52 protein-coding genes and 1 tRNA gene (1 of these 53 running past the window's edge) are annotated in these 57,671 nt (G+C 55.2%); 39 read left to right on the top strand and 14 right to left on the bottom strand.

Annotated elements, in window-relative coordinates; translation table 11 throughout:
- A protein-coding gene (locus AXW11_RS04800; RefSeq protein ID WP_036205369.1) for a M48 family metalloprotease crosses the window boundary here: on the bottom strand, nucleotides 1-822 show its 5' portion. 657 nt of this gene lie to the left of the window's left edge; 822 of the gene's 1,479 nt are visible here — the first part of the coding sequence; its start codon is at nucleotides 820-822; the stop codon falls past the left edge of the window.
- Nucleotides 823-976: 154 nt separating this feature from the next.
- Between AXW11_RS04800 and AXW11_RS04795 the strand changes: the two genes are divergently transcribed.
- Together AXW11_RS04795 and AXW11_RS04790 are read left to right on the top strand one after the other, a co-directional pair.
- A complete protein-coding gene (locus AXW11_RS04795) occupies nucleotides 977-1,204 on the top strand; it encodes a sulfurtransferase TusA family protein (protein ID WP_036205371.1) in 228 nt (75 codons plus the stop codon).
- A 30-nt stretch (nucleotides 1,205-1,234) separates the two neighbouring features.
- Nucleotides 1,235-2,314, top strand: coding sequence for an AI-2E family transporter (locus AXW11_RS04790; RefSeq protein WP_036205372.1), 1,080 nt, complete (start codon nucleotides 1,235-1,237; stop codon nucleotides 2,312-2,314).
- On the opposite strand, the gene AXW11_RS04785 is transcribed toward AXW11_RS04790, so the two are convergent.
- Complete coding sequence (locus AXW11_RS04785) at nucleotides 2,311-2,778, bottom strand: peroxiredoxin (RefSeq protein WP_041334312.1); 468 nt, start codon at nucleotides 2,776-2,778, stop codon at nucleotides 2,311-2,313. The two genes, AXW11_RS04790 and AXW11_RS04785, sit on opposite strands and share 4 nt — an antisense overlap.
- A gap of 74 nt (nucleotides 2,779-2,852) precedes the next feature.
- On the opposite strand from AXW11_RS04785, the gene dapA reads away from it, so the two are divergent.
- From dapA to AXW11_RS04760, 5 genes are read left to right on the top strand one after another with little or no spacing between them, the layout of a single operon-like run.
- Nucleotides 2,853-3,728: a 4-hydroxy-tetrahydrodipicolinate synthase gene (gene dapA, locus AXW11_RS04780; protein WP_036205374.1), complete on the top strand. Its 876-nt coding sequence runs from the start codon at nucleotides 2,853-2,855 to the stop codon at nucleotides 3,726-3,728.
- 37 nt (nucleotides 3,729-3,765) lie between these two features.
- Nucleotides 3,766-4,863 (top strand): NlpB/DapX family lipoprotein, encoded by a 1,098-nt coding sequence (locus tag AXW11_RS04775; protein WP_041334314.1) that lies wholly within the window; start codon nucleotides 3,766-3,768, stop codon nucleotides 4,861-4,863.
- A 44-nt stretch (nucleotides 4,864-4,907) separates the two neighbouring features.
- The gene (purC, locus tag AXW11_RS04770) at nucleotides 4,908-5,621 is read left to right on the top strand and encodes a phosphoribosylaminoimidazolesuccinocarboxamide synthase (protein WP_036205376.1); all 714 of its coding nucleotides are present in this window, start codon (nucleotides 4,908-4,910) and stop codon (nucleotides 5,619-5,621) included.
- Between the two features lie 35 nt (nucleotides 5,622-5,656).
- Nucleotides 5,657-6,385, top strand: a complete 729-nt coding sequence (locus AXW11_RS04765; protein ID WP_075196199.1) for a TIGR04219 family outer membrane beta-barrel protein — start codon at nucleotides 5,657-5,659, stop codon at nucleotides 6,383-6,385.
- A gap of 19 nt (nucleotides 6,386-6,404) precedes the next feature.
- Nucleotides 6,405-7,412 (top strand): NAD-dependent epimerase, encoded by a 1,008-nt coding sequence (locus AXW11_RS04760; RefSeq protein ID WP_091641300.1) that lies wholly within the window; start codon nucleotides 6,405-6,407, stop codon nucleotides 7,410-7,412.
- Here AXW11_RS04760 and AXW11_RS04755 read toward each other — a convergent pair.
- The 7 genes from AXW11_RS04755 to AXW11_RS04725 form a co-directional block, all read right to left on the bottom strand.
- On the bottom strand, nucleotides 7,403-9,154 hold the full coding sequence (locus AXW11_RS04755; protein WP_091641296.1) for a choice-of-anchor Q domain-containing protein: 1,752 nt from the start codon (nucleotides 9,152-9,154) through the stop codon (nucleotides 7,403-7,405). The two genes, AXW11_RS04760 and AXW11_RS04755, sit on opposite strands and share 10 nt — an antisense overlap.
- A gap of 376 nt (nucleotides 9,155-9,530) precedes the next feature.
- Nucleotides 9,531-9,607: transfer RNA gene (locus AXW11_RS04750), tRNA-Val, on the bottom strand.
- A 55-nt stretch (nucleotides 9,608-9,662) separates the two neighbouring features.
- Nucleotides 9,663-10,619, bottom strand: a complete 957-nt coding sequence (locus AXW11_RS04745; protein ID WP_091641293.1) for a DMT family transporter — start codon at nucleotides 10,617-10,619, stop codon at nucleotides 9,663-9,665.
- Nucleotides 10,620-10,745: 126 nt separating this feature from the next.
- A complete protein-coding gene (locus tag AXW11_RS04740; RefSeq protein ID WP_036205381.1) occupies nucleotides 10,746-11,831 on the bottom strand; it encodes a hypothetical protein in 1,086 nt (361 codons plus the stop codon).
- 29 nt (nucleotides 11,832-11,860) lie between these two features.
- The gene (locus AXW11_RS04735; RefSeq protein WP_091641290.1) at nucleotides 11,861-12,937 is read right to left on the bottom strand and encodes a hypothetical protein; all 1,077 of its coding nucleotides are present in this window, start codon (nucleotides 12,935-12,937) and stop codon (nucleotides 11,861-11,863) included.
- Nucleotides 12,938-13,085: 148 nt separating this feature from the next.
- Nucleotides 13,086-13,688 (bottom strand): YceI family protein, encoded by a 603-nt coding sequence (locus AXW11_RS04730; RefSeq protein WP_091641288.1) that lies wholly within the window; start codon nucleotides 13,686-13,688, stop codon nucleotides 13,086-13,088.
- Nucleotides 13,685-14,404 (bottom strand): CDP-alcohol phosphatidyltransferase family protein, encoded by a 720-nt coding sequence (locus AXW11_RS04725; protein WP_228209728.1) that lies wholly within the window; start codon nucleotides 14,402-14,404, stop codon nucleotides 13,685-13,687. The genes AXW11_RS04730 and AXW11_RS04725 overlap by 4 nt, the downstream gene beginning before the upstream one ends.
- A gap of 157 nt (nucleotides 14,405-14,561) precedes the next feature.
- Here AXW11_RS04725 and AXW11_RS04720 point away from each other — a divergent pair, with 157 nt between their 5' ends.
- Genes AXW11_RS04720 through AXW11_RS04705 form a run of 4 tightly spaced genes read left to right on the top strand, consistent with a single transcriptional unit; the run spans nucleotide 14,562 to nucleotide 18,855 of the window.
- On the top strand, nucleotides 14,562-15,560 hold the full coding sequence (locus tag AXW11_RS04720; protein WP_091641282.1) for a zinc-dependent alcohol dehydrogenase: 999 nt from the start codon (nucleotides 14,562-14,564) through the stop codon (nucleotides 15,558-15,560).
- A 32-nt stretch (nucleotides 15,561-15,592) separates the two neighbouring features.
- Entirely contained in the window at nucleotides 15,593-15,991 is a 399-nt protein-coding gene (locus AXW11_RS04715; RefSeq protein WP_036205386.1) for a 6-pyruvoyl trahydropterin synthase family protein, read from the top strand.
- Nucleotides 15,978-17,924 carry a glycosyltransferase gene (locus tag AXW11_RS04710; protein WP_091641280.1) on the top strand — a complete coding sequence of 649 codons (1,947 nt, stop codon included), beginning with the start codon at nucleotides 15,978-15,980 and terminating at the stop codon, nucleotides 17,922-17,924. Before AXW11_RS04715 ends, AXW11_RS04710 begins: the two co-directional genes overlap by 14 nt.
- Nucleotides 17,893-18,855: a lysylphosphatidylglycerol synthase transmembrane domain-containing protein gene (locus tag AXW11_RS04705; RefSeq protein WP_091641277.1), complete on the top strand. Its 963-nt coding sequence runs from the start codon at nucleotides 17,893-17,895 to the stop codon at nucleotides 18,853-18,855. The genes AXW11_RS04710 and AXW11_RS04705 overlap by 32 nt, the downstream gene beginning before the upstream one ends.
- On the opposite strand, the gene AXW11_RS04700 is transcribed toward AXW11_RS04705, so the two are convergent.
- Nucleotides 18,830-19,702 (bottom strand): RibD family protein, encoded by an 873-nt coding sequence (locus AXW11_RS04700; protein WP_091641275.1) that lies wholly within the window; start codon nucleotides 19,700-19,702, stop codon nucleotides 18,830-18,832. The two genes, AXW11_RS04705 and AXW11_RS04700, sit on opposite strands and share 26 nt — an antisense overlap.
- Nucleotides 19,703-19,836: 134 nt before the next feature.
- Between AXW11_RS04700 and AXW11_RS04695 the strand changes: the two genes are divergently transcribed.
- Complete coding sequence (locus AXW11_RS04695) at nucleotides 19,837-20,253, top strand: helix-turn-helix domain-containing protein (RefSeq protein WP_036205391.1); 417 nt, start codon at nucleotides 19,837-19,839, stop codon at nucleotides 20,251-20,253.
- A 4-nt stretch (nucleotides 20,254-20,257) separates the two neighbouring features.
- On the opposite strand, the gene galU is transcribed toward AXW11_RS04695, so the two are convergent.
- Entirely contained in the window at nucleotides 20,258-21,094 is an 837-nt protein-coding gene (gene galU / locus AXW11_RS04690; RefSeq protein ID WP_036205392.1) for a UTP--glucose-1-phosphate uridylyltransferase GalU, read from the bottom strand.
- 365 nt (nucleotides 21,095-21,459) lie between these two features.
- Here galU and AXW11_RS04685 point away from each other — a divergent pair, with 365 nt between their 5' ends.
- The 11 genes from AXW11_RS04685 to AXW11_RS04635 all read left to right on the top strand — a co-directional run bounded on the left by AXW11_RS04685 (nucleotide 21,460) and on the right by AXW11_RS04635 (nucleotide 36,727).
- Nucleotides 21,460-22,635, top strand: a complete 1,176-nt coding sequence (locus AXW11_RS04685) for a ShlB/FhaC/HecB family hemolysin secretion/activation protein (RefSeq protein ID WP_036205393.1) — start codon at nucleotides 21,460-21,462, stop codon at nucleotides 22,633-22,635.
- Between the two features lie 145 nt (nucleotides 22,636-22,780).
- The gene (locus AXW11_RS04680; RefSeq protein WP_091641272.1) at nucleotides 22,781-24,334 is read left to right on the top strand and encodes a glucan biosynthesis protein G; all 1,554 of its coding nucleotides are present in this window, start codon (nucleotides 22,781-22,783) and stop codon (nucleotides 24,332-24,334) included.
- Nucleotides 24,335-24,349: 15 nt separating this feature from the next.
- Complete coding sequence (locus tag AXW11_RS04675) at nucleotides 24,350-24,607, top strand: hypothetical protein (RefSeq protein ID WP_036205395.1); 258 nt, start codon at nucleotides 24,350-24,352, stop codon at nucleotides 24,605-24,607.
- The gene (gene mdoH / locus AXW11_RS04670; protein WP_091641270.1) at nucleotides 24,600-26,711 is read left to right on the top strand and encodes a glucans biosynthesis glucosyltransferase MdoH; all 2,112 of its coding nucleotides are present in this window, start codon (nucleotides 24,600-24,602) and stop codon (nucleotides 26,709-26,711) included. The genes AXW11_RS04675 and mdoH overlap by 8 nt, the downstream gene beginning before the upstream one ends.
- A gap of 28 nt (nucleotides 26,712-26,739) precedes the next feature.
- Nucleotides 26,740-28,326, top strand: a complete 1,587-nt coding sequence (locus AXW11_RS04665) for an OpgD/OpgG family glucan biosynthesis protein (protein ID WP_091641267.1) — start codon at nucleotides 26,740-26,742, stop codon at nucleotides 28,324-28,326.
- A gap of 128 nt (nucleotides 28,327-28,454) precedes the next feature.
- Nucleotides 28,455-29,135 carry a GntR family transcriptional regulator gene (locus tag AXW11_RS04660; protein WP_036205397.1) on the top strand — a complete coding sequence of 227 codons (681 nt, stop codon included), beginning with the start codon at nucleotides 28,455-28,457 and terminating at the stop codon, nucleotides 29,133-29,135.
- 29 nt (nucleotides 29,136-29,164) lie between these two features.
- Entirely contained in the window at nucleotides 29,165-30,052 is an 888-nt protein-coding gene (prpB, locus tag AXW11_RS04655; protein ID WP_036205398.1) for a methylisocitrate lyase, read from the top strand.
- Nucleotides 30,053-30,084: 32 nt separating this feature from the next.
- Nucleotides 30,085-31,215, top strand: a complete 1,131-nt coding sequence (gene prpC / locus AXW11_RS04650; protein ID WP_036205399.1) for a bifunctional 2-methylcitrate synthase/citrate synthase — start codon at nucleotides 30,085-30,087, stop codon at nucleotides 31,213-31,215.
- 29 nt (nucleotides 31,216-31,244) lie between these two features.
- Nucleotides 31,245-33,842: a Fe/S-dependent 2-methylisocitrate dehydratase AcnD gene (gene acnD, locus AXW11_RS04645; protein ID WP_091641264.1), complete on the top strand. Its 2,598-nt coding sequence runs from the start codon at nucleotides 31,245-31,247 to the stop codon at nucleotides 33,840-33,842.
- Complete coding sequence (gene prpF / locus AXW11_RS04640) at nucleotides 33,839-35,011, top strand: 2-methylaconitate cis-trans isomerase PrpF (RefSeq protein WP_091641262.1); 1,173 nt, start codon at nucleotides 33,839-33,841, stop codon at nucleotides 35,009-35,011. The genes acnD and prpF overlap by 4 nt, the downstream gene beginning before the upstream one ends.
- Before the next feature lie 102 nt (nucleotides 35,012-35,113).
- Nucleotides 35,114-36,727: a hypothetical protein gene (locus AXW11_RS04635; RefSeq protein ID WP_143071129.1), complete on the top strand. Its 1,614-nt coding sequence runs from the start codon at nucleotides 35,114-35,116 to the stop codon at nucleotides 36,725-36,727.
- A 104-nt stretch (nucleotides 36,728-36,831) separates the two neighbouring features.
- Here AXW11_RS04635 and AXW11_RS04630 read toward each other — a convergent pair whose 3' ends face one another.
- Nucleotides 36,832-37,551, bottom strand: a complete 720-nt coding sequence (locus AXW11_RS04630; RefSeq protein ID WP_036205406.1) for a PEP-CTERM sorting domain-containing protein — start codon at nucleotides 37,549-37,551, stop codon at nucleotides 36,832-36,834.
- A 299-nt stretch (nucleotides 37,552-37,850) separates the two neighbouring features.
- Between AXW11_RS04630 and prpD the strand changes: the two genes are divergently transcribed.
- From prpD to AXW11_RS04565, 13 genes are all read left to right on the top strand, one after another.
- Nucleotides 37,851-39,335, top strand: a complete 1,485-nt coding sequence (prpD, locus tag AXW11_RS04625) for a 2-methylcitrate dehydratase (protein WP_085680410.1) — start codon at nucleotides 37,851-37,853, stop codon at nucleotides 39,333-39,335.
- Nucleotides 39,336-39,510: 175 nt separating this feature from the next.
- The gene (locus AXW11_RS04620; RefSeq protein ID WP_091641257.1) at nucleotides 39,511-40,239 is read left to right on the top strand and encodes a PEP-CTERM sorting domain-containing protein; all 729 of its coding nucleotides are present in this window, start codon (nucleotides 39,511-39,513) and stop codon (nucleotides 40,237-40,239) included.
- Nucleotides 40,240-40,388: 149 nt separating this feature from the next.
- Nucleotides 40,389-41,072, top strand: coding sequence for a PEP-CTERM sorting domain-containing protein (locus AXW11_RS04615; protein ID WP_091641255.1), 684 nt, complete (start codon nucleotides 40,389-40,391; stop codon nucleotides 41,070-41,072).
- A gap of 208 nt (nucleotides 41,073-41,280) precedes the next feature.
- Complete coding sequence (locus tag AXW11_RS04610) at nucleotides 41,281-42,678, top strand: TIGR03013 family XrtA/PEP-CTERM system glycosyltransferase (RefSeq protein ID WP_228301345.1); 1,398 nt, start codon at nucleotides 41,281-41,283, stop codon at nucleotides 42,676-42,678.
- Between the two features lie 60 nt (nucleotides 42,679-42,738).
- A complete protein-coding gene (locus AXW11_RS04605; RefSeq protein ID WP_091641250.1) occupies nucleotides 42,739-43,383 on the top strand; it encodes an XrtA/PEP-CTERM system exopolysaccharide export protein in 645 nt (214 codons plus the stop codon).
- A 59-nt stretch (nucleotides 43,384-43,442) separates the two neighbouring features.
- Complete coding sequence (locus tag AXW11_RS04600) at nucleotides 43,443-44,969, top strand: XrtA system polysaccharide chain length determinant (RefSeq protein WP_091641248.1); 1,527 nt, start codon at nucleotides 43,443-43,445, stop codon at nucleotides 44,967-44,969.
- Complete coding sequence (locus tag AXW11_RS04595) at nucleotides 44,969-45,895, top strand: P-loop NTPase family protein (protein ID WP_085680420.1); 927 nt, start codon at nucleotides 44,969-44,971, stop codon at nucleotides 45,893-45,895. The genes AXW11_RS04600 and AXW11_RS04595 overlap by 1 nt, the downstream gene beginning before the upstream one ends.
- A complete protein-coding gene (locus AXW11_RS04590) occupies nucleotides 45,888-47,177 on the top strand; it encodes an outer membrane beta-barrel protein (protein WP_091641245.1) in 1,290 nt (429 codons plus the stop codon). Before AXW11_RS04595 ends, AXW11_RS04590 begins: the two co-directional genes overlap by 8 nt.
- Nucleotides 47,178-47,229: 52 nt before the next feature.
- Complete coding sequence (locus AXW11_RS04585) at nucleotides 47,230-48,090, top strand: XrtA system polysaccharide deacetylase (RefSeq protein WP_374700667.1); 861 nt, start codon at nucleotides 47,230-47,232, stop codon at nucleotides 48,088-48,090.
- Between the two features lie 33 nt (nucleotides 48,091-48,123).
- The gene (locus tag AXW11_RS04580; RefSeq protein ID WP_091641243.1) at nucleotides 48,124-49,437 is read left to right on the top strand and encodes a FemAB family XrtA/PEP-CTERM system-associated protein; all 1,314 of its coding nucleotides are present in this window, start codon (nucleotides 48,124-48,126) and stop codon (nucleotides 49,435-49,437) included.
- Entirely contained in the window at nucleotides 49,437-50,411 is a 975-nt protein-coding gene (locus AXW11_RS04575; protein ID WP_091641240.1) for a GNAT family N-acetyltransferase, read from the top strand. Before AXW11_RS04580 ends, AXW11_RS04575 begins: the two co-directional genes overlap by 1 nt.
- 5 nt (nucleotides 50,412-50,416) lie before the next feature.
- Nucleotides 50,417-51,532 carry a glycosyltransferase family 4 protein gene (locus tag AXW11_RS04570; protein ID WP_091641237.1) on the top strand — a complete coding sequence of 372 codons (1,116 nt, stop codon included), beginning with the start codon at nucleotides 50,417-50,419 and terminating at the stop codon, nucleotides 51,530-51,532.
- Nucleotides 51,533-51,587: 55 nt separating this feature from the next.
- Nucleotides 51,588-52,628 carry a polysaccharide deacetylase family protein gene (locus AXW11_RS04565; protein WP_091641234.1) on the top strand — a complete coding sequence of 347 codons (1,041 nt, stop codon included), beginning with the start codon at nucleotides 51,588-51,590 and terminating at the stop codon, nucleotides 52,626-52,628.
- Here AXW11_RS04565 and AXW11_RS04560 read toward each other — a convergent pair.
- Nucleotides 52,589-53,767, bottom strand: a complete 1,179-nt coding sequence (locus tag AXW11_RS04560) for a carboxylate--amine ligase (protein ID WP_091641231.1) — start codon at nucleotides 53,765-53,767, stop codon at nucleotides 52,589-52,591. The genes AXW11_RS04565 and AXW11_RS04560 overlap by 40 nt on opposite strands.
- On the bottom strand, nucleotides 53,767-54,942 hold the full coding sequence (locus AXW11_RS04555; RefSeq protein WP_091641228.1) for a carboxylate--amine ligase: 1,176 nt from the start codon (nucleotides 54,940-54,942) through the stop codon (nucleotides 53,767-53,769). The genes AXW11_RS04560 and AXW11_RS04555 overlap by 1 nt, the downstream gene beginning before the upstream one ends.
- Nucleotides 54,943-55,156: 214 nt before the next feature.
- Between AXW11_RS04555 and AXW11_RS04550 the strand changes: the two genes are divergently transcribed.
- The 3 genes from AXW11_RS04550 to AXW11_RS04540 all read left to right on the top strand — a co-directional run.
- Nucleotides 55,157-55,693, top strand: coding sequence for an arsenate reductase/protein-tyrosine-phosphatase family protein (locus AXW11_RS04550; protein ID WP_177190594.1), 537 nt, complete (start codon nucleotides 55,157-55,159; stop codon nucleotides 55,691-55,693).
- Between the two features lie 13 nt (nucleotides 55,694-55,706).
- Nucleotides 55,707-56,978, top strand: coding sequence for an O-antigen ligase family protein (locus tag AXW11_RS04545; protein ID WP_143071128.1), 1,272 nt, complete (start codon nucleotides 55,707-55,709; stop codon nucleotides 56,976-56,978).
- 1 nt (nucleotide 56,979) lies between these two features.
- Nucleotides 56,980-57,671, top strand: a 692-nt coding sequence (locus AXW11_RS04540) for a glycosyltransferase family 2 protein (protein ID WP_286791946.1), incomplete at its 3' end; no start/stop codon positions are given.

The raw sequence follows: 57,671 nt of genomic DNA, 5'->3' as shown, positions 1-57,671 counted from the left end.
CCTGCGAGGGTATTGTTCGGCGCGGTTGCGGGTGTCGGATACACGATTCTGCGTCAGCGGGTGGGTGGACAGGTACTCCGGAACCCGGTTTCCCTGCAGGCGGTTCTGTCGCATCATGATCTCGAACATTTCCGGCATCCCTCTCGGGTCCATGCCGGAGCTGGCCAGTATGTCCATGCCAACCCGGTCAGCTTCCTGTTCATGGGCCCGGCTATAAGCCAACATATTCTGTACTGCCAGTGCCTGGGTGCCTGCGATGGCCGCTATGCCGACATCCGACTGGGTAACCGCTGAGAGGATGATGCCGGCGATCATGCCGGCAATGGTCAACGGGGCGCTGGTTTCCTGTTGCTCCAGGCGCCTGGCGAAATGGCGCTGGCTCAGGTGCGCCAGTTCGTGGGCCAGAACCGAGGCAAACTGTTGCTCACTCTCGGCATTCAGGAACAGGCCGCCATTAACGCCGACGACATTGCCGGGGACCGCAAAGGCATTGATGTCGGGGCTGTCGATGATCGCCAGCGTGAGGTCGCTGCTACTCAGAGGTGCCGAGGGTACGAGGCGATAAATGATCGAGTTCAGGTAGTCCTGGACCAGGGCATCGGTGATCTGAGGGGCGGATCGCCGGATGGATGTCATCACTTGACGCCCGATATCCGTTTCCTGGCGCTCAGAGATAAGCCCACCACCGGCGCCACCAATGGACGGGAGTGTGCTATCCGACGATTGTGCCGAGGCCTGGCTGACCGTCAGTGAAAACGCCAGGGCAAAGGCGGATGCCAGGGTGCCTGGCCGTTGAGTTCGGCGGCGGTTTGTTACAGTCATGAATAGGCGATGTCCGTTGTCATGGGGTTCTCTCTGACAGCATTGTGCCACCGAAAGTTCTTTCGGGGTTCGTCTGTTACGATTGAGGTGCAATACAGTACCACTGTGGGCATAATGCCGGCTCCTGTTTTGAACATACGGATGCCTTATCGCCATGGCTGATCGAACACTGGACGCATCGGGCCTGCGCTGTCCGATGCCGCTATTGAAAACCAAGCTCGAACTCAACAGCATGTCTCCCGGCCAGGAACTTGAAGTTATCGCCACAGACGCCGGTTCTGCAAGGGATATTCCTGCGTTCCTCGAACTGTCGAGTCATGAGCTGGTCCGCACATCCGAACAGGGTGGCTGTTTCACCTTTGTGATAAAGTGCGGCGGTTAAGCCCGTAGTAATGACCCTCCGGAGTCGTTGATGATCAGAATTTTACGTGGTCTCGCCCACAAATACTTTTCAGATGAAGAAGCCGTCATTCTTTTCCTGCTGATACTGGCAGGCGTCGTCTTCATCATTTTTTTCGGCTCCATGCTGGCGCCCGCGATTGCGGCGGTTATTGTTGCCTTTATCCTCCAGGGGCTGGTCACCAAGCTTAATCGGCTCGGAATTCCGGAAATCGTATCCATCATAGGCGTGTTCTTTGTCTTCCTGGGGCTGTTGATTGGCGTCCTGTTCGGGCTGTTACCTCTGATCTGGACCCAGGTGACCGGGCTGGCGGGCGAAGCGCCTCGTATTTTCAGAGAGATGCAGTCCTATCTTGAAGTGCTTCCTGAGCAGTATCCAACGCTGATATCCATGGAAGGCATCAACACCATCTACAATCAGGTAACCACCGAAGCCGGCCGCATGACCCAATGGCTGGTGTCCTTTTCACTGGAAAGCATTCCGGATCTGGTGGCGCTGCTGATCTACATGGTGTTGCTGCCGATTCTCGTATTCTTCTTCCTCAAGGACCGCCGGGTGCTACTGGGTGCGATCGCTCGCATGCTGCCATCCCAACGCCCGATGATGGTCCGGATATGGCATGAAGTGAATCTTCAGTGTGCCAACTACGTGCGGGGAAAGGCGGTGGAGATACTGATCGTTGGAGGTATCACCTACGTGGCCTTCAAGGTTCTGGGTATGCCCTATGCGGCCCTGCTGTCACTGATGGTGGGTCTGAGCGTGGTGATTCCCTATATCGGGGCGGCTGTTGTCACCATTCCGGTCGCCATGATCGCCTTGTTCGCCTTCGGGTGGGGCAGCCAGTTTATCTGGGTCATGGTGGTGTACGGTGTGATCCAGGCGCTGGATGGCAACGTTCTGGTTCCCATCCTGTTCTCGGAAGTGAATAATCTGCACCCTGTCGCCATCATCGTGGCTGTGTTGTTCTTTGGTGGCATCTGGGGTTTGTGGGGTGTGTTCTTCGCCATACCGCTGGCGACCATGCTCAAGGCGATCTTCTCGGCATGGCCGGTCAAGTACGGGCAGGCAGAGACGTTGCCAAAGGAGTCTTAAAGACTCCTGACGGCCTCCAGCACTTCGTCAACGTGGCCTGGTACTTTCACGCCTCGCCACTCCCTGCGAAGGACCCCGTCCTTGTCGATCAGGAAGGTGCTGCGGTCAATGCCCATATATTCCTTGCCATAGAGCTTCTTCAGCTTGATGACATCGAACTGTTGGCAGAGGGCTTCGTCCTTGTCGGAAATCAGGTGGAAGGGAAATGCCTGCTTTTCGCGGAAGTTGTCGTGGGCTTTCAGGCCGTCACGTGACACGCCCAAAATAACCGTATCGAGTGCTTCAAACTGGTCGTGCCGATCGCGGAAATCCTGACCTTCAGTGGTGCATCCGGGGGTGTTGTCCTTGGGGTAGAAATAGACCACCACATTCTGGCCTTTCAGGTCCGATAAACGAATGGTTTGATCTCCGGTAGCCGGGGCCTCAAAATCATCAACAGGACGGTTCAGTTCGGGTGCTGACATGACATCTCCTTTAATTCCCTTGTGTCAGTGGGTGCCCAACATTACCATATCGTTTTTATTCGTACGGAGTTTTTATGATTACGGGGAGCCTTGTCGCACTGGTCACGCCCATGCATTCCGATGGCAGCGTTCATTGGGAGCACCTTGATAAGCTGGTGGACTTTCATCTCGACAACGGAACGCACGGTATCGTGGCCGTTGGAACGACGGGTGAATCCGCCACGCTGGACCCGGAAGAGCACATGCGGGTGGTGGGGCATATCATAAAACGCGTCAATGGCCGCATTCCTGTGATTGCCGGTACCGGCGGTAACAGTACTCGTGAAGCCATAGAGCTGACCGAAGAGGCTCACAAGCTGGGTGCCGATGCCTGTCTGCTTGTCGTCCCGTACTACAACAAGCCGACCCAGGAAGGGCTCTACCAGCACTTCAAGACCATTGCCGAGGCTGTCCCGGTCGATCAGATTCTCTACAACGTTCCCGGCCGAACGGCGTGCGACATGCTGAACGAGACCGTTGAGCGCCTGGCAGATATTCCGAACATCATCGGCATCAAGGATGCAACCGGCAATATTCCCCGTGGTGCAGAGCTGGTTGAAGCCGTTAGAGGCCGCCTGGTGGTCTACTCTGGCGACGACGCGACGGCCGCCGGACTGATGCTTGCCGGCGCCAAAGGCAACGTCTCCGTTACCGCCAACGTGGCGCCCAAGGGCATGGCTGCGTTGTGCGAAGCCGCCATCGCCGGAAATGAGGAGGAAACTGAGCGGCTTAACGAGTTGCTCATGCCTCTGAACCGCAAACTTTTCCTCGAGGCCAATCCCATCCCCGTGAAGTGGGCTCTCTATCATATGGGTATGATCGGGGAGGGCATTCGCCTTCCGCTCACCCCTCTGAGTGACAGGTTCCACGGCGAAGTGGAAGACGCACTGAAAGCCTCTGGCGTACTCTGAGTCAGGCTGTACCATCTATCGTAACTGGAGTCGCCTGATGGCGTTTAGGTTCAGGACAGAAATCAAAAAAACCGAAAAATGCATCAGGCCCCTGGCGGGCCTGATGTTTGTTATGGCCCTGTCAGGCTGTAGCTTGATCGAAGACCGCTCAGAGCGCTATGTCAATGCCTCGGAAGGCACGCCTCTGAAACTGCCGGAAACGGCGGATGAAGGCGAGTTTGGTCAGATCATGCCGATACGCGAAGCGACCGCTGCCGACTCGGGCCGTATGTATCGGGGAAGCATACCCAGGCCGCCGGATATGACCTCCGATATCCTTGACGAAAATTATCTGGTTGAGGAACTGGATGGCCAGATATGGCTGCTGGTGAATGATGTTCCAGGTCGCCTTTGGCCTGCAGTCACCTCCTACATGAATGAGAACGGCCTTGGTGTGGCGTACGACAGCCCCCAGCTCGGCCTGATGCAGAGTGAGTTGGTTAACTTCAGCAAGCAGGCGAGGGGATTGCTGGGGCTGCCGGACAACCCCGACGGACCAGAAGCGAAAGTGGTGGTCCAGGCCCGTGTTGCACCCGGTGTACGCCGTAAAACCACGGAAGTGCAATTCCGTTCCTTCGAAGTTGCTGATGACCCGAACGAACTGATGGCTTGGGGCGGTGGGGACACCCGTAGCCGCGAGCAACTCGATACCAGTCGGAAGCTGCTCGAAGACCTGGCCCAGTATTTACGCAACCGGGAAGACAGTAAGTCTTACTCCCGTGCGGCATTGGGCATGGCCAGCGAACCCCTGGTCAAGTTGGTATCGGACGACGAAACGCCCAGGGAAATTGTAATGAGCCTGGATTACGGCCGGGCTTGGGCGGAGGTTCGCCGAGCGGTGGATGACGCGGGCATACCGGTGATCGACCTGAACCGTGAAGACGGGTATTTCTTTGTGGATTTCCGGCCGGAATCCGAGCGCGAGCCGGGATGGTTCAGCTGGTTCTCCGACGCCCCGGAACCGGTACATTCGTTTGATATACGGCTTGAGGAACGCGACGGCGACATTGTCGTTTCCACCGCCATCGCCGAGAGTTACGATGGTGAGAATCGCTCGACCGAGCTGCTTTCAGAACTGTTCGAATATCTTTACTAATGCAAGCAGTGCCTGCACCGAGCGGGCACGTCCGGAGATCTGACATGGAAAAGCGTGAAGAGCTTTACGCGGGCAAGGCCAAATCCGTATACCGTACCGACGACCCCGACCGGTTTGTGATGGTCTTTCGCGACGATACGTCGGCTTTTGACGGCGAGAAGAAAGAGCAGCTCAACCGCAAGGGCATGGTGAACAACCGCTTTAATGCCTTCATCATGGAAAAACTGGAAGCGGCCGGCGTTCCCACGCACTTTGAGGGCCTGCTTTCCGGCACGGAATCGCTGGTCAAGAAGCTGGATATGATTCCGGTTGAATGCGTGGTTCGTAACATCTCCGCTGGCAGTCTGTGCCGCAGGTTGGGTGTCGAGGAAGGGCTGACGCTGAACCCGCCCACCTTTGAACTGTTCCTGAAGAACGACGCCATGCATGATCCCATGGTCAATGAGTCACTGGCGGTCAGTTTTGGCTGGGCGAAAGCAGACGAGCTTGCCAGAATGAAAGAACTGACCTATCAGGTAAATGACGTACTGAAGGCGCTGTTTGAGGAAGCCGGCATGCTGCTGGTGGATTACAAGCTGGAATTTGGTCGTTCGGGTGGCCAGATTGTCCTGGGTGACGAATTCAGCCCTGACGGCTGCCGTATCTGGGACAGGGAAACCCGAAAGAAGATGGATAAGGACCGTTTTCGTCAGGGACTGGGCGATGTGATTGAGACCTACGAAGAGGTTGGTCGTCGTCTCGGCATCCGTTTCGACTGATCAGTCAGGTACAACAACCAGAAAACAGGTGCACTATGCGTAAACTGATTCTTGCCATCGGCGGCTCTTTGGTCATCGCCGCCCCAGTCGCAACCGCTGATGTGGTTGGTGTGGGCGCCAATGTCAGCTACTGGGATTCTGACCTCTCGGGCAAAGCCGGCAAAAACAACGACGTGGTCGACGTCGAAAACGACCTTGACCTGGAAAGCGACACCAATGCCAACCTGAGTGCCTACCTCGAGCACCCGGTGCCGGTATTGCCCAACGTGCGCCTGAATTACACCCGCATTGAACAAAGCGGTAGTGGCGAAGTGTCCACGCAATTTGACCTAGTGTCCGGCGACGTCGATTCGGATTTGGACCTGAGTCAGTTTGACGTCACCCTGTATTACGAAGTGCTCGACAACTGGGCCAATCTGGATCTGGGCGTGACCGCCCGCAATCTGGATGGCGAACTGATTGTCCGTGAGCAGGCCACCAATGGCCAGGTCAGTAAGACTGAGGTCGACGGCGTGATTCCGATGGGTTATCTGGCTGCCCGCTTTGATCTTCCCTTTACCGGTGTTTCCGTCGGTGGCGAGGCCAACCTCATCAGCTTCGACGGCGATTCCATCTATGACTACAACGCTTACGGCCAATACGAACTGTCGTTGTTACAGCTGCGCGCCGGCTATCGTCAGATCAGCATTGATTACGAAGACAGCGATGACCGTCTGGACATCGAACTCGGTGGCCCGTTTGTAAGTGCCGGGCTGACGTTCTGAAGGAACAGGAGAGAACACGTTGAAAATTCTGGTTACGGGCACGGCGGGCTTCATTGGCTCCCATCTGGCGCATCGGCTGCTTGACCGAGGTGATGAAGTAATCGGCGTAGATAACGTCAACGATTACTACGACCCCACTTTGAAGGAAGCGCGGCTTGAGCGCCTGACCTGTAAACCAGGATTCACCGAGGTTCGTAAGGACGTGGCCGACAGGCCCGCCATGGAGGCCCTGTTCCGAGAGCACAAGCCAGAGCGTGTGGTTCACCTGGCGGCCCAGGCGGGCGTGCGGTACTCCCTGGAGAATCCTCATGCCTACATCGATGCCAATTTGGTGGGTTTCACCAACATCCTGGAAGGTTGTCGTCACAATGATGTGAAGCACCTGGTGTACGCCTCCAGCAGCTCCGTCTACGGCGCGAATGAAACCATGCCGTTCTCCATCCACGACAACGTGGACCACCCCCTGAGTCTGTATGCGGCCTCCAAGAAAGCCAACGAGCTGATGGCCCACACCTACAGCCACCTTTACAACATGCCCACCACCGGCCTGCGCTTCTTCACCGTCTATGGCCCATGGGGCCGACCGGATATGGCGCTGTTCATCTTCACCAAGAAGATCCTGGCCGGTGAACCCATTGATGTGTTCAATCATGGGCACCACAGGCGCGACTTCACCTACATTGACGATATTGTGGAAGGCGTTATCCGGACCCTGGACAGTGTCGCCACCCCCAACCCGCAGTGGAGTGGTGAAACGCCAGACCCCGGCACCAGCAAGGCGCCATATCGACTGTATAACATCGGTAGCAACAATCCGGTGGAGTTGTCCCGGTTTATTGAGATCATCGAAGAGCGCGTTGGTAAAAAGGCCGAGAAGAACCTGCTGCCCCTACAACCCGGTGACGTGCCGGCTACCTACGCCAATGTGGATGACCTGATTGAAGATGTGGGCTACAAGCCGTCCACCACGGTGGAGGACGGCATTGCCAATTTCGTGGATTGGTATCGGGACTTTTATCAGGTGTGAGCCCGGCTGAACCGGCGCCTTATCGCGACTAAAAGTCCTGCCAGCATAAGAAACGGTGACAGCGCACCACCTCCGCCGCTGCCACCGCCTGATTCGCTGTCTGAGCTACCGCCACCACTCCCTGTGTCTTGAATGAGTTCTTCTCTGAATTCCACGGCGCCTATATCGCAGATTTCCACTCCGTCGCCATCTCCATCAATCGCGCGTCCGAATCCAAGTTGGTCTATCGAAGAGCATGTCCCAACGCTGCCCGGGGCAAGTGGATCGCCCGAATCGATGGCGGGGCTGCCAGGCTGGGGAGCGTGGGTCAGCATGGGCACCAGGTCGTCACCAATTGAGATCTCGCCACCATTGGCGGCCAAGGTGCCCAGAATCGGGTTAACGGCAGCGCCGCCACCGTTCACGTCGCCGACAATATCTCCCGTGCCAGCCGTGTAGGTGCAGTCCGCATTGTTTCCAATCAGGTTGTAGCCGCTGGAGACGATGTTGCCGCTGCAATCCGGTGACTCACTGGTTGAGGTGTTCCCCGCAATGATCGAATTGGTCATGTCCAGGCCGCCGAGGATGATTCTTACGCCGCCACCGTCGGCAAAGACCGTCGGATCTGCTTGAATGGCATTTTGCGTAATGGTCACGTTAGTCAATACGGCAGAGTCGGTGGCCAAGAGTCCTCCACCTCCGGCATAGTCAATGCCCTCGACCCGATTACCCGATATGGTGCTGTTGCTCATTGACAGGGGGTCTATGGCTGCAATGGCACCACCAGTGGCGGAAGAACCGCCGGAGCTCGTTTTTGTAACACGATTATTTACAAACACACCCCGTGCGATGCCCAGGTTTCCGGCGCGATGATAAATGCCCCCTCCTGACGCTGCACCCGTACCGTTTACAATCACCTGATTGCCCGAAAAGACTGAGCTGCTGACGCCTGTGGTGGCCCCCACATTGGGGTAGATATAAAGACCGCCACCGTGTGCGCTGCCGTTGACGGTCGTGATCAGGTTGTCCTCCACTACAGAGGTGATCAAGCTAAGGGTCCCACCATTGCCTACATAGATGCCTGCACCATAGCCAAACACAGTGTCGGTTTCTGAGGCATCGATTTCGTTGGCTTGAATGCTGACTCTTGTCAGAAATAAATTGCCGAGAGAGTGAATTCCAGCGCCAGAGCCAGACCCGGAGTTCACTTCAATCAAGTTTGAGGAAACGCGGGCGTCTTGCATGGTCAGTCTGCCACTGGACACATAGATGCCCGCACCCAACGTCACGCTGCCGCCGTTGGTTACGGTAAGGTCGAGCAATTGAACGTCAGCGTCATTTCGAATTTCAAAAACACGATCGGTACTGTTGCCGTCGATGACTGTCTCAGAAGAAGCACCATTGCCTTTGATGATTAACGATGCTGAGATGTCCAGGTCTCCGGTTTCTGCGTCGTTCTCGTTAGTGCCAGTGAGAGAAAGAACGATTGGTGAAGAGTTGATTGACTCGGCAAACCGTATAACGTCTGGCAGCGCTGACTCACCAGCTATACAGTCGGCAGAGCCGGTCTGATTATTGTTGTTGGCATTGATAATCGCCTCTCGCAGACTGCACATTCCATCGGCGGCAATGGCGTCGTCCGAGGTGTTAACAGTGAGTGTCGCCGCGAGCGTAAGGCTTGGCGACGTAAGCGCGGTCAAAAAAAGAACGACTCCGATCGGCCCATTGAAAAGCGCGGTAGCTCTATTGCTGAATCCGTCCATGATGGCTCCTCCTGCTGAATTTTTGCAGTGTTAAGGGTTCAGTGACTGCAAAACCCACAATCGAATAGTTTAATTTCTCATCTATTTTAAGGTTGCCTTGAAAGAAGGGATGGGGCAAGCAAAAAGGCGGCACGAAGTTCTCAATATTTCACTTACTGCAATAGTCGCACCGGCTTTATGGCGTTACGCACTTGTTCGTCAACAAGAGAGTTGTGCGGCAGTTTCTGGTGAGGTAATGGATGCGCCGACCCGGAACTGATAGAGCGTTGCAAACGTTTGCTGGATTGTTTGTGGAAGGAAGAGCGGCAGAAACAAAAAAAGCCACTCGGCTTACGCTCTGAGTGGCTTTTTCAGTTGATATTCTTGTTCGCAGGAATGGTAGGACCAGGCAGATTTGAACTGCCGACCTCTGCCATGTCAAGGCAGCGCTCTAACCAACTGAGCTATGGTCCTATGTCCTGCAACGGGGTGGAAATATACTGATTCCGATGGGCGTGGTCAACCTCTTTCAGGCGGTTTTCTGCTTTCTGGCCCAGCCTTTTATGGCCTTGCTGAGCACTCCCCACCGATTGATCAGCAGTGCGAGGAATATCAGGCCGCAACCGGCGAGTTGTGTGGTGGACATGGATTCGCTGAACCAGCCTGCAGCGAACAGTGCGACCCATACCGGCTCCAACACAAGGATTACAACTCCGTGGCTGTGGGTAGCCAGGCTTTGGGCATAGGTCTGCAGCAGGAAGCGGCCTGCCGTGCCTACCACGGCACTGGCAATCACCCAGCCGGCGAGAATGCCGGAGAAGTTCTCGAGAGTCGGTGTCCAGGGTTCCAGCAGCACTGACTCGGTCAAGGTGACGGTGCCTACGGTGAGCAGCGCAATGGTCGTGAGGGGCAGGGCGGGGACGCGGTGTTTTTCCACGGACTCTCCCCGGTGGTTGATCACCGTGCGCTGGTTGGCCGCGCGGGTGTTAAGGGTGAAATACAGCGCAAAGATAAACGCAGCCACCACGAAGAAAACCTGACCGATTTCTGGCCGGAATCCATTTTTGAGCGACAGCAGCGCGAGCCCGCCCACCGCGACCGGAATTGCAAACCAGGTGCTCAAAGGCTGTGCCTCCTGGAAGATCACCCGGGCAATCACTGGCACGATGACCACGCCAAGGCTGGTCAGGAAGGCGCCTTCACCTATGTGGGTGACGTGAAACAGCCCCATCACCCAGAAGCTCATGGCCACTCCGAACACCAGCCCCACGCCAGCACTGCGCTTGAATTGGTCCAGGCTTAGCCGTTTCAGCGAAGGCCAGGCTATGACCGCCAGTACCGAACCGGCCAACAGGAACCGAAGGGCCATGAACATCAGCGGCGGCATCAGTAATACGGCTTCCTTGGAAAATATCCAGCTAATGGCTGCCATCAGGGTGACAACCACCAGTAACAGGTCGGATTTATGAGTGTTCGAGAGGGGCATTCAAGACCGCCATAGAGTGGATAGGCTTTAGAGCGACAGCGGCGGAGTTTATCACGGGCAGGTAAGAATGGCTCTTCCATGAGCCGGTTGGTGCTCCTTCAGACGGTTGGGTCCATCTTGGTATTTTTAGTTGTTGAGTGTGTTGTAGACCAGTGTCGACATATCGGTCTGGTCCGAACCGGGTACTTCAACATATCGGTCACCGGAACCCCACCACTGCCACCAGGCGCGCTTGTTGTAGGTGCGGCTGGCGAAATCGACACGCAGCCCATTGAGGGTTGTGTCATTCACTACGGGGACGGAAATATTGCCGGTTTCCGAGCCCAGAACGCCGCTGTGGGAAGCACCCTCGTTCATCAGGATCGGAAAGTGATTGTAGTACAGGTCCGACGGCCCGTTCTGGCTGGACACCTTGCCCGCCAGGCTCAGGTTCGAGCTACAGGAGTCGATACCGTTGCTGGTGGTGGCGCCACAGGCCGAGTGGGTTGGTACCACGCCATCATCGGTGCCGGCAATGAACGGCTTGGTGATGCCGCCGTAGGAGGAGCCGCCGGCCACAAACCGCAGGCGCGGAATATTATTGGGACTGACGGCGAGGTTGCGTGCCGTGTTGGTTTGCAGGTCATTGACCACGCCAAGGCTGCCTGGCTCAGGGGTGATGCCGGTGAAGGCACGTACCGCCTGTTTGAGTGGCCAGTTGTACCAGCTGTCGTTGTAGGCAACGTTCAGGGCCAGATCGGCCAGCTCCGTACCGCCGCCGGCACCGGAGTAGTCGATCGCAGCGAGTATTTTCAGCGGCTGCAGTCCGTCGGCCTGAAGCCAGCGTGCCTGGTTTTCCAGAAGATATCGGGTAACCAGGTCACCGGTGGAATGGGAAACCACAATGCAGAAATCGTTGCATAGCCCCTGCTGGCTGATGTCACGTAGCTGCTGATAGGCCTGCTGGGCGATGTTGCCCTCCACACGGCCATCGCTGCCCCAATCTACACGGGCGTCGGAACGGGACAGCCAGAAGGTACGCCAGTAGTCCTCGCCAGCACTTTTTACCTCATTAAGGTTGGCAGGTGGATTGGCCAGGTCTTCCTGCTGGAAGCCGTGAACCAGGATCACGTTGTGGCCCGCAAGCTGGGCGTGGGCGGTGCCGGCGAACAAGCCGCCGGCGATGGCCACCGCAAGGGCGGTCTTACAGGCACTTCTCTTTCTTGTTTTCATAAAGGCTCCGTCTTTGTTTTATTGTTGTATCAGAACTTGTCTGCCAGCCTTTGCAGCAGCGCAGCACGTTGCTCTGATTCGGGGTCACCTGCCGGGCTGTCGGTCAATCCGTCCAGGTCCGGTGGCGAAAACGAGTAGCCATCATCAGGGCCATAGCCATAGTCGGTGCGGTCTCCGGGCGAGGCCGGCAGGCGACGGATCTGCAGGTTGCGCAGTTCCAGGTTACCGCTAATCTCACGATGGGCGAGCACCGAGCCATGGGCTTTGAGCTCCAGGGTGTCGGTGGTTCCGTCGAGTCGCTTCTCCGCCTGCAGCTGCGCGAGTGCGCGGCCGTTGTGGTAGAGCTGGGCAGAGAGGGCATAGAAGCCGGGGTCTTTGGCGTCGAAATGAACCGGTATTATCAGGTCGTTGTTGGTCACCTTTGGGTCGCCCAGGCCGTCAAACTCTCCCAGGACGGGCTCAATGGTCAGGGTTGAAACGTGGCGTACGGGTTTGCCATCAATGGTTGCCTCAACGATCAACCGATATTCGCCAGGCTCTGCGTCGGCCTCAATGATGCCTTCATAGTAGGGGGCACCGGCCTCGTTCTGGAGTGTAGTACTGGCAATCGCCTGGCGAGACTCGGGGGACTCCAGGGTCGCGTCCAGGCTTGGCCCTACCACCTGGGAGCCAGTAATGCTCGCTGCCACAAGAATGGCTTCTTCCTGTACGAAGCGGTATTTCTCAAGTGTGACGGTAAATTGTCCGCCCCCGTCCAGCGGCAGCTCCACAGGGTCGAAACGGTTGCCGGCGTAGGCCTTGGCCTGGTCGTCAGAGATTGGAATGGAGTAGGTCGGGTAGCGGATGTTCTGGCTGTATTGGGCTGCAGCACTGGCCAACATGAAGCCGATCGCATTCTCAGAGGGTTCCTGCTTTTCCGTGGTCGGCGATTCGGCCGGCCCGGGCTTGGAGCGGGTGGTGTCTGTTCCGGAAGGGGGCGGGCTCCTGCCTTCGCTCTCACCGGTTATCCAGGAGAACCGGACTGTATTGTCGGTCGACAGTAGATATCCCAGGCCGACGGCACCGGACACAACGAACGTTAGGGCCAAGAGCAACCGCAGTGGCATCTTTGGATCCTTGTTGGAGGCATTCTATGGCGCGAACGCCATTATTTTTGTTGTTGTATTAACATAACGGGCCAAACTGACTTCGCGCAAAAAAATGGCCCGAATGTGTAACAGAATGTGTCCAGGGTGTGATGTTGTTCACACTACCTCATAACCAGTCGGACTCTTTCACAGCTTCGAGGCCGAACCTGAGGCGAACGTCATCACCCACCAGATCCTGATCAATGCCGTAGGTCATACCCCAATTGCTGCGCTTGATGGTGGTCTCGGCGGTGATGCCGAGGGTGTAGTCCTCGTGCCCGATGGGGTAGTCGGCAGATTTGTTAAGGGTTACATCAACATCCACCGGGCGGGTTTTGCCCAGAAGGGTCAGGTCACCGGTCACAATGCCGGTGTTTTCGCCGGTGGTTTCGAAACTGGTGATCTCAAAGGTGATGTCCGGGAACTTTCCACTGTTGAGAAAATCCTCGTTGCGCAGGTGGCCATCCCGTTTATCGTGATTGGTGAAGACGCTTTTGCTTTTGAACGTCAGTGTGCCGGAGGTGAGCTGTTGAGTCTCCTCGTCGTAGCCGAACTTTCCTTCCACATCCCGGAACATGCCCATTACCGGGGCATAGCCGATGTGGTTCACCTCAAACGACATCGAGAAGTGTTCATCGTCGATAATGTAGGTTTCCGGCTCCGCCATGGCAACGGGGGCGGACAATGCCAGTGAGGCGGTCAGTACAGCGGTGGATAGGAACGTTTTCATGTCTTTCTCCCTGTTTGATAAAGCCAGCGCAGGTCTGTAAAAAATGAATAACAGAGCAGTACCAGCGCGATAGCGAGTGTGGAGGTTGCGAAACCGGTTGGCGTAATGGGCAGTATGGCAACCATAAGGGTGACTATTTGCCATACGCAGACAGTTTTGCGTCGAAAGCTGTCGGGTAGTGGTCTGTCCATGAAGCGAAACCAGTGGCCAGCGATCACAAAGGCGTAACGCATCAGCCCCAACGCGAGAACCCATGGGCCGGCTTTGCCCTGGGCCAGGACCGCAACACACAGCCCGAGAATGAACAGCGCATCCAGTTCCATGTCGAATCGGGCACCGAACGCCGTTGTTGAACGGGTGGCCCTTGCTACTGCGCCATCCACGCCGTCAAGAATCAACGCCAGTAAACACAATGACCCGAACAACCACAGCCAGTTCCCTAACCCGGAAGTGAACGGCGCCAGGCTGATGAGGAGTATGACGAGGGAGGCGCGTACCAGGGTTGCCCGATTGGCCCAACCGAAGTCCTGTTCCGCGGGCCAGAAGCGAATAACAGGCACCGCAATTGCCAGGCAAAGCAACACGGCGAGCGCGTAAAAGCTGGCAGGGGGGTGGAATCCGATGCCAGCGGCGGTCACCATGAGCACCGTCAGTCCGCCGGACCAGGCAAGATCGGCAGCCAGGGGCAGGCGGAACGTGTGAGTGTGGGAATCCATCATCAAACCCCAGCGTATGATTGAGCGTGCATCCGGTCGTAACAGGGCCTTACTGAAAATATGGATGCGCCTGTATGCACTATAGCTGGCAAGGCCGCGTGTACTATAGCCTGCGTATACTATAGTGAGTTACGTGCGCTGTAAGGAAACAGACGATATGACAAACGCATTTTGGGTGACCGGGCCCGGGGAAGGGGCCATTCTCCCAGCAACCTACGATCATTGTTCGGCGACCGACGCTGACAGTCCAGCGGTGTCTGTGCGAGCGCTATACTCGGGCGTCAGTCGTGGAACCGAGTCATTGGTTTTCAACAACCGTGTGCCACCGTCGGAATACGATTCGATGCGTGCCCCGTGCCAGGAAGGCGATTTTCCCTTCCCGGTCAAATATGGTTATGCCAGCGTAGGCCGTGTTGTTTCGGGCCCCGAGGCCCTGACTGGCCAGTCGGTTTTCTGCCTGTTTCCTCATCAGGAGCACTACCAGGTTCCTGCATCCGCCGTGGTACCTCTTCCATCCGGTCTTCCGGAATCCAGGGCAGTGCTGGCCGCCAACATGGAAACCGCGGTTAACGGCCTGTGGGATGCTTCACCACGAGTGGGAGAGCGGGTCGCAGTGGTTGGCCTTGGCGTCGTTGGTCTGCTGGTTGCGTGGCTTGCCAGCCGCATACCAGGTACCCGGGTTACCGCCGTGGACACCAATCCACAGCGTAAAACGGTTGCGCACACCCTGGGGCTGGATTTCCAGACCCAATGCCGACAGGACGATCATGACTTGGTCATCCACGCCAGCGGCCACCCAACGGGTCTTGAAACCGCTCTTGCGCTGGCGGGACAGGAAGCGCGAATTATTGAGATGAGCTGGTACGGCGAGCAGCCAGTGCCGGTATCCCTGGGCCGGGCATTCCATTCCCGTCGGCTGACGATACGGTCTAGCCAGGTTGGTAACCTGCATCCTGAGCAGCGGCCACGCTGGCGCCATCGGGATCGAATGGTGCTGGCCCTGGAGCTGTTGCGGGATGATGTCCTGGACTGCCTGATCAGCGGCGAAACCACCTTCGAATCGCTGCCGGAGGTTATGCCGGCACTTGCTGGAAACAGAGCTGGCGGAACGGCCTCCGACACTCTCTGCCACCGTATCGTATACCCCGACAATTGACTCCCATCATCCGTATCGAGGACCCAAAACCCATGTTCAGCCTTACCGTCAGAGACCACATGATGATCGCCCACAGCTTTAAGGGTGACATTTTCGGCCCCGCCCAGGGCCTGCATGGCGCCACCTACGTGGTTGATGTCTCCTTCGAGCGGGAAGCCCTCGACAACGACGATCTGATCGTCGATATCGGGCTGGCGTCCGAGGTGTTGTCGTCGGTGATTGCCGAGTTCAACATGAAGAACCTGGACGATATCGAGGAATTTGCCAATCGCAATACCACCACCGAATTCATGGCGATGACGGTGTTCGACCGACTGGCCGCGGCGATCCGCCAGGGCCGGCTGGGTGAAACCGGCAAAGGCCTGTGTTCGATGAAGGTCACCCTTGGCGAATCCCATATTGCCTGGGCCAGCTACCATGGCGAACTCTGAGCCATTAACGTCGGTGTTGTTCGTTGTCCCGGGGGATCCTGAACAGAAAACCGGAGGCTACCGGTACGTTCAGCGTGTTGTCGCAGGGCTCAGGGATAACGGCGTGGATGCCTTTGTTTCCGGGCTCTGTGGCAGCTTCCCGGTGCCAGACCGGATGGCGGAAGCATCCATGAACAGGTTGCTTGCCGCCCTTGCGGATGATTCGGTGGTGGTACTTGATGGCCTGGCCATGGGCGGGCTTCCGGACGTGATCGCCAACCATGCATCCCGTTTGCGGGTTGTGTCGCTGGTCCACCACGCCCTGGCGGATGAAACGGGGCTGACGCAAGAGTTGCAGGATTGGCTTTTCCGGGTAGAGCGTCGGGCGCTGTCAAAGGTGGCCGGGGTAATCACGACCAGTGCCCACACCGCGCACCGACTGAAAGGCTACAGCGTACCGGCCACGGCCATCCGCGTGGTTGAGCCGGGCGCCGACACCATTGCCGGTATTGGCGCTGAATCCCAGCCATCAAGAGCCCAGGGCCCCACGATTCATCTGCTCTGTGTTGCCCATCTGTCGCCGCGCAAGGCACAGCACCATCTGGTTGAAGCGTTAAGTGATCTCCGGGACTGTTCATGGCACTGCACCCTGGCAGGTTCGTTGGATCGCGACGAGCGCTATGCCCATGAGCTTCGCGGCATCATTGCGAACCTGGGGCTTGAACATCGGATCAGTCTTTTGGGGGAGCTGGACGACGTTGAGCTTGCCGGCGCCTATCGTAACGCGGATGTTTTTGTGCTGCCGTCCGTTTACGAAGGGTATGGAATGGTGATTGATGAGGCGATTGCCGCGGGGTTGCCGGTGATCACCACGGATGGGGGTGCCCTTTCCACCACAGGCCTGCGGCCTGGCGTCCGGCAGTATCCAGCCGGCGATGTCGCAGGGTTGCGGGCGTGCCTGGAAGCTTGGCTGACAAACCCCGGCGCGCTTGGCGAGGCGGCTACCCAGGCACAGCAGGCGGCGCGCTCCCTGAGAAGCTGGCAGAGTACCGCCATTGACTTCCAGCGGGCACTGGAAGACCTGCTGCCGCCACCGGACCCTACCACCTTCGACAGCGACTGGCTGGCACTGCGTGAGCCGGCAGACCACCTTGCTCGTAACAAGAGGCTGCTCTCGGAGGTGCTGGTTTGGGCGGAACAGGACTATTGTCACCCGGGCGTTCTGAGCGGTCATCACGCACCACCACTGCTGGTGGTGGATCTGGGTACCGGCACTGGCTCCAACGCCCGTTACCTTGTGCCGGCCATGACGGTACCCCAGCGCTGGGTGCTACTGGACCAGGACGAACACCTGCTTGCCCTTGCCGGAGAGAGACTGCAACACCTTGATGTCCCGCTGGAAACCCATGCCTGTCACTTGAACGCCAAGCGGCTTGCCGGGCAGATTCCGGATGGCACCCGGTTGATCACAGCTTCGGCCCTGATAGACCTGATGTCGGAAGACTGGCTAGAGGCATTGGCGGTAGCCGCCACCAGACACAATGCCGGCGTGTTTATCGTTCTGAGTTACGCGGGGAATGTCGAGCTGTCGCCGGCAGACCAGGACGACGACTGGATACGCGAGACCGTCAACGAGCACCAGCACAACGATAAGGGGGCTGGTGCCGCGCTGGGGCCATCGGCGACGAATTACCTCAAGCAACAGCTCGAATTGCGTGACTACCAGGTGTCTGTTGCACCAAGCCCGTGGCGCCTGACGCCTGCTCAAAGCGCACTTCAGCGCGCCTTGCTTGAGGGCTGGCGGGACGCGGTGATGCAGCAGTCGCCGTGCGAACGTCAGCGGGCCGAGCGCTGGTTTGGCCTGCGTCTGAAGCAGGCTGATGAGCAGAGCCTGTCGATCCGCGTGGAACATGAGGACTTGTTTGCCCGGCCAGCCAGAGAAGGTGTTGCCTGACGTGCGACGCCTGTCCCGAACCCGTTACCTGCGCTGGGGTTTCACCCTACTGTTGCTATTGGCCACTGGCTACTTCCTGGATCTGGCGGTGCTCTGGCGGGAACTGGCGCAGTTCTCATTACTGGCGTTATTGGCAGCCATGGTGGTGTCCGTTGCACAGGTGGTGCTTTCAGCCTGGCGCTGGCGTTACACCGCACGGCGACTTGGTCTGGTCTTGCCCATGGTTGTTGCGGTGCGGGAGTACTACCTTGCCACTTTTCTCAATCAGGTGCTTCCTGGCGGGGTGATGGGCGATGTTAATCGGGCCTGGCGTCACAGTCTCGACTCCGGTGAGCGCCTTGCGTCCGCTCACGCCGTCATGATTGAGAGAATGTCCGGGCAACTGGTGATGATAGCTGTGGCGCTGAGCCTGGGTGTTTGGCTTGTCTGGTACCGATACGGAATGCTCGAAGCCCTCTCGGAATATGGCGAACGGGCGCTGCTGTTGCTGGCAGGCCTGACGGCCACAGTGGTATTGGTTACAAGTATTTGGCAGCGCGCGAAAGACTATGTCCATACGCTGCGGCGGGACTTGCGCAAAGCCTTGTTGGAGTGGCCGGCCGTGGGTGTCCAGTTGGTGTCTTCCGCCGGTGTGGTGGCCAGTTACCTGGCCGTGTTCTCATTGCTGGCTCTGGGCGCGGGTTATTGGAGTGACCCGCACATGGCTTTGGTTCTGACGTCTCTTTGCAGCCTTCTGCTGCTGGTCATGGCCATTCCGGTCACTGTTGCAGGCTGGGGGGTGCGCGAGGGTGCTGCGGCATTGCTCTGGCCCATGGCTGGGATGCCGGCAGAGCAGGGCGTTGCACTCAGTGTCGGCTATGGGTTGGCGGTTCTGTTGTCGAGCCTTCCGGGCGTGCTGTTCGTGTTCACTCGTCGACAGTCGAACGAGTGAAATCCAGGTCAAACAGCATGTCACTGCCCAGGTCCACCATCTGGGCCTTCGGGCGCAGGGCGCTGTCGAGTTTCTTGATCTCCGGCAGTGAAAATGCCGGGCGCCCACTGCCGATGATCATGGGGGCGACCATGACATGCAGCCGGTCGAGCAGGTCCGCATTCAGGAATTCAGACACGGTAAGCCCACCGCCTTCCACAAAAATCTTGCGAAGGCCAAAGTCCGCGAGAACCGCGAGTATATGGGCAGGGTCCGTGGTGTCATTCTGCCCGAGGCAGGGCACATCTGTTACGCCGTGGCGGGGCGTCAGCTTGTCGCCGGCGTGGTAGTCCCCTGCGACGAGGCGGAGCGTAGGGGATGCTTCGTCGCTGAACAGGTGATGGCTGTCCGGAACCCGATGGTTGCGATCAATCACCACCCGGACCGGATTAATGCCGGACGTCTTGCGGACTGTCAGCCTGGGATTGTCGGTGGATGCGGTTCCGGCGCCGACAATGACCGCTTCCGACACAGCCCGCAAGCGGTGCAGGTGGGTAATGCCATCCTCGCCATTGATGAACTTGGAAGCGCCGGTCACCGTGGCGATACGTCCGTCCAGACTCTGCCCCATCTGGCCGACAACTCGCGAGCGCGAGCCTTGAGCAACCGGGCAGCACAGAGGCAGGAAAACTGACAGCAGGTTGCGTGCGTCGAGCTCTGCTGGCAGTCGAAGTTCCCATTCGCCGTTCTGGCCTATATCCAGTGCTGGCTTGTCACTGCCCGGCAATGAGAGTGTCACATTGCTGCGGTTCACTGCGTCCAGTACCAACTCCCATGCGGTGTTCTTATCCAGTGCTTTTGCCGCCATACCAAGTTATTTCCGTTGCTTATGGATTCATTATAGGTAGATTGTGTGTAAAGCTATATGTACGTTACATTTCCGGTTTGATTCACCGAAAGTGCCATCAGGCCACAAGACTAACCACGGCAGAGAACACTCCTATGCGGTACCTGCAAACCTTTAACCGCCGCCTGCGGCAGATTCGGGAAGCCGGGCAGTTGTCGTGCGGGGACGTGGCAGAAATGTGCGGAGTGGACGAGGCGCGGGTGGTGAGTTGGGAATCGACTGATGCGAGGCAGCGGGCATGGCCGGGTGTCACCGAGTTACTGGATTTTTGCCTGAAGACGGAAACCCCACTGGAAGACCTGCTGGATCTGGACGACGCCGGGGACACCGGCCAGTTGGAGTTGCCAGGCCTGGCGTTCAGCCAGGGCGATGACCTGTCAACGGCCCTGAAAGAACTGGAGCGTGAAATCAGCCGGATTCAACTTTCAGAGGAGGAAATGGAACTGCTGCGCCGGTTCCGGAAAACCTCCGGCGAAAACCGGCGCATGATCCTGCAAATCCTCGGCAAATAGGCGCCTATTTACCTTTCTTGTAGATGTTTTCGTAAACGTAGTTGGTTGCTTCCACAAACCCGTCAATACTGCCGCAATCAAACCGGCGGCCCTTGAATTTATACGCCAGCACACAGCCGTTCTTCGCCTGTTCCAGCAGCGCATCCGTTATCTGAACTTCACCGTTCTTGCCGGGCGCCGTGCGCTCGATGATGTCAAAAATATCGGGCGTGAGGATATAGCGACCGATAATCGCAAGGTTGCTGGGGGCGTTCTCCGGCGATGGTTTTTCGACCATGTCGGTGATGCGATAGAGGCCGTCTTTCATCGACTCGCCCGCTATGACGCCATATTTGTGGGTCTCGTCTTCCGGTACTTCCTCAATGGCAACGATGGAGCAGCGGAACTGGTTGTAAAGTTTAACCATCTGGGCGAGTACGCCTTCTTCGGCGCCGTCAGCCACGCAGAAGTCGTCCGCCAGTACAACCGCGAATGGGTTGTCGCCAACAAGGTTGCGACCGGTGAGAATGGCGTGACCGAGACCTTTCATTTCGTTCTGGCGGGTAAAGGCGAACGAGTTATTGTCGATCAGCTCCCGGATGGAGGTAAGCAGGTCTTCCTTGCCCGAGCCGGCAATCTGGTGCTCAAGCTCATAGCTGATGTCGAAGTGATCCTCGATGGCCCTTTTACCACGACCGGTAACGAAACCGAACTCGTGAACCCCCGCTTCTGCAGCTTCCTCCACACCGTATTGAACAAGGGGCTTGTTCACAATGGGCAGGATTTCCTTGGGCATGGCTTTGGTGGCTGGCAGGAAGCGGGTGCCGTAGCCGGCAACAGGGAAGAGACACTTCTTGATCATAACGTTCGTCCTTATTTCGTTTCGGTCACGGCCTGTTTGAAGTCAGTCGTCCGTGTAGGCTGACTCACGAATTGTGCCAAGTGTAACCAAGTTAGTGACCCAAATGGAGGCCTCGGTAGCGAAATGTAGAATTTGGTAATAAGTGGCACCAGTTCTCAATACCTCCGGCCTGTTGAAATCTATAGAAAAAACTTTCAGAGGTCTTTGTAATCATCTGTTTTATATGAAGATTAACTTTGTAAATTTTGGCAACCAGTGATGGATTTAAGGGCGTTAATGCAATACATTCCGCAGTGACGATTTTTTAAGAATAACCGGTATTCGCAGCGACAGGCGGCCGGCGCTCACTGGCAGGATCAGAAACATTGAGACATTCCCTGTTGTTCGCACTGATTTGGTGCGTTCTCAGCCAACCTTTGTACGCGGAATCATCGGGTTCCTGGTTGCGTAATGGCTGGAAACCCTACGCCGATAATTTTGAGGGCACCGTGAATGCGTTCCGCGACGAGCGTGAACACTGGCTAAGATCCCGATTGAAGTTTTCCGGCAAAACCTCCCTGAACAGCGACGGAATGGACGGGGACATCGGTGTGTCTGCTGACAGCCTGGTCGGTAGCAGCGATGCAATCGGGTTTCATTATCGCGATGCCCGGTCCCACAAGAACCGCTCGGACGTCAACGCCACCTCGTTTCGCTACCGCTTTCCGGCCGGCGCCAACCAAGTAACCGTGGAAACCGGAAGTTCTTACTACAGCCACGCCGTTACCAGTGGTGACAGGCGCTACAATGCCAGTGGCGAATCCAGTGTTGTGGGTGTCGGGGCCAGTCGGCCGCTGTTTTCACGGTTTGGTCTGGCGTTTGATGGTGTTGCCCACCATACCGGTCGAGACAGTCGCGCTATGGAGAAGGGGAGCCTGGTATCGGAGAGCCGCTACGAGTTGTCCTCAGTCGGTCTCAAGGCGCAGGGCGGTCATGAGCTTTGGGATGGTTTGCAGGCCAGCACCGGTCTTCTGGCGGTGAGCGGTCGCGAGTACAGTTCGACCGATTATCGGTTGCAGGACGATGTTGGTCGCGAAGACGCCTTCTATAAAGTGGCGATGTCCGCTTCGCTGGAACAGGAGCTCTATCGGTGGCGCTGGCGGATTCACGGACGCTACCAGTTCGCTGATGAAGATCTTCCGGTGTCGGAGTATCTGACCGTCGCAGGCCCCTCCATGATCGCCGGTTTTAACGGGCAATCCGTATCGGTTGTTCGGGGTGGCTGGTTGCGCCTGGATACCGCCAGCCCCTCCTGGCAGATGCCGTTTATGGACGGTGTGCTTTCCAGCGTGAATTTTGCGGTGTTGCACGGCTGGGTTCCATACTCTGAGACCCAGTCCGACCGCCACGGCCGGGCCTCTGCTGGCCAGGTGTCGTTGAAGTTCGAGGGCCGGGCTTTCACAGCGAATGTCAGCGTCGGCCGTATGATTCGTGCTTCCACGATGGCCATGACGATGCCCGAACGCCCGGACGTTCGGTTTTCCCTCACCATGGGTATCTGATTGCTTACTAACGACGTTCTAGCTCCCTCCTGAAGCCTCTCGGGCCCCCTGCGGCCAACCTGCCTTACGAAGATGTCACTTGAGACGGCGCCGGTCGCAAGTGCTACATTAAAAAGTCGATGGACATTTTCGAGGTAGGAGCTACATGCATTCAGGGAAACGATGGCTGATCGGCCTGATATTGCCGGGGCTGCTCTACGCCCATGCGGCGGGGGCGCTTGAGTTCAGGGAAATAGTGGACAAGGCCAAAGCAAGGGCTGAAGGTGAGTATCAGCCACCACCTTCGGTGCCCGGCTTTCTCAGGAACCTGAGCTACCGAGCCTACCAATCCATCCGCTTCAATCCACAAGCCAGCCTTTGGCGGGAAGGGCGCTCCCGTTTCCAGGTGATGATGGTGCCACCGGGGAGCTATTACACCCACACCGTCAAGTTGAATGAAGTGGATGCCGACGGTGTAAAACCCATCCCGTTTGATAAATCCGAGTTCAGCTTCCCGGACCCGGAACTCGCCAAAAGGGTTCCCGCGGACCTGGGCTATGCGGGCTTCAAACTCACGTACCCGATGGGCCGTGGCGACGAACAGAATCAATTTCTGGTCTTCGCCGGCGCAAGCTACTTCCGGGGCGTGGGTGCCGACAATCACTTTGGCCTGTCGGCGCGGGGTATAGCGATAGACACCGGACTGCCCTCCGGAGAGGAGGTGCCATCGTTTGTTGAATTCTGGCTTGAGCGGCCGGGAGGTGGCAGTGAACGTATGCGGGTTTACGGCCTGTTGGACGGCCCTAGCGTCGCCGGTGCCTACCGTTTCGATATCCAGCCTGGCAAAACCACACGTATCGATGTCACTGCTGAGTTGTTCTACCGCAACCCGGTGGATCAACCGGGCCTGGCGCCACTGACGTCGATGTTCTACTACGGCGAAAATACTGCCAGGCCCCGGGGTGAATGGCGGCCCCAGGTGCACGACTCAAGCGGACTGCTGATTCATGACCAGGGCGCGGGCGAATGGTTGTGGCGCCCTCTGACGAACCCATCGCGCCTCCGGCTCAGCTACCTTCAGGTTGATCGCCTGGCTGGCTTCGGTTTGATGCAGCGGGATACCCAGTTTGACCAGTTTGAGGATGCCGAGGCTCGATATGACAAACGGCCCAGTGCGTGGGTTGCGCCAAGGCAGGGATGGTCGAACGGCGAGGTCGTGCTGGTTGAAATCCCCACCAACGCGGAAACCAACGACAACATTGTTGCCTTCTGGAAACCGAAGGAGCCAGTAAAGCAGGGTGACCATCGGGCGTTTGCCTACAGCCTTCGTTTTGGCGACAAGGACGTATCCGGGCAGGACACCGGGCGTGCGCTGCAAACGTTTGTTGGAGATGGCAATCGTCCCGGAGGCGGCACGGAAGAGGGGGCCTACCGAATCATTGTTGATTTTGCAGGAGGGCCGCTGGACGATCTCAAGCCTAATGCAGCCATCGTCAGCAAGGTCAGTGAGGGCAGCGGAAACAGCGATGCCGTTGAGATCATAGAGCATTTCGTTGAGTACGTTGAGGCGGATGGCACCTGGCGACTGTCGATGCTGGTGCGCCCCGTCGGTGAAAAGGCTCCGGTGCTCCGAGGACAACTCCTGCTTGATAATGAGCCACTGACCGAGACCTGGACCTATTCCATCGGCCCCGATTCCGGGCTTGGTCAGAAACAGTAGAGCGGAGATTTGTTCATGCCGGAAACCTTATGCCAGCAGGCGATCGAGAGGGTCATGACCTATCTGCGCGACGATGGCGTGGAACTGGACGCCGAAACCTGTCGACAGGTGTTGCGTTTGGTTGACGGTGCCATGACAGAAGGTGATGGGCCAGACTTGCCCGCCCGGTGTATTGAGCTCGTGCCGGACTACTTCAACCTGCCGGGAATGGACATCCCGGCGCCCATTCCACCCCTCATGCGCGGCCACCTGGGGTACTACCCCCATGACTGAGGTCGTTAATGCAGCCCCAATCGAGCGTTCGGGAACCTGGCGACGTACCGCCACAGTGCGTCGTTTTTTCCTGACACTGTTTGTGGTTGGGCAAACCGTTGTTGCCAGTTACTTCCTGCTCTGGATTCTGCCGTATCACGGCGGCACATGGGTGGAGCTCGGCCTGCTTGCGCTTTTCATCCTCCTTTATATGTGGATTGCAGTGGGGTTCTGGACGGCCGTGTTTGGCTTTGTGCTCAGGCTGGTAGGGGGCGATCGCCACAGTCTTCTCAAGCGCCATCCGGAGTCGGAACTGGAAAACACGGCGTTGGCCAAAACCGCCATCGTTATGCCGATCTACCATGAGCCGGTGCAATGGACACTCAGTGGGTTGAAGGCTGTCTATCAGGATATTGAGCGGACCGGGCACCTGGACCGCTTTGAGTTTCATATCATCTCCGACAGCAGGGACCCGAACGTCTGGCTACAGGAACAGGCCGAGTGGCATCGGTTATGCGAAGAGTTGGGGGCCGAGGGGCGGCTGTTCTATCGTCGACGGCGCGTCAATCTCAATTTCAAAAGCGGCAACGTTGCGGACTTTTTGCGGCGTTGGGGCCGTCGTTACCGCTATATGGTTGTTCTGGATGCCGACAGCCTGCTGAGCGCGGGAACCATCGTGAAAATGGTGCAGCTGATGGAGCGGGAACCCAACGTGGGTATCCTGCAGACCGCACCTACCATTATCAACGGTGAGTCTCTCTTTGCCAGGGTACAGCAGTTCGCGAATCGCCTTTACTCATCGTTGTTTGCCACCGGTCTGGCAGCCATACAGATGGGAGACGCTGCTTTCTGGGGCCACAACGCCATTCTGCGTGTCGAGCCATTCATGGCGCACTGCGGTCTTCGCAAACTACGGGGCTTCGGGCTTTTTCGCGGGCCCATCATGAGTCACGATTTTGTGGAAGCGGCCTACATGGGGCGCGCTGGTTATGAGGTGTGGCTTGAGCCTGAGCTTGGCAACAGTTTTGAAGAATCACCGCCCACCATTTCGGATGAGCTCTCCCGGGACAATCGCTGGTCCAGGGGCAACCTCCAGCATCTTTGGATCCTGCTGTTCGGGCGGAAGTTGCGCCTGGCCCACCGGATGGCGCTGCTGAACGGCATCATGGCGTACCTTGCGTCGCCGCTCTGGTTGGCGTTTCTGATTCTGACGACCGTTGAAGCCGTGCAAATGACCGTCGCCAGCATCAATTACTTCCCAGAAGGGCACCAGGGGCTATTCCCCCTATGGCCGGAATGGCGGCCGGAATGGGCTATCGGGCTTGCGTTGAGCACTCTATCGCTGCTGTTCCTGCCAAAGTTTCTTGCCATCTTTGATGCTGTAATCCACGGCCTTGTGCGGGGCTTCGGAGGTGTCTGGCGGCTATTTCTGAGTGTGATGCTGGAAATCGTTGTGTCCGTGCTGCTGGCTCCGGTCAGGATGATGGCCCACAGCCGATATGTTCTTGGCGCTCTTCTCAACGTCTCTTTGTCCTGGGCAGGGCAGAACCGTACCGAAGAAACGACATGGCGGGACGCTTTTCTGACCCAGTTTCCCGGCATGCTCGTGGGCGCTGGCTGGTCCGCCTTCGCCTGGAGCCTGGACCCCATGTTTTTCCTCTGGTCCCTGCCCGTAGCGGTGCCGCTCGTGTTGGCGGCCCCGACATCGGTGGTGCTCAGCCGTGTAGGGCTGGGCCGGGCCTTCCGGAAAAAAGGGCTTCTGGTGATACCGGAAGAGCTTACGCCAGTGGCGGTATTGAACGACGCCAGACGCGCAAGGGCCGTGGGTGATGAGGTCCCGGTGATTACTGCCGTAGAAGCAGCCGTGATCCGGCCTCGCTTGAACCGGCTCCACCGTGCCCTGGCGCGCGCTCATCGCCAACCCAGAAGAGCAGAGTTGCTGGCGCCATTGGTACGGCGGCTCGCTGACAAAGGGCCGGAGTCATTGTCCCGGAACGAACTCAGCCAGGTGTTCCGTGACCGCACGGCACTGGCGGAACTGCACCAGCTTGCCTGGCGTTCATCGCCGGACAGTTTCTGGGGACGGCGAATATCCAGTCTGGGCAAGACAAAACCTGAAGAGTAAAGGCTTCAATATTAGACGGGAGCATGACATGGACAGACGCACACTGATCAAAACCTTCGTCAGTCTGGCGGGAGCCCAGGCACTGCCCCTCTCGGCATTGATGTACAGTGGTTCCAGCGTGGCGGGCGAGGTTGGTGAGCCCAAGCCATTCAGTTACGCGTGGCTGAAAGGCCATGCGCGGGCCTTGGCCGGTGAACCCTGGGTGTCACATGAAGGGGAGTTGCCCGGCTCGTTGAAGAATCTGTCCTGGGACGATTACCAGGCGATCGGCTTTCGCCCCGAAGAAGCGCTTTGGCGTAACGACGACAATGCGTTCCAGGTGCAGCTTTTCCATCTTGGCCTCTACTTCAAAACCCCGGTGCGCATCCACGAAGTGGAAGATGGCGAGGCCCGGGAGCTTGCGTACAAGCCGGAATACTTCCGATATGAGGGTGAACAACCCCTGGGAACCCTGCCGGAGGATCTTGGCTATGCCGGGTTCCGTGTTCACTTCCACACGGACTACGAGCGCGACCTGGCCGCTTTCCTCGGCGCCAGCTACTTCCGGGCGGTTGGGTCAGAGATGCAATACGGGCTCTCCGCCAGGGGCCTGGCGATCGACACCGCACTGGAAAGCGGGGAAGAGTTCCCGCAGTTTTCGGCCTTCTGGCTGGAGAAACCGAAACCGGGCAGCCAGAACATGGTGGTCTATGCACTTCTGGATTCACCCAGCACGACCGGTGCCTATGCCTTTACGTTGACCCCGGGACGGAACATGGTGATGAGCGTGGATGCGGCGATATACCCGAGAAAACCCATTCAGCGGGTGGGGGTCGCGCCACTGACCAGTATGTACCAGACCGGTGAGAATGATCACCGTATGGCCTATGACTGGCGCCCGGAAATTCACGATTCGGACGGGCTGTCGATCCTGAACGGGCAGGGCGAATGGCTGTGGCGGCCACTGGTCAATCCTCGCTCCCTGCGGGTAAATACGTTTGTTGACAATAATCCTCGTGGCTTTGGCCTGCTGCAGCGCGACCGCCGGTTTGCCAACTACCAGGACGACGGCGTGTTCTACGAGAAACGTCCGAGCACCTGGGTCACGCCTCACGATGACTGGGGCAAAGGCAGCGTGATGCTGGTGGAGATTCCCACCAAGGACGAGACGTTCGACAATATCGTCGCCTTCTGGCACCCCGAGAAGCCCATGGAGCCGGGGCAGGAGTATCTTTATTCCTACAGGTTGTCATGGGGGGGCGAGCCGCCGATGGAGCCAGAGGAGCTGGCCACGGTCCAGGCAACACGTACGGGATTGGGGGGCGTTGTCGGGCAGGAGCGAAAATATTTCTCCTGGCGGTTTGCCGTGGACTTTGCCGGCGGCGCGCTGCCGCTGGTGGGGGACGATGCAGAGGTAGAGCCGGTGATAACGGCCAGCCGTGGGGAGGTGGAAATCACCTCTGCGCGGCCATTGGACTCCATTGGTGGTTATCGGGCGATGTTTGACCTTGTGCCCGACGACTCCCTGGAACCGATTGACCTGCGTCTTCAGCTCAAGCTGGGCAACCAGGTGCTTACCGAAACCTGGTTGTACCAGTACACGCCGCCTCCGAAGGACGAGCGCACGCTCTATTAGCCTTGCTTCTGGGCGGTGAAGGCTGCCGCTCTGTCAACAATTACGCTGCCAGGTAATCCGGGATTGTTGACAATAATCGAGTTAGGGCGTAGATTTCCGGTAATTCCAGTCACTATTGTTGACAAAATATGCCGGAAGCTATCGCCCAAACCTATACCCGTGCCGATGAAGCCTTCGATTGTCTGCAAACGGCCATCGTTAAGGGCGACCTTGCCCCTGGCGAAAAGATCGGCGAAGTCGAACTCTGCTCCCGTTTCAATCTTACCCGTGGCCCGCTTCGCGAGGCGCTTGGCCGCCTTGAATCCCGAGGGTTGCTGGTGCGCCGGCCCCACGCCGGGGTAAAGGTGGTCTCAGTCAGCGCTGATGAACTCATGGAGCTCTACCGCATTCGCGAAACCATGGAGGGGCTCGCCGCCCGTCAGGCCGCCGAGCGGATGACCGATCAGGAAATCGCTGACCTGTCCGCCACCCTCGATAGCCATGAGCGAATGATCGAACAGGCCCAGGGCCAGGCCTACTATCAGGCGGAAGGCGACTACGACTTCCATCACCGAATTGCCACAGGCAGTCGCAACACCAAACTCGCGCAAATGCTGCTGGGTGATCTTTACTATATGGTCCGGATGTATCGTTACCGTTTGAGCACCTCATCCGGGCGCCCTCACATGGCGCTGGGGGAGCATCGCAGGATTGTTGAAGCCATCGCCCAGCGTGACGGCGAGCTGGCGGAATTCCTGATGAAACGACACATCCATGCGGCCCGCAAAAACATCGAGAAAAAGATTCAGCAAGGCGATTTAACGATCTAGAACCGTCACCCCAAATAATGAGGTTACTCATGTCCAAAACACTATCCCCAGGCGCACGCTTCCGCAAAGCCCTGAAAGAAAACCACCCCCTACAGATCGTCGGCACCATCAACGCCTATACTGCCATGATGGCGGAAAAGGTCGGTCATCAGGCCATCTACCTGTCCGGCGGCGGTGTTGCCAATGCGTCCTATGGTTTGCCGGATCTGGGCATGACCACTCTGAACGATGTGGTCGAGGATGTCCGCCGTATCACTGCGGCCACCGACGTCCCGCTGCTGGTAGACATCGATACCGGGTGGGGCGGCGCCTTCAACATTGCTCGCACAATTCGCGAAATGGAACGCGCTGGCGCAGCGGCAGTCCATATCGAAGATCAGGTGGCCCAGAAACGCTGTGGTCACCGACCGAACAAGGAAATCGTCTCCCAGGAAGAAATGGTGGATCGCATCACGGCCGCCGTGGATGCCCGTCAGGACGATGACTTCTTCATCATGGCTCGTACCGACGCGTTCCAGAAGGAAGGCCTGGACGCCGCGATTGAGCGTGCGAAGGCCTGCATAGAGGCGGGCGCCGACGGCATTTTCGCCGAAGCGGTGACCGAGTTGGAGCACTACAAGGCCTTCTCTGAAGCCCTGGACGTGCCGGTGCTGGCCAATATTACCGAGTTCGGTGCCACGCCGTTGTACAATCGCAAGGAGCTTGCAGAAGCCGGCGCCGGTATGGTGCTGTATCCATTGAGTGCCTTTCGCGCCATGAACAAGGCTGCACTGACGGTTTACGAAAACATCCTCGAGAAAGGTGACCAGAAAGACGTGGTTGATCTTATGCAAACGCGGATGGAGTTGTACGATTTCCTGAACTACCACGATTTCGAACAGAAGCTGGACGAGCTGTTCCAGCAGAAAAAGGGTTAATCAAAATCCAAACATTGATGAGGGGGAAAACCATGGCTGAAGCAAAAAAACTCGGAGGCGCAGGTCTTCGCGGCCAGGTGGCTGGCGTAACGTCGCTGTGTACTGTTGGCCAGTCCGGTGCCGGCCTGACCTATCGTGGCTATGACATCAGCGATCTGGCGGACCACGCCCAGTTTGAAGAAGTGGCTTACCTGTTGTTGCGCGGCAAGCTGCCTAACCGGCAGGAGCTTGAGGACTACAAGAAAAAGCTTGTGAGTATGCGTGAACTGCCATACGCCGTGAAATCCGTACTGGAGCATATTCCCAAAGACGCCCACCCCATGGACGTCATGCGCACCGGCTGCTCGATGCTGGGTAACCTGGAAACGGAGACCGACTTCAGTCAGCAGGACGACAAAATCGATCGCATGCTGGCACTGTTCCCGGCCATCATCACCTACTGGTACCGCTTCGCCCATGAAGGCGTGCGCATCGATACCGCCAGCGACGTGGATTCCATTGGCGGCCATTTCTTGGAACTGCTCCACGGCAAGAAACCCAGCGAACTGCATGAGCGCGTTATGAACGTGTCGCTGATTCTTTATGCAGAGCATGAGTTCAACGCCTCTACCTTCACGGCTCGAGTGTGCGCTTCCACCCTGTCGGATATCCACAGCTGCGTGACCGGTGCGATTGGTACGCTGCGCGGCCCGCTTCACGGTGGCGCCAATGAGGCGGCCATGGCGCTGATCCAGAAATTCCAGACCCCGGACGAAGCCGAGAAAGGCCTGCTGGGCATGCTGGAGCGCAAAGAGAAGATTATGGGCTTCGGCCATGCGATCTATCGGGAGTCTGATCCCCGCAACGCCATCATCAAGAAATGGTCCGAGGAGCTCGCCAAGGAAGTGGGTGATACCGTTCTGTACCCGGTATCGGTTCGTTGTGAGGAAGTCATGTGGCGCGAGAAGAAGCTGTTCTGCAACGCCGACTTCTTCCATGCCTCCGCCTATCACTTCATGGGTATCCCGACCGAATTGTTTACCCCCATCTTCGTGATGTCACGGGTGTCTGGTTGGACCGCCCACGTGAAAGAGCAGCGTGAGAACAACCGCATCATCCGCCCAAGTGCCGATTACGATGGCCCGGCGGATTCGAAGTGGGTGCCGATCGACGAGCGGCCGTAATCCGATAAACCAGAATTTGAGTACCGCCCATGAACATTGATTACCGCAAACCTCTCCCGGGTACCGACCTGGAGTATTTTGACACCCGTCAGGCTGTGGAAGACATCCAGCCTGGCGCCTACGACAGACTGCCGTACACCTCCAAGATCCTGGCGGAGCAGTTGGTTCGTCGTTGTGATCCATCGGCACTGACGGATTCCCTTAAGCAGCTGATCGAACGCAAACGGGACCTGGATTTTCCCTGGTACCCGGCCCGCGTGGTCTGCCATGACATCCTTGGCCAGACGGCCCTGGTAGATCTGGCTGGCCTGCGCGATGCCATCAAGGAAAAGGGTGGTGATCCGGCGAAAGTCAATCCGGTGGTGCCCACCCAGTTAATCGTGGATCACTCGCTGGCCGTTGAGCACGCCGGTTTCGAGAAAGACGCGTTCGAGAAAAACCGTGCCGTGGAAGACCGCCGCAACGACGACCGTTTCCACTTCATCAACTGGACCAAGACCGCGTTCAAGAACGTGGATGTGATTCCTCCGGGCAACGGCATCATGCACCAGATCAACCTGGAGAAGATGTCGCCGGTAGTTCAGAACCGCGACGGTATTGCGTATCCGGACACCTGCGTTGGAACCGACAGCCACACCCCCATGGTAGACGCCCTTGGTGTTATCTCCGTGGGCGTGGGCGGCCTTGAAGCCGAAAGCGTGATGCTGGGCCGCGCCTCCATGATGCGCCTGCCAGACATCGTGGGTGTGGAGCTTAAGGGCAAGCTGCAACCAGGAATCACCGGTACCGACATGGTGCTGGCTATCACTGAATTCCTTCGTAAGGAAAGGGTGGTAGGTGCCTACCTGGAATTCTACGGCGAAGGCGCCGACAGCCTGACCGTAGGTGACCGGGCCACCATCTCCAACATGACTCCGGAATACGGTGCCACGGCGGCGATGTTCTATATCGACGGCCAGACCATCGATTACCTCAAACTGACCGGTCGTGAAGACGAACAGGTCGCCCTGGTTGAGAGATACGCCAAAGAGACAGGCCTGTGGGCCGACAGCATGAAAAACGCCGAATACGAGCGAGTGCTGACGTTTGACCTGTCCAAGGTACATCGTACGCTGGCGGGCCCGTCTAACCCCCACGCGCATCTTCCCACCTCCGAACTGGCCGAGCGCGGTGTTGCCGGCAAATGGGAAAAAGAAGAGGGCAAGATGCCGGACGGCGCGTGCATCATCGCCGCGATTACCAGTTGCACGAATACCAGTAACCCCCGCAATATGGTGGCCGCAGGCCTGATCGCCCGTAATGCCAACAAGCTGGGCCTGACTCGCAAGCCTTGGGTAAAGACTTCCCTGGCGCCGGGCTCCAAGACGGTAAAAATGTATCTGGAAGAAGCCAGCCTGATGTCCGAGCTGGAAGAACTCGGCTTCGGCGTAGTGGCTTTCGCCTGCACCACCTGTAATGGCATGAGTGGCGCACTGGCCCCGAAGATCCAAAAGGAAATTGTTGATCGGGACCTGTATTCCACCGCCGTGCTTTCGGGCAACCGGAACTTTGACGGCCGCATTCATCCCTACGCCAAGCAGGCGTTCCTGGCATCGCCGCCGCTTGTTGTGGCCTATGCGATTGCAGGCACCATCCGCTTCGACATCGAAAAAGACGCCCTGGGGCACGACAAGGATGGCAACCCCATTACCTTGAAGGACATCTGGCCGGATGATGCGGAAATTGACGCCATCGTGAAGTCCAGTGTGAAGCCGGAGCAGTTCCGCAGCACTTATATTCCGATGTTCGACATCACCCGGGATGCGCACGCCAACACCAACCCGAACTACGACTGGCGCCCCCAGAGCACCTACATTCGTCGCCCGCCGTACTGGGAAGGTGGCATGGTAGGCGAGAAAACCCTCAAGGGTATGCGCCCGCTGGCGGTGTTGCCGGACAACATCACCACCGACCACCTGTCGCCGTCCAACGCGATCCTGATGGACAGCGCAGCCGGTGAATACCTGCATAAAATGGGTGTGCCGGAGGAAGACTTTAACTCCTACGCCACCCATCGGGGCGATCACCTGACGGCACAACGTGCTACCTTCGCCAACCCGAAACTGTTCAATGAAATGGTGCGGGACGAGAGCGGCAAGGTGAAGCAGGGCTCCCTGGCGAGGGTTGAGCCGGAAGGCAAGGTCACCCGCATGTGGGAAGCCATCGAAACCTACATGGAACGGAAGCAGCCGCTGATCATCATCGCTGGCGCCGACTATGGTCAGGGTTCCTCCCGTGACTGGGCGGCCAAGGGCGTGGCCCTGGCAGGTGTGGAAGCCATCGTGGCTGAAGGCTTTGAGCGCATTCACCGTACCAATCTCGTCGGCATGGGCGTTATGCCCCTGCAGTTTGAGGAAGGCACCACGCGGCAAACCCTGGGTATTGATGGTACTGAAACCTACGACGTAGAGGGCACAGCTGCACCGCGTGCACAACTCACCCTGGTTGTCCACCGCAGCAATGGCAGCACCGAGCGTGTGCCCGTGATCTGTCGTCTGGATACAGCGGAAGAAGTGTCTATCTATAGTGCTGGTGGTGTGCTTCAGCGCTTTGCCGAGGACTTCCTGCAATCGGAGGGCGCAGCATGACCCACGCGCCCCAGATCAAAGTCCCCGCCACCTACATGCGTGGTGGCACCAGCAAGGGCGTGTTCTTTCGGTTGAAGGATCTGCCGGAAGCGGCACAAGTCCCGGGCAAAGCCCGGGATAACCTCCTGCTGCGTGTAATCGGCAGCCCGGACCCTTACCAGAAGCAGATCGACGGCATGGGCGGAGCCACCTCCAGCACCAGCAAGACCGTGATCCTGGCCGAGCCGACGCAACCGGACCACGACGTGGACTACCTCTTCGGTCAGGTGTCCATCGACAAGCCGTTCGTCGACTGGAGCGGGAACTGCGGCAACCTGACCGCCGCCGTCGGCGCATTTGCCATCAATGGTGGTTTCGTCGCTCAAGAGCGCATTCCGGAAAACGGTATTGCCACGGTTCGCATCTGGCAGGCCAACATCCGGAAAACCATCGTTGCCCGCATTCCCATCACCAATGGTGAAGTGCAGGAAACCGGTGATTTCGAACTGGACGGCGTGACCTTCCCGGCTGCCGAAGTCCAGGTGGAATTCATGGACCCCGCCGATGGCGAAGGCGCCATGTTCCCCACCGGCAACCTGGTGGACGACCTGGACGTACCCGGTGTTGGCACCCTCAAGGCCACCATGATCAATGCCGGCATTCCCACCATCTTCCTGAATGCAGAAGACATTGGCTACAAGGGCACGGAACTGCAGGACGATATCAACAGCAATCCCGAGGCCCTGGCGATGTTTGAAACCATCCGCGCCCACGGTGCTGTCAAAATGGGACTGATTCAGTCCGTGGAAGAGGCCGCCAGCCGCCAGCACACGCCCAAGGTGGCGTTTGTGGCAAAGCCTTCTGACTATGTGTCTTCCAGTGGCAAAGCCATTGGGGCAGGGGATGTGGACGTGCTGGTGCGGGCCCTTTCCATGGGTAAGCTCCACCACGCGATGATGGGAACAGCCGCCGTTGCTATTGCTACCGCAGCTGCCGTACCGGGAACTCTGGTTAACCTGGCCGCCGGCGGCGGTGACAGAACCTCCGTGACCTTCGGCCACCCATCAGGCACCTTGCAGGTTGGTGCGGAAGCCAGTCTGGTCAACGGCCAGTGGACAGCCACCAAAGCCATCATGAGCCGAAGTGCGCGAGTGCTTATGGAAGGTTGGGTTAGGGTGCCCTTGATCTAATTGTGACGCTGGTTGCGACAGGTTTCACGATTCCAGAATTCAGCGCTTGTAAGCTCTTTGAATAAAAGAGATAAACGCTTAAATTTCAACGGAATGTGAAAAATGTCGCAACCATTCGGTCCGTCTGGCCTTCCTCTTATTGTTTGTTCAATCGCCTTGGCATTGGTTGGATGTGGTGACGGTGGATCCTCCTCATCATCGAATTCTTCGCAAGCTGGGCAAGACAACGCTGGCCCCGGAGTGACGGCGAAATCCCTGCCTGAACTGGATGGCTATATTGAGCACGACTATTCCTTACGAGGCACGAACGAGAACCCACGGGTTTATCGTCGTAATCTTGAATCTCACTCGCTGGCTTATGTGCAGGCAGGGGATAAGGTGGGTGGGCAGGTATTTGCCGGGGGTGTCTTTACCGACAATCTGTTCGCTCCAGCCGCCGTAACCGCAAGCTCAACCAGCGTGTCGATTCACAGCCGCGTTGATGGAACAAGTGTCAAACTGTCGAATATTGGTGGCGGGCAGGAACCTTGTTCCGTTAAGGGTTTCGTGAACAGTGACCTGTCGACAGGACTTGTCAATCTGGCGATGTCCGGCGGTAATCTGACATGCGACCTCTCGGTTGATTCCGACGACACGCATTACTGGTGGACATTGGGAGCCAATACGTTCGAGGTCTGGGAAGCGGATGGGGTGTCATCCTACACGGATGTATTCTTCAACGGCGACGGCGATATCGATTTTGTGGTCGCCAATAACTATGCCGAAAGGACGATCATCCTGTATGGAGAGTCAGGCGCTGAGCTGAAGCGGGTGGCGGGAAGCACCTGGGTGCCGAGAGTCTACCCCATGGCAGAACCCGGCCCCACACGGGATGAGACGTTTGTGGGTGTGCTCAGTGACGGCGAGTTCTTGATTACATCAGTTGCAATGCTGTTGGACTCCGGTCTTGCAGGCGCACAACCTGTGCTGTCGGGACTTTCTGAGTCTGCCAGGTTGGCGTCACTCTCTTTGATCGAGGACGACAAATACACAATCATCGCGGACCGTGGCGTGTTGCACAAGGTCGATGAAATCAATCGATCTGCCTCTTTGTTTGCTGATTTCTCAGATAAGTTTGCGGATGGTTGGGCGCTCGACGATGTTGTCGTTATGGGCGACAAAGCCATCGCTTTATGGACGACTTTTCAGGGTGCTGATCGCTCAGACCCTCTCGGTGAAGTCTATACCGTCGATCTGAGCTCGGGTGAGGTCGATTTGCTTCTGGCGGTGGAATCTACATTTGTTGCTTCTCGAACGGAATCACTGCTTTTCGTCAATTTCCTGGATTTCTCAGGTCGTAACAGAACCCTGATTGTAGGCCGGCCCGGTGGCCCGGTTGTGCCTAACGCGGAAACCTACTATGCAACGTCGATGAATCTGACTCGTGGCGGAGACCGAGCAAAAGTGCTGGCGATGAGCTCTTCCATCGAGAGGGATGTACTCAGCCCTGCGGGGTTGCTCAACCCCGACATATGGGCCGTCAATGAAACCACCGGGAACATAACAAGCAAGGTAATGACGCTGCCTTACAATTGTTACTCTATGGACTCTCTTTATGCGATTAACAGTCACCTCAGCGTCGTGTCTTTCTGTGAGGATGGGTTCGCAATAGAAGAGCTGGAGCTAGAGAGAGGGACATTGAGTTTCGTCACCTCGGATCTGCGAGCAATAAACTGAAGGGTAATGGTTGGAAAGCTAAAAGCCTCACCAGCACGAGCCTGGAGGCCCACGTTCCGGCTCCGCAAAACACCTGTCGAGCTTGCGGAGCCGAAGCGCTCTACTTACGCCTTGCGACTACGGCGACGCAGTCCAAAGCCCAGGGCGCCAAGCCCCAGCAGGGCCAGGGTGCTGGGCTCCGGAACCGGGTTGGTCGGAGTAATCGGGCTACCGGCGTCGAAATCGTTGTTGTCAGTATCGCTCAGGAAGCTGAACATGCCTGAGAACAGGCTGCCATCGAAATCGATAGCCATGGTTGTAAACAGGTCGTCGTAAAATACACCATCGAGGGAAAGCTTGTCGGAGTATTCAACGTTCACGGTTGTGCTATCCGTCAGATCGCCGGAATTGGACAGTCGAAAAGGCTTGCCCAGGGCTGAATCTGGTGAGCGGGAGTCGCTACCAACAATGTCAAAGATCGTGTTTCCCGGACGCCCGTTCAATACGATGCTGGTGACGTCTTGAACGGAATTGAAGGTAAACGGGGAGCTGTAGGTGTCTCCATTGATAGACAAGCTCCAGCCACTACCGATGGCTTCGCCGTAGGAAGAGCTGCCGACCGTACCGTCAAATGCCACGGTTTCACAGGCCGCGCTGGCAAAGCAAGTAGTGACTTCCATGCCGTCCATCAGCGAGCCGTCGGTTGAATACCCGGTCAGCATTTCGGTGTTGTAGAGGTCGCCGTCAGAGTTGACGACGTTTACGATGGGGGCTGCGTAAGCGTTCCCAGCCATTGCAGCGGCCAATCCCAGGCCAATCACTATTTTGTGGTCAAATCCTTTCATACTTCATTCTCCTTGCGTTTTTACAGATATCCATATTCACCCCGCGTTTCCTGCGGAGTGGTCTCCGGACTCCGTTTTTAGCAAGAAAAAAGCCAGCTTGGATATTTTTCGGTTAAAACAGCCGGTTGCCATTTTCTGAATGCTCTGGTCACCGGAGATGCATTGAAAAGTGTATAAAAAGTCAACGCTTAAGATCTGGATGGCTGTATCCCGGCCGGGCCGATGTACTAACCTGTTTGGCATGACTGTTTTTCGTTCTTAGTCTCTCACTGAGATCCAAAACCAATAAGGGATTCGCAATGAGCTCCAACGCTGATCAGAACATTCGCCCCGACTATGACGACGTCCTGCAGGCAATCGCCGACTACGCTCTCGGCTATCGGATAAAAAGCAAAGAGGCTTGGAATACCGCGAGAAACTGCCTGATAGATACCCTCGGTTGTGGCCTTCTGGCCCTGCGTTTCCCTGAATGCACCAAGCACCTTGGGCCGCTGGTTGACGGCACTGTTGTACCCCATGGCGCCCGTGTTCCGGGCACGCCTTACAGACTCGATCCGGTAAAGGCGGCCTGGGATATTGGCTGTATCGTGCGCTGGCTGGACTACAACGATACCTGGCTGGCGGCGGAGTGGGGCCACCCCTCGGATAACCTGGGGGGCATACTGGCCGTGGCGGATCATCTGTCCCAGAAGCGGGTGGCGGAGGGCAAGGCGCCCCTGACCATGCGGGATGTCCTGGAGGCTATGATCATGGCTCATGAAATCCAGGGGGTGCTTGCACTCGAAAACTCGTTTAACCGGGTGGGGCTGGATCACGTTGTGCTCGTCAAGGTGGCCTCAACCGCTGTTGTCGCAAAACTGATGGGTGCCAGTCGCGATCAAATGCTGTCGGCCTTGTCCCATGCCTGGGTGGACGGCCAGGCGCTGCGAACCTACCGTCATGCGCCGAACGCTGGCTCCCGAAAATCCTGGGCGGCGGGAGATGCAACGTCCCGTGCCGTGCGGCTGGCCGATATCGCAATGCGGGGAGAGATGGGCATCCCGGGGGTGCTCACGGCACCCCAATGGGGCTTCTACGACATTCTGTTCAGCAAAACCAATAAAGATCAGAAACTGAAACCTGAGGACAAGCGTCAGTTTACTTTACCCCAGGCTTTTGGCGCCTACGTGATGGAAAACATTCTGTTCAAGATTTCCTTCCCGGCCGAGTTCCATGCCCAAACAGCGGCGGAAGCAGCGGTGATACTTCATCCCGAGGTAAAAGACCGCCTGGATGACATCGAGCGAATCGTTATCACCACCCACGAATCTGCCATCCGTATCATCTCGAAACAGGGCAGATTGGCAAACGCGGCCGACCGGGATCACTGCCTTCAATACATGGCTGCTGTACCGTTGATTGTTGGGGGGCTGACAGCGGAGCATTATGAAGACAGCTTCCATGAGGCCAATCCGATGATCGACGAACTCCGAGACAAGATGGACGTGGTGGAAGATGAGCGATACACGCGTGAGTACCTGGAAGCAGATAAGCGCTCAATTGCCAATGCGATTCAGGTGTTCTTCGCCGACGGCACCAGCACTGATAAGGTGGCAGTTGAGTATCCCATTGGCCATCGTCGTCGCCGAAAGGAGGGGATTCCCCTGCTTGAGGATAAGTTCCGCCATAACCTGGCGACCCGGTTTCCTGGTCAGCGCTGCGAGAAGATCTTTAACCTGTGTAAAGATCAAGCGCTATTGGAGTCGACCCCCGCACACGAATTTGTTGACCTGTTTGTTATCTGAACTGATTGGAGCGCCTGCTCTCCGGGCGTAGCGAGGAGTTGTCGAAAAACTTTACATTGAGAAAATGTGCGGGCTTCTAACTGACTGAAAATTAACCAGTTGAAGCCGTGGCACGTCTTATGCAGCAGTTACTCCCTATCGAAGACGATTCTGTCAGCTTATATGGAGTACTGATATGAACACACTACAAACAGTCGGCGCCATTGGGGTTCTCCTTGGCGCCTGCAACTGGGCCAGCGCTGCGCCCATTCTCAGCATTAGTAGCCAGGGCGCTACAGCGGCCGCCTCTGCGGAACAGGACTTCCTGGACGCTGCGCATTCCGGTTATCTCACCGAAACGTTCGATGATAATTCTTTTTACACCGTTGGAAGCCAGGCTGGCACCATCACCTCCTCAGTGGGTGTTGGGGCCTTTACCAGTGCGGTGCCAGGTTCAGGCGGGTTGTGCGATAGCGGTCCCTATAACTGCAATGGCGGTCTTGCCGTATTGAACGCCGGCGCCAGTCCCTTTAGCGGGCGCTATTCCATATCCGGGGATAACTGGTTGGACAGTATGGATGCACGCCAGATGGTTATTTCTCCAGCGACTGGTTTTAACGCCATGGGTTTCTATCTGACAGACCCCAACGATGCTGGCGGACGCCTCTCGATTGGCGGGTTCGATTTCAGCTTCAACGACATATTTGGGTCCGCTCTGGGCAACGGCAGAGTTTTTTATGTCAGCCTCTATGACGCAGCGGGTTTGGGGGATGTCAGTATTTTTTCCAACAACCCCAATGATGGGTACGGCATCGACAACATAACAGTCGCCAATGTCACAGAGCCGGGTACGCTGGCGTTGTTCGCGCTGGGACTGCTAGGGATTGGGCTTTCGCTTTCGCGGAAGTCAAAGCGCAATCGCTGAGGATCAATGGCGGTGTGTCAGTATATTTTACGCAACCCAAATATTGCCAATGTAAGTTGTTGTTTAATAATGAATAAATAATTGGCACGACAACTGCATTGGTTTGGGCGGTTGATGAGAATCATAAGATGTAGACAAGGAGCAGTAAAATGAAAATGACTTCAAAGCTGATTGCAGCGGCGATGCTGGTGGGAACGTTCTCGGTAGCTCAGGCCGCTCCAATGGACGTTTTCGACCTGAAAACAGACGGTGGCGCGGACGTGTTTACCGATTCCCTCGGTGAAGGCGCGTTCTACGACAACGGAGCCTCTTTTGCAAAACTGAACGATGTTGATGGTAACCAGGATTCAGCCGGTGCCTTCCTGCTGTTTGAATTTGCAGGTTTTGCGAACATCAACAACTTCGGTATCTATAACCTGAACGACACCAACGAAACACTTCAGGTGTTTTCAGGGTCAGAAGGCTCTGGCGGTCGCCAGGTAGAATTTGACCTGGACGCCGGAACGGCTTCCACTCACTTCGGAACAGCCAACATTGGCTCTACGTTCGGCTTCTATCTGCAGCGCGGCAACACCACGTTCTATTCAGACGCCAGCCTGAACGGCGGCGTTGACATGACACGGATCTTTGACGTGACTGGCAGCCAGAACAGCAGCTTCTTTGGCAGTTCACTGATTGTGGCCTTCGAAGACCTGATTGATGGTGACTTTGATTACAACGATCTGATCGTTGGAATTTCAGACGTGCAAGCAGTGCCTGAGCCAGGAACGCTCGCTCTGTTTGGCCTTGGCCTGCTGGGCCTCGGTATGACTCGCCGTCGCAAGTCAGCCTGAGCTAAGTAAGCCATGAAACACCCTGCCTCGATCTCTGGGGCAGGGTGTTTTGCGTTTCTGGCGTCCCGTTGGGTGCTGTCCTTCTACTGTCCCTGATTGCAGTATCATTAAAATACAGTAAACTCTGTTCATCGTTAGATCTGCAGCATGGGATGCGCAGACGCATTTCCAGTGAACAGCAAAAGGAGTTGGCGTGGCCCACGTCAGATTGTTCAGGCACTACATTCATGTCCCTTTCGTTATTCTGGGCTTAATTGATTTTGTTGTCCTGGCCGTAAGTTTCTCGCTTGCCGCATTTTTTCGCCACTTCGGCGAAGTGTCCTTCTTTCTCGACAGCTATGTATTCCTGCTGCCTTCCGCTGTTGTTTTCAGTCTCGTCAACCTGGTAGTCATGATTGCCCTGGGTGTTCATCAGTCCCGCCTGGAAGAAGGCATGTCCGGGATGATGCTGAGGACCATTTTTTCGCTCATTATCGGCGTTCCGGCGGTGAGTGTTCTATTTATCATCGGCAACGACTGGCTCTGGTATCTCGGCTTCACGGATCTCCTCACATCGGCCTCGGTCTTTGGATTCTTCCTGCTGGGAATATGCCGTTGGGTCTTCTTCGCAATGGCAGGTAAGGACGCGTTCAAGCGAAAAGTTCTCGTACTCGGAGCGGGTTTCAGGGCCCGGCAGCTTCTGGAAGACCTTACAACGCCGTTTAATCGTAAGGGTTTTATCCTGATAGGGTTTGTGCCGATTCCCGATGAGCCGATTCAGGTCAGTGATGAAAACCTTCTCCAGATCCCGACCACATTGCATCAATACATCCTCAAGCACCCAGCAAAGGAGATCGTGGTCGCTGTCGACGATCGCCGTAAGGGATTGCCGATGGAAGATCTTTTGGAATGCAAAATGCTGGGTGTCCGCATCGTGGATGGGGCCAGTTTCTACGAGAGGGAGTCACGGAAAGTCGCACTGGAGATGGTAACCCACGGTTGGCTGGTATTCTCGGACGGCTTCAAAGTGTCGTCTGTATATGGGTTTGGCAAGCGTTTTCTGGACATCCTGGCGGCGGGTGTGTTGTTACTGGCAGGCCTCCCACTGATGATTCTCACGGCAATTGCCATCAAGATCGAAGACGGGATAAAGGCGCCCGTGTTTTACAGCCAGGAGAGAGTAGGCCTTAACGGCAGTGTCTTTAAGGTTCACAAATTCCGTTCAATGATCACCGATGCTGAAAAGAACGGCGCAGTCTGGGCCAGCCAGAACGACGCACGGGTCACGAAGGTGGGTGAGATTATCCGTAAAATCCGCGTGGATGAGTTGCCCCAGATCTTTAACGTTATCAACGGTACTATGGCATTTGTGGGTCCTCGCCCTGAAAGGCCTGTCTTTGTTGAGCAATTGTCGGAGAAGATTCCATTCTACAGCGAGCGCCACCGGGTAAAGCCGGGTTTGACGGGTTGGGCCCAGCTTTGTTTTGCTTATGCTGATAATGAAGAAGATACGCGGGAAAAACTTCGTTACGACCTTTATTACATCAAAAATCAGAGTTTATTACTGGATTTGTTGATTATAATTCAGACAGTAGAAGTGGTATTGTTTAAGAAAGGATCACGGTAGTTTCGGGACCCACATTTCCGAGACATGGAAACAGGCAAGGAATTGTAGAGAGGACGAACAATGTCATCCAAGTATTCGCTCCTGGGATTGGTTTTATCCCTGACCGCAGTCATTCTTGTTTCGGGTTGCGCTGGCCCGAAAACCTCATCACCGGAACAGATTCAACGTGCCTTGGCCGTCGACACGGTCAATAGCGTTGATGAATATATCCTCGGTGCCACTGACGTGGTGCGTGTCTCTGTGTGGCGCAATGAGGACCTGAGCATTTCCGTGCCTATTCGGCCCGATGGAAAAATCTCAGTACCGCTTGTGGGCGACGTGCAGGCCTCCGGCCGAACACCTGATGCCCTGGCAAACGACATAGAGACCAAGCTCTCGGCCTATATCCGGGAACCTCAGGTCAGTATCGTTGTCACCAGCATGGGGAGCCATGAATACTCAGACCGAGTACGTGTAACGGGTGCGGTACAGCAGCCGACATCGGTTCCTCACCGCGCCGGCATGACTGTGCTTGATATGGTTCTCACCTCAGGCGGCGTTACACCATTTGCGTCCCCGAATAACTCCGTACTCTACCGGGCTGTTGAGGGCGAGGTGGTTGCTATTCCAGTCAAGCTGGACGAAATCCTCTCTCGCGGCGATATATCGACAAACTACAAACTACGGCCGGGAGATATCCTGACCATACCTGAGAGAAGCTTATAACCCGGCACTGGGTATGATGGTTGATTCCGGTTGGGCTTTTTGAATAACGGACTATTGCTATGGCACTTCCTTTAAACCAGTTACCGAAAGAGATCGTTCGGGAAGTACGGTCTCGTAAATGGCTGGCACTGTTGTTGTTTGCAGTCGTCAGTTTCTCGGTATTGGCTGCCGGTTTCCTGTGGCCTTATAAATACCAGTCGCAGGTCGTTATTTTTGTTGATGACAGGAATATTATCCAGCCGCTTATGGAGGGCAGGGCCGTAGCGACAAAGGTCACAGAAAAAGTGTCGGCTGCCAGAGAGCTACTTGGTTCCAGGAACGTGCTGGAAGAGATTGCCACGGATACTGAAATATATGGTGACAATGCGGAAAACATTGGGCCGGAAGCTTTGGAGGGTCGTATCAATGGCCTCCGGTATAGCATGTCTGTTGTACCCAGAGGCGACAACTATTTCAGTATTGGCTATTCGTCATCGTCTCCCCTAAAAACTTTCAGGGTGGCGCAGAAACTGGGCCAGGCGTTTATCGAAGAAAACGCCAAGCGAAAGCGTGAAGAAAGCCGCTCCGCTTATGACTTTATCGATAAGCAGGTTAAGAGTTATGAGCAGCAGATTGCTGAAGTAGAAGAGCGCCTCAAAAAATTCCTGTCGGAGAATGTAGATGGTACCGAGGCCGATGCAAACTCCAGGCTATCAAACCTGCAAAGTCGCCTTGAACTGGCTCAGTTGGAGAAGGAGGAGCTGCAAACCCGTGCTCAATCCCTTGAGCGTGAGCTTGGCGGCGTTAGCCGCACTCTGAGGCAGGGGCGTACCGTGGACGCTTATCAGGAGCGAATCAACTCCATGGAAGAGCAATTGGACTCGCTACGGCTTCGTTACCATGATACTTACCCGGATATCGTCATACTTCGGGAGCAGCTTGAAGAACTAAAAAAACAAAGAGAAAGGGCGTTTGAGGAGCAGCAGCTCGCCAGTGAGCCAAGTGGGAGTGAAAGCATACCCAATCCGGTGTATCAGGAGGTTCGTTCCAATCTGGTTACAACCAATACCGACCTTGAAACTGTCGAAACGCGGATCAGTTCTATCAAGCGACTCATCGAGGAACAGAAGCAGCGAATGGAGCGCATCCAGGCAAACAAGGCACAGTATTCTGAGCTAACCCGTGACATGGAGGTCAACAAGGAAATTTATAACGACCTCTTGCAGCGCCGTGAGAAAGCCCGTGTTTCAATGCATCTGGACATTGAAGGGCAGGGCCTTAATTATAAAATCAACGAAGCTGCACAGTATCCCACGAGCCCTACAGGGCCGAAGTTCTCAATGTTTGCTATGGCAGGCCTCCTTCTTGGGGCAGTCGCTCCCTTTGGAGCGATAGCAGGACTGCTTCAGATAGACCCTCGTATCCGTTCTCGCGAGCAACTGGATGATGTCCTCGATATCGCGGTACTGGAGCATTTGCCGGAAGTCCGGACACCTTTCGAAAAACGGCGGGACCGAAAGGTCACCATGGCCGTGGTTGTTATGGCGGTTCTGGTAGCCGCCGCCTACGTCGCAGTAGCACTGGCTTCTGTGTTTGGAGTGATTTAATGGCTGATTCCAGAGCAGACCAGGGAAAAGATACCCCAGCGGAAGGAAGCGTTCTTTCTGATTTCGAGAAATGGAAATCAGAAAAAATGAACAGGGAAACGGATAACGTCAGTGGGCCGTCCTCGTCAGGCACAACTCCAGAGCTCGTCTCTCGTGGCGAAGATCGTTTCTCCGAATGGGATGACTCACGGATGCTGGTGCCCAGCTCGCTGGAACTTGGGGCGGGCAGTGTCGACAAGTACGTTATCAGCAAACAAATCGTGCGAATGCAGGAACCACGTCGCCTGACTCCGGACGATTTGGAAGAGCGCCGTATTATCTATCCGGAATCCAGTAATCGGCAGCTGGTCAATCATTTTCGTAACCTGCGGACGAAGCTATTGGAAAAGTCCGGAGGCAATAACTTCACGTTGGTGGTCAGTGGCGCCCGCGAAGGAGCAGGCTCATCATTTGTTGCATTGAATTTAGCAGCTGCCTTCGCCTTTGACGAAGCTAAAACAGCGTTGATTATTGACTGTAACCTTCGGGAACCTGCGCTTCACTCGACGCTGGATATAGTTCCGGACTCTGGTTTGACGGATTTCCTTGACGACCCGGACTACGATATTGCCCGAATTCTCTATCCGACTGGGATACCGAGGCTCCGACTTATTCCTGCTGGCAGCCGTCGTGAGACGCCGGGTGAGTTCTTCACCTCCTTCCGCATGAAACAGTTTTTACAGGCTGTTCGTCGCCGCTATCCGGATCGTTTCATTGTTCTGGACACCGCGCCCATTACCGAGTCACCTGATGCCAGAATCCTTACCGAGCTTTGTGACTACGCCATGCTGGTCATTCCCCATGCTGGAATGACGGCTGATGGTATTGAGCAGGCAGCGGGCGCATTCCACACCGAGAAGTTCGTCGGAGCTGTCATAAATGGTTAGTCCGATCGGGCCATGGAAGTGCCCGCGCTTTGTGATTCCCGGATTTCTGGTCTGTAGTTTTTTTACCTGCCAAGTCGTTGTTGCAGAGCCGATTGCGTTGTCGGGGGAGCTCACGAACCGATTCAGTGATAACACCACCCGGGATGCCAATGGCGAAATAAGCGACACTGAAACCAGAGTCAATTTGCGGCTCTCCCATCAAAGTGATCCCGGAGAGTGCCAGGCGAGCACCTTCGCCGATGTTGGTTATGGAGTGTGGCATGATGAGACTTACGATCCGGAAACCTATACAACGGCAGACTTTCTGGGTGATTGTGAGTTGGCACAGGGGCTGAGATGGGAAGTTGCAGACAACCTGAGAAATGTAACCAGGGACTCCCGTGGTACCGACACGCCAGACAATACAACTCGCAAGAACATATTCCGCACGGGCCCGGTTTACCAAGTTCCGCTTAGCAAAGTGGATCAACTTCGTTTGTCTCTTCATTATGAAAACACGGAATTTGGCGACTCCGAAGAAATCGACAGTGACCGCTATATTGGCTCGGTTGGTTGGAGCAGAATGTTTAGCTCCACGTTCTCCGGTGGCGTCAGTGTGCTTACCAATCAAGCTGAATATGATAGTGGTGTAGAGATTGATACCGATGTTGTCAGCCTCGATTTTTCCCAAACTTGGGCGACAACGAGCCTTTCCGGCAGCGTTGGTGTCAGTGAGATAGAAAGCGATTTTGGTGGCACTACCCAGTCAAGCGACGGAGTGGTCGGGGATATCTCTCTGGAACGGGAAATCAATCCGGTCACAACATTTTATATTAATGGTAGTCGGGAACTAACTGAACAGACATCAGATTTTGATATCCGCTTTGGTGACTTTGTGTTCGATCTCCGCGAAACCAGTGAAGTTGAGGTTACCGCGGTAAACACTGGCATTCGAAGGCAGTTTAGCGATGCCTCTCAACTGAATTTCAATGCATTTGCTAACCGAGCCGATTACATCCGTTCGGATGAAACAGAAGATCGGCTAGGATTGGCGGTAGGGTATAGTCGGCCCGTATTGCCTTTGTTAACGCTGCGATCAAACGCAAGATATCAGTATCAGTCATTCGACGAAGACGATGTGGACGAAGAAACCATAAGCGTGGATGTGGGGCTAACGTATGAACTTACTCGCGACCTGGGAATCACCGGCAGGGTTGGTCATACATCGAGGAGCAGTGATACGAGCGCCAGTGAATATGATGAAAACTGGGTCTCTTTAGCGCTGGATTATCGGTTTTTCTAGAACTGGTTTGGCATGCCCTGAGTACCATTTTTACACCCGGAGTATCACGGACGTGAAACAGAACGCCCTGACAATCGATGTCGAAGATTATTTTCAGGTAGCGGCACTTGCCGAGGCCGTCCATCGTGACGACTGGCCAACCATGGAATACCGGGTTGAAGCCAACACAGAACGGTTGCTGGAACTGTTTTCGGAGCGTGATGTGAAGGCGACCTTCTTTACCTTGGGCTGGGTTGCCGAGCGCTCCCCCGGGCTGGTGAAAAAGATCCAGCAAGCGGGGCACGAGATCGCCAGCCATGGATACAGCCACCAGTTGGTCTACACCCAGACACCGGAGGTTTTCAAGGAAGAAACCCGCAAGTCCAAGCGCATACTCGAAGACATTACCGGTGAGCCTATAACCGGCTACAGGGCTGCGAGCTATTCAATTACGGCACAGTCCCGTTGGGCTCTGGATATCCTTTGCGATGAGGGGTTCACCTGGGATTCATCGATATTCCCGGTTCACCATGATCGCTATGGCATGCCAGGCACGCCTCACGAGCCCTATCTATTGCAGGCGCCCAATGGCAAAACCCTCACGGAGTTTCCGCTGTCGACCTGCCCGATTGGTAGATACCGGTTGCCCATCGCAGGGGGTGGCTACTTCCGATTGTTCCCTTACTGGCTCAGCCATTGGGGCTTGGGCAAGATTAACCGGGCAGGGCAACCGTTTATTTTCTACCTGCACCCCTGGGAAATCGATACCGGGCAACCAAGGCTGAACGTCAAGGCATTTTCTCGCTTCCGACACTACAACAACCTGGATAAGTGCATGCATCGGCTTGAACGGCTGCTCAGCGATTTCCGTTTCGGCTCGGTATCGGACGTGCTGTCCGGTATGGACATACCCACCAGGGCTGTCGCTGTCTGATCGTTGTTTAGGGAATTCTTTAAGGATAGCGTAATGGGAATGGAGACACCTATCCCCGGTCTGGAGGCTTCAAAGGCGCGGCTGGACGAGTTGAAGAGTGACAAAGGCCGTCTCAGTCGCCTGGTGGGCGAAGCCCGCAAAAGCGGAACCAATGCGGATGAACTGATTGCCGAGCTCCAACAGGTATCCAGCGAGATAAAACAGCTCCAGAAGCAGGTTAAGCAGCAACTCAATGGGGCTCAGGCACAGGATAAGTGGACCCCAAAGCCGATCACTATTCCTCCTGCTGTTGGAAATGCCACGATGGCACAAGCCATCGCCGTAGAGCCCTGTGCAGATTCCGACATCCATCACGCAGAAGCCTACGTAGCCCGTCATCCTGCAGCGTCAGTTTGGCATAGGCCTTGTATTTCATCGTTCATCAGTAAAACCTACGGCCACAACACCCGATATCTCTGTGCCTACGATGACGTAGGGGGCATTGTCGGTGTGCTTCCCCTGGTACAACTCAATAGCCGGCTTTTTGGTAATTTCCTGGTTTCAATGCCCTATTTTAATTATGGCGGGGTTTTGGCGGACCATCCAGACATTGCCCAAAAACTCATCGGCGAGGGCGAAAAGTGGCGACAGCAGTTGGGAGCAGGTCACCTGGAAATGCGGTTTTGCCAGGATAATAAACTTGGCTTACCGCAACGCACGGACAAAGTCACCTTCTGGTTACCACTGCCGAGTAAGGCCAAAGACCTGTGGGACAGCTTCCAGCCCAAACTGCGTGCGCAAATCCGCCGGGGCGAGCGGGAAATGAACGGGTTCGCTATCGGTGGCGCTGACTTGCTGGACGAGTTCTATCGGGTTTTTGCCATCAACATGCGTGACCTCGGAACGCCCGTCTACGGTAAAGAGTTTTTCCGAAACTTGCTGGACACTCTAGGCGGGCAGGCGTGGCTGGTAGTTGCCCGTATTGAAGGGCAAGCGGTTGGCTGCGCTTTTTTGACCGGTTACAAGGGCCGCATGGAGATTCCCTGGGCGTCTACACTGCGCAAGTACAACCACACCAGCATCAATATGATCATGTACTGGAAAGCCCTGGAATTCGCGGTACAGCAGGGTTTCGAGGTTTTTGACTTCGGCCGTTGCAGTCACGATGCCGGCACCTATCGTTTCAAGCAACAGTGGGGTGCCCAGCCTCTGACATTGCATTGGGACTACTTGCTGCCGGAGGGAGAGGCGCTACCCGCACTCAACCCAAACAACCCGAAGTTCAGGCTGTTGATCGCCGTATGGCAGCGACTTCCCGTTTGGGTGACCACGCTGCTAGGCCCTCATATCGTCAAGGCCCTGCCGTAATGAGCCTGTTCCAGACAAAGGCGTGGCAAAGCGCCTGGTGGGACACCTGGGGGCGCCAGAAAAGCTTCCGCCTTGTCCGGCCCTGGGACGGAGAAGTGTCCGGGCTGTATGAGTCCCGGTACAGGCTGAAAGGGGTGCTGCCTATACGATCGCTACAGTTCGTAGGCACCAGCTCCCGTGAGCTGAGAACCCCAAGAACAGAGTATAATCGATTCTCCAGAAATCTCACTGGCCAGCCTCTGGTGCGCGCATTGCAACAGCAACTGGAAAGTCATACCTGGACCGAAGCCGTCTTTAACGATTTGCGCGCGGGTTCCGAGGATCTATCTGCACTGGTTACAATTGCCGCGACCCAGAATTGGGCGTTTCGGATTATCGCAGTTGATGATGGATATGCGGTGACAACTTCTGGACCTTTTGATGAATATCTCGCCTCGTTGGGCGCTAATAGCCGCTTAAAACTCTACAACCGCCGTGCTGTGCTTGAGTCTCTGGGGCCGGTGCGCGAAGAAAATTTATGGCCACACAACTCAAAGGCATTCTTCGATGCCCTTAACGCATTTCACAGGGAGCGATGGAGAAAAGACTGCGTAGCAGGAAAAAGTCTGACGTTTCATGAGAGATTTCTCTCTCGAGTTGAGGAGGAAGGTGGTCGCCCGTTGCTATCGACATTGACCTGTGGGAACCATATCGTGTCGGTGCTTTACAATGTCTGGTATCGGGGAGTCGTCTACAATATCCAGGCCGGCTTTGAGCAGAATTTTCATAAAAAGCTGTCACTTGGATCACTGCATTTGGGGTATGCCATCGAAGACGCGTTCAGGCTGCCCGACACGGACCGTTTCGATATGCTCGCGGGGCAAGGCAAGAAAGAAAACTATAAAGCGCGGATCGCAACTGAAAACTATCAGTTTCTGACGGTAATGTTGGTTAAGAGCACCTTATTCCGTGCTCTCTATTGGATGAGAGGGTAAAACCCATGGCAGGGAAAGATGTAAAGACTATTCTGCACCTCATTGATACAACGGGTCCCGGCGGTGCTGAAACCGTTTTTATCAATCTCCTTAAAGAACTTCAGCAAACAGAGTTTCGCAATATCGTTGTTCTGCGCGGCGAGGGTTGGGTAGCTGACCAGGTTCGGAGTCTGGGAATTACACCTCAATTCATTGACTCCAAGGGTAGTTTTAACCTTGGCTACATCCTTGGAATGAAACGTTTAGTGGTAGGCGAGAGTGTTGATTTGATTCATGCCCATTTGCTGGGCTCCAACGTGTACGGCGCTCTGCTTGCAATGATGTGCAGGAAGCCGATGATCGCGACGTTCCATGGCGCGGTTGATGTTGCGGCGGGAGAACGATTCCTGTGGGCGAAATTCGGGATTATTGGTTGGGGTGCGTCCACCATTGTGTGTGTCTCGAAGCGACTGCAGGAAGAGCTCGCTGAACGCAGCTCACTTCCCGCTCGTAAGCTACATCTGGTCTATAATGGTGTTGACCCAGAGCTTTTCTGCAAGGCGCCCGCGTCGGGATTGAAAGAAGAGCTTGGCCTACCGCCAGAAGCCAATCTTGTCGTTTCAATCGGTAATATTCGCCCAGCCAAGGGTTACGACCACCTGGTTGATGCAGCTATAAAGATGGCAAAGCTGGATCCGAACACCCACTTCGTCGTTGTAGGCCATCAGCGTCCAGCTTTGTTCGAAAAGCTCAAAGCTCAAATTCGTGGAGCACCGGAGGCACCGAGAATTCACTGGCTCGGTTTCCGGCAAGACGTAGTAAATGTTCTCCGGCAGGCGGATATTTTCCTTCTGCCTTCCACATCGGAAGGATTCTCAATCTCCACCGTTGAAGCTATGATGGCTGGAGTGCCTGTTATTGCTACACGAAGTGGAGGCCCAGAGGAAATTGTTTCTGATGGAGAGAGCGGACTTTTGGTACCTATTGAAGATTCTGATGCAATCGTCAACGCTATTCAGCGCCTGAACGATCCGACCTTGAAGCATCAGATAACCGAGCAGGCCCTTGAGAGTGCAAAGAGCAAGTTCAGCTTGAAGAGCATGTTGCACGCCTATCAAGGACTATATGAGCGCTTTATGTAACGCCGGGTGACCCAGGTGAAGTTACGCTGATAAGTTCAACGCAGGACGCGAGATCATGAAGTCTGTCATTCTGAAGGTCGCAAATATTATCGGGGAAACAGGCGTATATCGCTTCTTGTGCCCTGGTCGTGTGCCCGTCTTCATGTTGCACAGAGTTACTGACGGTAGTGATGGTATTCCGGGTGACATGACGGCTGAACGTCTTCGTGGTTACCTTCGTTATCTCTCCAGTCGGGGATATAGTGTTCTGACGATGGACCAGCTCTGGCAGTTTCTCAACAAAGGCACGTCGATTCCCTCCAAGTCCGTTATGTTTACCATCGATGATGGCTTTTCAGATCATCATGACGTCGCAGCGCAGGTGTTTGATGAGTTCGGGTTTCCGCTGAATTTTTTCGTGATTACCGGCCTTCTGGACGAGCAACTCTGGCCGTGGGATGACCAAATAGCGTACGCCGTTAATCGAACCAGAATCAGCGTAACCGATCTCCAGCTCCCATTTGGCGGCAAGTATTCCGTCAATCTTGCTGATATCGGCCTACGGCGGACAATCCGCGAGATTCGAAATGCCCTGAAGATCGTTAACCAGGAACATGTCTATCAGTGGCTGAGTGCAGAGCTTTACTCGAAATTGGAGGTCGATTTCCCCGATACCATTCCCCGGGAATACCGGCCAATGTCCTGGGATGATGCAAGGTCACTGAAGGAAAGAGGGCATGGAGTCTATCCTCATACCTGTACGCACCGCATATTGTCGACGTTGGCGTTGGAAGAGAAACAGCACGAAATCAATGAGGCACGAAAGAGGGTGGAACAGGAGCTGGCCCAGTGCCCAGACGTATTTGCCTATCCCACGGGCCGCCCATCGGATTATGACCGCGCTGATATCGAAGAAGTAAAGCGGGCAGGTTTTAAGATGGCCTTTAACACAGTACCGGATTACATAAGAGCCGGTTGCAGCCAATACGAGCTTCCCCGATTCTCTTTGCCGGAGAACACCGCTGACTTCCTTCAGATTGTCAATCGATTTGAGGCGTTGAAGGAAAAAGTGCCGCGTCAGCCAAACCGTTCTCGCAGTTTTCTACCTACACGCTGAGCGATATCCGTTATAGATGCCTTGGCGTATCGGAGTGCCGGCTGGGGGTCTTTCCAGTAAAGCAGTGCGCCAATACGCCGGCGACGTAGTAGTGCTATATAGCGGAATACAATGGCGAGCAGGTTCTCCCTGTCTTCAAGTCTTGCGATCAGGTCCCCAAAAAAATTCCAGTACACAAAATTATTTCGCTGTGGAGCGAATTCCACCCTGTTGCCATAGGCTGCCTGGGTGCAGGCCAGGATGTTGTTGATTCCACACCGTGTATCAAACCAATTACACATGCCTAACCGGGGATTGGTTTCGATGTAGTAATAGGTATCGGAGTACTGATCCTTCTTGAATTCGATCATCGCTGGCCCGGTGTAGTTCAGGGCCTTGCCAATTTTTGCGCACTCTTCCCGCAGCGCCTGGTTATTCTGACTGATCGCAAGTGACGTGACGCCATAATGTGAAGGCATGGTACCAAGACGCTTAAACACGAAGCAGGCGCTGAGTTCCTGATTCTGATCAAACGTTACGTTACACACCCACAGGTTGTCGTCACCGCCTTGTATCACGTCCTGAGCAATAAACTGGTCGAGGTGGGCATGGAAACTCCGCTTGAACTCATCCAGCTCAGCCAAGGAATGAATGATAACGTTCTTTGCGCCCAGTACCTTATATTCTCGAAAGGTCCGGGGTTTGATAATCAGCGGGAACGTTTCCGGCACATCTTCCTCAAGGTTGTAAAAGGTCTTTGGAAGAGTGATCCCACCCTGTTCCATGTACTGGCATTCCAATTTTTTGTCGTTCAGAACTTCCGTAGTTTCTGTAGTCGGCACGATCAGGTGTTGATTGGAGTAGCCTTCCTTCTTGAGTTTACCAAGTAGCTCCGCGGCGAAATCAGAACAGGCAAGCAATACACCAGGGCCGCCTTCGTTGTTGTTCAACTGGTCCAGGATAGGCCGGATGTCATTCACTGTAGGATTGAGGGGCAATAGAAAACGGTACTGACTGAAGCGGCTGTAGGCGCTAAGATCAGACTGTGCTGTAAGAAGGGTGTAGGTTTTAAGGCCTGCGTGAGCAGCAGAACGGACAGCCCCAAGACCGTTAAGTCCGTTCGCAAGAATAATGACGTAGGACCGATTCATGGCAGCCATCAGTTTCTCAGTGCACCGAGATACTGCTTCAACTCAAACCAGAAAGGACGGAGATCGCTCAAGCGATTCACCTCATGTCTGGTCCGCAGACCGGGCTTTAGAAAACGGATTATCTCTAACAACTTCGCACCTGTTGAGTAGGATGTGCTGGGAGCCTTAAGAACGAGGTAGAGGCGGTCCAGATCCCCAAGCAGCCATCTTACCCTACGGTGTTCCTGAACGGCTTTGGGTACTGGCCTCCCGGTGCTTGCAAGGTAGAGCCAATATGGAAAATCGATACCCGAGTCGATAGCCAGCTGTAGCGAGCCCCAGAACCTGGGGTTAACCTCCATAAGATAGCCTGTACCGTCCGCGGACACGCGAAACTCGACCATCGCAACGCCGTGCCATTTTGCCTTCCGTAGCAGGGTTTCCGCTGAGGACTTTAACCGCTCATCGACAGGCGCAGACTCACATAGCACGCTGACACCACCACCGGGCGGCTTTTCGCGAAGTCGACGGTGCGCAAAGTAACACACCGGTTCGCCATGATTGAATAACGCGAAAATGCCCTGGCCAGTTCCATAAATGAAGGACTGAATTGTAAAGGGAAAGTCGAAGGACTCGTGGGAACTCAGGGCTGACCGGGCTTCGTCACGGGACTTTGCAACAATGACCTGGGAAGAGAGTATACGGCCCTTATCCAGAATTTTCGATTTGAACGGCTTAAGAACGACTGGGAAATCGCCTATGGCGCCCAGCGCATTCAGGCCTTGCTCCGAATTCTCGCAGAATACTGTCTCGGGAATGGGGACCGCACTTTCAGCCGCCATTTTAAAGAGCTTGTTCTTGTTCGCGAGCTGGTCAACGGCCTCCGTATCCGGAAATGGCAAAACCACATGATCAGGGATCTCATTTCGATAAAGTAGCAAGACGTAGGTGGTCGCTTCCGTGATCGGTAGTAGGAAGGTGATGCCAAGAGCACTGATCTGATTCAGAATATCGTCAAAGAAAGCGCGTGGATATCTGTATGGGTCTGAGTAAGTGACCTTCTGCGAACAGTACCGAGAAACGGCCGCCATAGACGTTGGTGCACTTTCACCGACGGCGACCCATAACCCCTTTGAACCCAGAGACCGCACAGCGGCGAGGGAGGCTCGCTGATTTCCGTCGAGTATCAGAATTCTGGGTTCCATGGGTAGAAACGTCCTTTGTTCGTACCGATAGTTTGAGGGCAGTGCTCAATTATCCAGTATAACGGACTCAAATTCTATCGCGTTATGAGAGATGTAATGTCAGGAAAGACAAGAAGATTCCCGATATTAGAGGAAGTTGTGGCATGATACTACCAACGTAGCCGCTCCAGATCTCAATGGGGCTGTGTTGGATTATAAGTAGGGAGAATATCTGTTGAACCGGTTAGTCTATGAGCGGTTTGGCTCAAAAAAAGGATTATTTCTTTACATTTACTACTTGCTTCTTGCTCAGGCTGGTTTGTATAGCCGGTACGCGCATGTCAGGCCAAAAAGAAATCAAAGGCTTGTTTTCGTTTGCAGCGGAAATATTTGCCGCAGTCCTTTGGCAGAGGCCTACGCGCGTAGCCTTGGAAAAGATTCCGCATCCTGTGGTCTGCACTGTGGCGATGGCTTTGCTGCTGACCACAGGGCGAGAAACTTTGCCAACCAGCGAGGACTTTCACTGGAAAGCCACAAAACCGTCAATGTAAGGGACTTCGAGTTTCAGGATACGGATCTTATTGTGGTCATGGAGCCCGCTCAAATAACCTCATTTCATGACAAAATCGGCAAGAAATATCAATTGGTTCTTGCCGGTTCATACTGTGATAGGCCATACCCGTACATTCATGACCCCTTCAACACCTGCGATGAATTCTTCACCCATTGCGAACAACGAGTAATGGAAGCCGTCAGGGGGCTTTGTGCGTAGGAAAAGCAAGGAAGTGAACATTCAGGATTTTTACGCACTGGATTTTGGTGCCATGTGGCACTACTTCAAGTCGGAAACCCTGGCATTCTGGATGATCTGCGTTTATCTGTTTCTAGAGTACGTTCGGCCGCAGTCTATTTACCCGGTGTTGGATTTTCTCCCGTGGACACAAATTGCCGTTTTGGGCGCGTTGGTAGGATGTTTTCTCGATAAAACCGTGCGTTGGGTGTCTTGTTCAATTAACGCCACGTTGATTTTATTTTTTTTAGTGATATTGGCCTCAAGCATTTTCGCGTATAGACCAGATGTTTCATATAGTCAGCTGAATAAGTTCTATACTTGGTTTGTTATCTACTTTCTAATAATTAACATAGTAAATACTGAAAAACGTTTATTTCTATTTATATGTGTGTTTTTTGTCGCAAGTTTCAAGTTGTCCTTGTCATTGTCCATTACTTGGGCGAGTAGAGGATTTTCCTTTGCAGACTGGGGCTTAAGTGGCCCGCCTGGGTTCTTTCAGAACTCAGGAGAGCTAGCTATTCAAATGTTAGTGTTTTGGCCGCTTGCTTGGGCATTTTCTCTGAAGTTAAAACCATACCTAAACAAGGTTAAGTATTTAGTAGTTATCTTAATGCCTGTCACTGCAATCATGGTAATAATGGGCGCTAGTTCGCGAGGAGCTCAGTTAGCGTTATTGGTGCAACTAGTTGTACTCAATTATAAATCAATATTAAAGCCGAAGGTTATAATTTCCTGTTCTATTGTCTTTGCTATCTTGTGGGGCGTATTGCCTGATGAGCAGAAGGAGCGATTTAAAGTCGTAGGTGATGATAAAACATCTCAACAAAGATTGCTGTATTGGGAAAATGGCCTGGAGATGATTAATGATAACCCAGTTTTAGGCGTCGGATATTTTAACTATGTAGTTTACTATGAAAACTATTATTCAGACGATATGCTTTATGATCGAGCTGAGCTGCCGCATAATATATTTGTTCAAATAGGAACTGATGCCGGCTATGTTGGGGTATCGATTTATCTATTATTGATAATTTTTGCTTGGAGAAAGATGACCTCTCTGCAGGTTGCTCTTAGGTCAAAAGGTGATGATTTTTCGCGTCTCCCACGTTATTTAAATATATCGATGATTGGATTTTTAGTTGCAGGTCAATTCGTTACTGTTGCTTATTATCCTTTCTTTTGGATACATTTGTCTCTTGTTGTTTCTTTAAAAAAAGTAGTAGACCGAATGTTAAATTTTAATGGAAGCACTAATAAGAGGTGATATGGACTTATCTATTGTAATTCCAGTATATAATGAACAAGATTTCATTGCTATCTCACTAGAATCTATATTCTCGTGCTTGCAAACTGTAGATTTTGCGTATGAAATCGTTGTGGTGAATAATGGGTCCACTGATGGCACGCTCGATATCTTGGGAAAATTTCGAGATATATCAGTTTTCAGCATAGATCGAACTACAGTCTCCTGTGCAAGAAATTTTGGTGCCCTTAAGGCGAGTGGCGATTTGCTTGCATTCATTGATGGAGATGTTGTAATTACTGTCGACTGGGTAAATGCAATAGCTGCATTGATTGAAGATAATGATGGTAAAGCAATTCTAACTGGGTCGAAATGTAGATCCCGTCCGGATGGCACATGGATAGAGCGATACTGGTTTTCTAGTTTAGAGAGCTCTCATATCAATAGTGGTAATTTGATTATCTCAAGATCAGCCTTCAACTACCTAGGAGGCTTTAACCGAGAGCTTAAAACCGGTGAGGATGTTGACCTTTGCGATAGAGCCAAGCTCAGCGAGGAAGTTACTTTTGTAAAGAACATTAACTTCTCATCTATTCATCTGGATTATCCGAGGACATTGAAGAGATTTTTTCTACGTGAGCTCTGGCACGGGGAGGGGGACTTAAAAAGTTTGCGATTTTTTTTGCAATCCAAGGTGGCATTGGTGTCAGTTTT

It is taken from the genome of Marinobacter sp. Hex_13 (assembly GCF_001566815.1).
In the GTDB taxonomy this organism is placed as follows: Bacteria; Pseudomonadota; Gammaproteobacteria; order Pseudomonadales; family Oleiphilaceae; genus Marinobacter; species Marinobacter salarius.
The sequence above is the reverse complement of the archived record's forward strand: the minus strand, read 5'-3'. Positions and strand labels throughout refer to the sequence as shown.

Coding starts and splice junctions, on each gene's coding strand:
- AXW11_RS04795 (WP_036205371.1), top strand. CDS start 977: ATGGCTGATCGAACACTGGACGCATCGGGCCTGCGCTGTCCGATGCCG.
- AXW11_RS04790 (WP_036205372.1), top strand. CDS start 1,235: ATGATCAGAATTTTACGTGGTCTCGCCCACAAATACTTTTCAGATGAA.
- AXW11_RS04785 (WP_041334312.1), bottom strand. CDS start 2,778: ATGTCAGCACCCGAACTGAACCGTCCTGTTGATGATTTTGAGGCCCCG.
- dapA (WP_036205374.1), top strand. CDS start 2,853: ATGATTACGGGGAGCCTTGTCGCACTGGTCACGCCCATGCATTCCGAT.
- AXW11_RS04775 (WP_041334314.1), top strand. CDS start 3,766: ATGGCGTTTAGGTTCAGGACAGAAATCAAAAAAACCGAAAAATGCATC.
- purC (WP_036205376.1), top strand. CDS start 4,908: ATGGAAAAGCGTGAAGAGCTTTACGCGGGCAAGGCCAAATCCGTATAC.
- AXW11_RS04765 (WP_075196199.1), top strand. CDS start 5,657: ATGCGTAAACTGATTCTTGCCATCGGCGGCTCTTTGGTCATCGCCGCC.
- AXW11_RS04755 (WP_091641296.1), bottom strand. CDS start 9,154: ATGGACGGATTCAGCAATAGAGCTACCGCGCTTTTCAATGGGCCGATC.
- AXW11_RS04745 (WP_091641293.1), bottom strand. CDS start 10,619: ATGCCCCTCTCGAACACTCATAAATCCGACCTGTTACTGGTGGTTGTC.
- AXW11_RS04740 (WP_036205381.1), bottom strand. CDS start 11,831: ATGAAAACAAGAAAGAGAAGTGCCTGTAAGACCGCCCTTGCGGTGGCC.
- AXW11_RS04735 (WP_091641290.1), bottom strand. CDS start 12,937: ATGCCACTGCGGTTGCTCTTGGCCCTAACGTTCGTTGTGTCCGGTGCC.
- AXW11_RS04730 (WP_091641288.1), bottom strand. CDS start 13,688: ATGAAAACGTTCCTATCCACCGCTGTACTGACCGCCTCACTGGCATTG.
- AXW11_RS04725 (WP_228209728.1), bottom strand. CDS start 14,404: ATGGATTCCCACACTCACACGTTCCGCCTGCCCCTGGCTGCCGATCTT.
- AXW11_RS04720 (WP_091641282.1), top strand. CDS start 14,562: ATGACAAACGCATTTTGGGTGACCGGGCCCGGGGAAGGGGCCATTCTC.
- AXW11_RS04715 (WP_036205386.1), top strand. CDS start 15,593: ATGTTCAGCCTTACCGTCAGAGACCACATGATGATCGCCCACAGCTTT.
- AXW11_RS04710 (WP_091641280.1), top strand. CDS start 15,978: ATGGCGAACTCTGAGCCATTAACGTCGGTGTTGTTCGTTGTCCCGGGG.
- AXW11_RS04700 (WP_091641275.1), bottom strand. CDS start 19,702: ATGGCGGCAAAAGCACTGGATAAGAACACCGCATGGGAGTTGGTACTG.
- AXW11_RS04695 (WP_036205391.1), top strand. CDS start 19,837: ATGCGGTACCTGCAAACCTTTAACCGCCGCCTGCGGCAGATTCGGGAA.
- galU (WP_036205392.1), bottom strand. CDS start 21,094: ATGATCAAGAAGTGTCTCTTCCCTGTTGCCGGCTACGGCACCCGCTTC.
- AXW11_RS04680 (WP_091641272.1), top strand. CDS start 22,781: ATGCATTCAGGGAAACGATGGCTGATCGGCCTGATATTGCCGGGGCTG.
- AXW11_RS04675 (WP_036205395.1), top strand. CDS start 24,350: ATGCCGGAAACCTTATGCCAGCAGGCGATCGAGAGGGTCATGACCTAT.
- mdoH (WP_091641270.1), top strand. CDS start 24,600: ATGACTGAGGTCGTTAATGCAGCCCCAATCGAGCGTTCGGGAACCTGG.
- AXW11_RS04665 (WP_091641267.1), top strand. CDS start 26,740: ATGGACAGACGCACACTGATCAAAACCTTCGTCAGTCTGGCGGGAGCC.
- AXW11_RS04660 (WP_036205397.1), top strand. CDS start 28,455: ATGCCGGAAGCTATCGCCCAAACCTATACCCGTGCCGATGAAGCCTTC.
- prpB (WP_036205398.1), top strand. CDS start 29,165: ATGTCCAAAACACTATCCCCAGGCGCACGCTTCCGCAAAGCCCTGAAA.
- prpC (WP_036205399.1), top strand. CDS start 30,085: ATGGCTGAAGCAAAAAAACTCGGAGGCGCAGGTCTTCGCGGCCAGGTG.
- acnD (WP_091641264.1), top strand. CDS start 31,245: ATGAACATTGATTACCGCAAACCTCTCCCGGGTACCGACCTGGAGTAT.
- prpF (WP_091641262.1), top strand. CDS start 33,839: ATGACCCACGCGCCCCAGATCAAAGTCCCCGCCACCTACATGCGTGGT.
- AXW11_RS04635 (WP_143071129.1), top strand. CDS start 35,114: ATGTCGCAACCATTCGGTCCGTCTGGCCTTCCTCTTATTGTTTGTTCA.
- AXW11_RS04630 (WP_036205406.1), bottom strand. CDS start 37,551: ATGAAAGGATTTGACCACAAAATAGTGATTGGCCTGGGATTGGCCGCT.
- prpD (WP_085680410.1), top strand. CDS start 37,851: ATGAGCTCCAACGCTGATCAGAACATTCGCCCCGACTATGACGACGTC.
- AXW11_RS04620 (WP_091641257.1), top strand. CDS start 39,511: ATGAACACACTACAAACAGTCGGCGCCATTGGGGTTCTCCTTGGCGCC.
- AXW11_RS04615 (WP_091641255.1), top strand. CDS start 40,389: ATGAAAATGACTTCAAAGCTGATTGCAGCGGCGATGCTGGTGGGAACG.
- AXW11_RS04605 (WP_091641250.1), top strand. CDS start 42,739: ATGTCATCCAAGTATTCGCTCCTGGGATTGGTTTTATCCCTGACCGCA.
- AXW11_RS04600 (WP_091641248.1), top strand. CDS start 43,443: ATGGCACTTCCTTTAAACCAGTTACCGAAAGAGATCGTTCGGGAAGTA.
- AXW11_RS04595 (WP_085680420.1), top strand. CDS start 44,969: ATGGCTGATTCCAGAGCAGACCAGGGAAAAGATACCCCAGCGGAAGGA.
- AXW11_RS04590 (WP_091641245.1), top strand. CDS start 45,888: ATGGTTAGTCCGATCGGGCCATGGAAGTGCCCGCGCTTTGTGATTCCC.
- AXW11_RS04580 (WP_091641243.1), top strand. CDS start 48,124: ATGGGAATGGAGACACCTATCCCCGGTCTGGAGGCTTCAAAGGCGCGG.
- AXW11_RS04575 (WP_091641240.1), top strand. CDS start 49,437: ATGAGCCTGTTCCAGACAAAGGCGTGGCAAAGCGCCTGGTGGGACACC.
- AXW11_RS04570 (WP_091641237.1), top strand. CDS start 50,417: ATGGCAGGGAAAGATGTAAAGACTATTCTGCACCTCATTGATACAACG.
- AXW11_RS04565 (WP_091641234.1), top strand. CDS start 51,588: ATGAAGTCTGTCATTCTGAAGGTCGCAAATATTATCGGGGAAACAGGC.
- AXW11_RS04560 (WP_091641231.1), bottom strand. CDS start 53,767: ATGGCTGCCATGAATCGGTCCTACGTCATTATTCTTGCGAACGGACTT.
- AXW11_RS04555 (WP_091641228.1), bottom strand. CDS start 54,942: ATGGAACCCAGAATTCTGATACTCGACGGAAATCAGCGAGCCTCCCTC.